Origin of the sequence: Streptomyces sp. ISL-12, from assembly GCF_018614415.1 — a bacterium.
Lineage (GTDB): Bacteria > Actinomycetota > Actinomycetes > Streptomycetales > Streptomycetaceae > Streptomyces.
In genome coordinates this window covers 1-57,671 of record NZ_JAGGOO010000006.1, presented here as the reverse complement: position 1 = coordinate 57,671, position 57,671 = coordinate 1, and the positions used below count along the sequence as shown (strand labels likewise).

At 72.5% G+C, this 57,671-nt stretch carries 46 protein-coding genes (1 of these 46 running past the window's edge); 33 read left to right on the top strand and 13 right to left on the bottom strand.

Going from position 1 to position 57,671, the window contains the following annotated elements:
* Positions 1 to 808, bottom strand: the 5' portion of a protein-coding gene (locus tag J7I94_RS01055) for an aspartate aminotransferase family protein (RefSeq protein ID WP_215164512.1). It extends 566 nt beyond the left edge of the window; the window shows 808 of its 1,374 coding nt (coding positions 1–808); it begins with the start codon at positions 806 to 808; its stop codon lies beyond the left edge, outside the window.
* 2 nt (positions 809 to 810) lie between these two features.
* The gene (locus tag J7I94_RS01050) at positions 811 to 1,326 is read right to left on the bottom strand and encodes an Lrp/AsnC family transcriptional regulator (protein ID WP_215164511.1); all 516 of its coding nucleotides are present in this window, start codon (positions 1,324 to 1,326) and stop codon (positions 811 to 813) included.
* 166 nt (positions 1,327 to 1,492) lie between these two features.
* Between J7I94_RS01050 and J7I94_RS01045 the strand changes: the two genes are divergently transcribed.
* Positions 1,493 to 2,932 carry a gamma-aminobutyraldehyde dehydrogenase gene (locus tag J7I94_RS01045; protein WP_215164510.1) on the top strand — a complete coding sequence of 480 codons (1,440 nt, stop codon included), beginning with the start codon at positions 1,493 to 1,495 and terminating at the stop codon, positions 2,930 to 2,932.
* Positions 2,933 to 3,040: 108 nt separating this feature from the next.
* Here J7I94_RS01045 and J7I94_RS01040 read toward each other — a convergent pair whose 3' ends face one another.
* From J7I94_RS01040 to J7I94_RS01030, 3 genes are all read right to left on the bottom strand, one after another.
* On the bottom strand, positions 3,041 to 3,406 hold the full coding sequence (locus J7I94_RS01040; RefSeq protein ID WP_215164509.1) for a hypothetical protein: 366 nt from the start codon (positions 3,404 to 3,406) through the stop codon (positions 3,041 to 3,043).
* A 153-nt stretch (positions 3,407 to 3,559) separates the two neighbouring features.
* Complete coding sequence (locus J7I94_RS01035; protein ID WP_215164508.1) at positions 3,560 to 4,276, bottom strand: glycerophosphodiester phosphodiesterase; 717 nt, start codon at positions 4,274 to 4,276, stop codon at positions 3,560 to 3,562.
* A 31-nt stretch (positions 4,277 to 4,307) separates the two neighbouring features.
* Positions 4,308 to 5,333 (bottom strand): adenosine deaminase, encoded by a 1,026-nt coding sequence (locus J7I94_RS01030; RefSeq protein WP_251074480.1) that lies wholly within the window; start codon positions 5,331 to 5,333, stop codon positions 4,308 to 4,310.
* Between the two features lie 269 nt (positions 5,334 to 5,602).
* Between J7I94_RS01030 and J7I94_RS38070 the strand changes: the two genes are divergently transcribed.
* Positions 5,603 to 6,490, top strand: coding sequence for a DUF4190 domain-containing protein (locus tag J7I94_RS38070; RefSeq protein ID WP_251074469.1), 888 nt, complete (start codon positions 5,603 to 5,605; stop codon positions 6,488 to 6,490).
* Positions 6,491 to 7,114: 624 nt separating this feature from the next.
* Here the strand turns inward: J7I94_RS38070 and J7I94_RS01020 are convergent.
* The gene (locus J7I94_RS01020; protein WP_215164506.1) at positions 7,115 to 7,699 is read right to left on the bottom strand and encodes an NADAR family protein; all 585 of its coding nucleotides are present in this window, start codon (positions 7,697 to 7,699) and stop codon (positions 7,115 to 7,117) included.
* Positions 7,700 to 7,900: 201 nt separating this feature from the next.
* Here J7I94_RS01020 and J7I94_RS01015 point away from each other — a divergent pair, with 201 nt between their 5' ends.
* The 6 genes from J7I94_RS01015 to J7I94_RS00990 are packed head-to-tail and all read left to right on the top strand — an operon-like array spanning position 7,901 to position 15,070.
* Entirely contained in the window at positions 7,901 to 9,454 is a 1,554-nt protein-coding gene (locus J7I94_RS01015; protein ID WP_215164505.1) for a gamma-aminobutyraldehyde dehydrogenase, read from the top strand.
* Between the two features lie 43 nt (positions 9,455 to 9,497).
* Complete coding sequence (locus tag J7I94_RS01010; RefSeq protein ID WP_215164504.1) at positions 9,498 to 10,745, top strand: spermidine/putrescine ABC transporter substrate-binding protein; 1,248 nt, start codon at positions 9,498 to 9,500, stop codon at positions 10,743 to 10,745.
* Between the two features lie 5 nt (positions 10,746 to 10,750).
* Positions 10,751 to 11,905: an ABC transporter ATP-binding protein gene (locus tag J7I94_RS01005; RefSeq protein ID WP_215164503.1), complete on the top strand. Its 1,155-nt coding sequence runs from the start codon at positions 10,751 to 10,753 to the stop codon at positions 11,903 to 11,905.
* Positions 11,905 to 12,828 (top strand): ABC transporter permease, encoded by a 924-nt coding sequence (locus J7I94_RS01000; protein WP_215164502.1) that lies wholly within the window; start codon positions 11,905 to 11,907, stop codon positions 12,826 to 12,828. Before J7I94_RS01005 ends, J7I94_RS01000 begins: the two co-directional genes overlap by 1 nt.
* Positions 12,828 to 13,631, top strand: a complete 804-nt coding sequence (locus J7I94_RS00995) for an ABC transporter permease (protein ID WP_215164501.1) — start codon at positions 12,828 to 12,830, stop codon at positions 13,629 to 13,631. The genes J7I94_RS01000 and J7I94_RS00995 overlap by 1 nt, the downstream gene beginning before the upstream one ends.
* A gap of 20 nt (positions 13,632 to 13,651) precedes the next feature.
* A complete protein-coding gene (locus J7I94_RS00990) occupies positions 13,652 to 15,070 on the top strand; it encodes an FAD-binding oxidoreductase (protein ID WP_215164500.1) in 1,419 nt (472 codons plus the stop codon).
* An 8-nt stretch (positions 15,071 to 15,078) separates the two neighbouring features.
* On the opposite strand, the gene J7I94_RS39475 is transcribed toward J7I94_RS00990, so the two are convergent.
* A complete protein-coding gene (locus tag J7I94_RS39475) occupies positions 15,079 to 15,600 on the bottom strand; it encodes a phosphatase PAP2 family protein (RefSeq protein ID WP_374198341.1) in 522 nt (173 codons plus the stop codon).
* 481 nt (positions 15,601 to 16,081) lie between these two features.
* Positions 16,082 to 17,416, bottom strand: coding sequence for a 4-aminobutyrate--2-oxoglutarate transaminase (gabT, locus tag J7I94_RS00980; RefSeq protein ID WP_215164498.1), 1,335 nt, complete (start codon positions 17,414 to 17,416; stop codon positions 16,082 to 16,084).
* Positions 17,417 to 17,653: 237 nt separating this feature from the next.
* Between gabT and J7I94_RS00975 the strand changes: the two genes are divergently transcribed.
* From J7I94_RS00975 to J7I94_RS00965, 3 genes are all read left to right on the top strand, one after another.
* Positions 17,654 to 20,179, top strand: coding sequence for an ATP/GTP-binding protein (locus tag J7I94_RS00975; RefSeq protein WP_215164497.1), 2,526 nt, complete (start codon positions 17,654 to 17,656; stop codon positions 20,177 to 20,179).
* Between the two features lie 111 nt (positions 20,180 to 20,290).
* Complete coding sequence (locus J7I94_RS00970; protein ID WP_215164496.1) at positions 20,291 to 21,877, top strand: PucR family transcriptional regulator; 1,587 nt, start codon at positions 20,291 to 20,293, stop codon at positions 21,875 to 21,877.
* 184 nt (positions 21,878 to 22,061) lie between these two features.
* Positions 22,062 to 23,507, top strand: a complete 1,446-nt coding sequence (locus J7I94_RS00965; protein ID WP_215164495.1) for an aldehyde dehydrogenase family protein — start codon at positions 22,062 to 22,064, stop codon at positions 23,505 to 23,507.
* An 87-nt stretch (positions 23,508 to 23,594) separates the two neighbouring features.
* Here the strand turns inward: J7I94_RS00965 and J7I94_RS00960 are convergent, their stop codons facing one another.
* Entirely contained in the window at positions 23,595 to 26,420 is a 2,826-nt protein-coding gene (locus J7I94_RS00960) for a glycoside hydrolase family 3 C-terminal domain-containing protein (RefSeq protein WP_215164494.1), read from the bottom strand.
* 366 nt (positions 26,421 to 26,786) lie between these two features.
* Between J7I94_RS00960 and J7I94_RS00955 the strand changes: the two genes are divergently transcribed.
* The 6 genes from J7I94_RS00955 to J7I94_RS00930 are packed head-to-tail and all read left to right on the top strand — an operon-like array spanning position 26,787 to position 35,391.
* On the top strand, positions 26,787 to 28,481 hold the full coding sequence (locus J7I94_RS00955; RefSeq protein WP_215164493.1) for an extracellular solute-binding protein: 1,695 nt from the start codon (positions 26,787 to 26,789) through the stop codon (positions 28,479 to 28,481).
* Between the two features lie 29 nt (positions 28,482 to 28,510).
* Complete coding sequence (locus J7I94_RS00950) at positions 28,511 to 29,536, top strand: sugar ABC transporter permease (protein ID WP_215164492.1); 1,026 nt, start codon at positions 28,511 to 28,513, stop codon at positions 29,534 to 29,536.
* On the top strand, positions 29,533 to 30,486 hold the full coding sequence (locus tag J7I94_RS00945; protein ID WP_215164491.1) for a carbohydrate ABC transporter permease: 954 nt from the start codon (positions 29,533 to 29,535) through the stop codon (positions 30,484 to 30,486). Before J7I94_RS00950 ends, J7I94_RS00945 begins: the two co-directional genes overlap by 4 nt.
* The gene (locus J7I94_RS00940; protein ID WP_215164490.1) at positions 30,483 to 32,456 is read left to right on the top strand and encodes a beta-galactosidase; all 1,974 of its coding nucleotides are present in this window, start codon (positions 30,483 to 30,485) and stop codon (positions 32,454 to 32,456) included. Before J7I94_RS00945 ends, J7I94_RS00940 begins: the two co-directional genes overlap by 4 nt.
* On the top strand, positions 32,453 to 34,642 hold the full coding sequence (locus J7I94_RS00935) for a glycoside hydrolase N-terminal domain-containing protein (RefSeq protein WP_215164489.1): 2,190 nt from the start codon (positions 32,453 to 32,455) through the stop codon (positions 34,640 to 34,642). The genes J7I94_RS00940 and J7I94_RS00935 overlap by 4 nt, the downstream gene beginning before the upstream one ends.
* Before the next feature lie 35 nt (positions 34,643 to 34,677).
* Positions 34,678 to 35,391, top strand: a complete 714-nt coding sequence (locus tag J7I94_RS00930) for a hypothetical protein (RefSeq protein WP_215164488.1) — start codon at positions 34,678 to 34,680, stop codon at positions 35,389 to 35,391.
* A gap of 16 nt (positions 35,392 to 35,407) precedes the next feature.
* On the opposite strand, the gene J7I94_RS00925 is transcribed toward J7I94_RS00930, so the two are convergent.
* Positions 35,408 to 36,427 (bottom strand): LacI family DNA-binding transcriptional regulator, encoded by a 1,020-nt coding sequence (locus J7I94_RS00925; RefSeq protein ID WP_215164487.1) that lies wholly within the window; start codon positions 36,425 to 36,427, stop codon positions 35,408 to 35,410.
* A gap of 311 nt (positions 36,428 to 36,738) precedes the next feature.
* On the opposite strand from J7I94_RS00925, the gene J7I94_RS00920 reads away from it, so the two are divergent.
* The 8 genes from J7I94_RS00920 to J7I94_RS00885 all read left to right on the top strand — a co-directional run bounded on the left by J7I94_RS00920 (position 36,739) and on the right by J7I94_RS00885 (position 46,376).
* On the top strand, positions 36,739 to 38,679 hold the full coding sequence (locus tag J7I94_RS00920) for an acyl-CoA dehydrogenase family protein (RefSeq protein ID WP_215164486.1): 1,941 nt from the start codon (positions 36,739 to 36,741) through the stop codon (positions 38,677 to 38,679).
* A gap of 81 nt (positions 38,680 to 38,760) precedes the next feature.
* Positions 38,761 to 39,087: a helix-turn-helix domain-containing protein gene (locus tag J7I94_RS00915; RefSeq protein WP_215164485.1), complete on the top strand. Its 327-nt coding sequence runs from the start codon at positions 38,761 to 38,763 to the stop codon at positions 39,085 to 39,087.
* Positions 39,084 to 40,340: a 1-deoxy-D-xylulose-5-phosphate reductoisomerase gene (dxr, locus tag J7I94_RS00910; protein WP_215164484.1), complete on the top strand. Its 1,257-nt coding sequence runs from the start codon at positions 39,084 to 39,086 to the stop codon at positions 40,338 to 40,340. Before J7I94_RS00915 ends, dxr begins: the two co-directional genes overlap by 4 nt.
* An 8-nt stretch (positions 40,341 to 40,348) precedes the next feature.
* Positions 40,349 to 41,641, top strand: a complete 1,293-nt coding sequence (locus J7I94_RS00905) for an RIP metalloprotease (protein ID WP_215164565.1) — start codon at positions 40,349 to 40,351, stop codon at positions 41,639 to 41,641.
* 170 nt (positions 41,642 to 41,811) lie between these two features.
* Positions 41,812 to 42,969 carry a flavodoxin-dependent (E)-4-hydroxy-3-methylbut-2-enyl-diphosphate synthase gene (gene ispG / locus J7I94_RS00900; protein WP_215164483.1) on the top strand — a complete coding sequence of 386 codons (1,158 nt, stop codon included), beginning with the start codon at positions 41,812 to 41,814 and terminating at the stop codon, positions 42,967 to 42,969.
* A gap of 211 nt (positions 42,970 to 43,180) precedes the next feature.
* Positions 43,181 to 44,029: a GNAT family N-acetyltransferase gene (locus tag J7I94_RS00895; protein ID WP_215164482.1), complete on the top strand. Its 849-nt coding sequence runs from the start codon at positions 43,181 to 43,183 to the stop codon at positions 44,027 to 44,029.
* A gap of 34 nt (positions 44,030 to 44,063) precedes the next feature.
* Entirely contained in the window at positions 44,064 to 44,597 is a 534-nt protein-coding gene (locus tag J7I94_RS00890) for a GNAT family N-acetyltransferase (RefSeq protein WP_215164481.1), read from the top strand.
* A 75-nt stretch (positions 44,598 to 44,672) separates the two neighbouring features.
* Positions 44,673 to 46,376, top strand: a complete 1,704-nt coding sequence (locus J7I94_RS00885; RefSeq protein ID WP_215164480.1) for a proline--tRNA ligase — start codon at positions 44,673 to 44,675, stop codon at positions 46,374 to 46,376.
* Positions 46,377 to 46,857: 481 nt separating this feature from the next.
* On the opposite strand, the gene J7I94_RS00880 is transcribed toward J7I94_RS00885, so the two are convergent.
* Genes J7I94_RS00880 through J7I94_RS00870 form a run of 3 tightly spaced genes read right to left on the bottom strand, consistent with a single transcriptional unit; the run spans position 46,858 to position 48,827 of the window.
* A complete protein-coding gene (locus tag J7I94_RS00880; protein WP_215164479.1) occupies positions 46,858 to 47,757 on the bottom strand; it encodes an aminoglycoside phosphotransferase family protein in 900 nt (299 codons plus the stop codon).
* 42 nt (positions 47,758 to 47,799) lie between these two features.
* Entirely contained in the window at positions 47,800 to 48,288 is a 489-nt protein-coding gene (locus J7I94_RS00875) for a ferritin-like domain-containing protein (protein ID WP_215164478.1), read from the bottom strand.
* Positions 48,285 to 48,827, bottom strand: a complete 543-nt coding sequence (locus J7I94_RS00870) for a hypothetical protein (protein WP_308114470.1) — start codon at positions 48,825 to 48,827, stop codon at positions 48,285 to 48,287. The genes J7I94_RS00875 and J7I94_RS00870 overlap by 4 nt, the downstream gene beginning before the upstream one ends.
* Positions 48,828 to 49,075: 248 nt before the next feature.
* Here J7I94_RS00870 and rimP point away from each other — a divergent pair, with 248 nt between their 5' ends.
* From rimP to J7I94_RS00830, 8 genes are all read left to right on the top strand, one after another.
* Positions 49,076 to 49,606 carry a ribosome maturation factor RimP gene (rimP, locus tag J7I94_RS00865; protein WP_215164477.1) on the top strand — a complete coding sequence of 177 codons (531 nt, stop codon included), beginning with the start codon at positions 49,076 to 49,078 and terminating at the stop codon, positions 49,604 to 49,606.
* A gap of 2 nt (positions 49,607 to 49,608) precedes the next feature.
* Positions 49,609 to 50,598, top strand: coding sequence for a transcription termination factor NusA (gene nusA, locus J7I94_RS00860; protein ID WP_215164476.1), 990 nt, complete (start codon positions 49,609 to 49,611; stop codon positions 50,596 to 50,598).
* 112 nt (positions 50,599 to 50,710) lie between these two features.
* Positions 50,711 to 50,992 carry a YlxR family protein gene (locus J7I94_RS00855; protein WP_215164475.1) on the top strand — a complete coding sequence of 94 codons (282 nt, stop codon included), beginning with the start codon at positions 50,711 to 50,713 and terminating at the stop codon, positions 50,990 to 50,992.
* A gap of 179 nt (positions 50,993 to 51,171) precedes the next feature.
* Complete coding sequence (gene infB, locus J7I94_RS39170; protein WP_215164474.1) at positions 51,172 to 54,303, top strand: translation initiation factor IF-2; 3,132 nt, start codon at positions 51,172 to 51,174, stop codon at positions 54,301 to 54,303.
* A gap of 153 nt (positions 54,304 to 54,456) precedes the next feature.
* Entirely contained in the window at positions 54,457 to 54,750 is a 294-nt protein-coding gene (locus J7I94_RS00845) for a DUF503 domain-containing protein (protein WP_215164473.1), read from the top strand.
* A 43-nt stretch (positions 54,751 to 54,793) separates the two neighbouring features.
* Positions 54,794 to 55,267, top strand: a complete 474-nt coding sequence (rbfA, locus tag J7I94_RS00840; protein WP_215164472.1) for a 30S ribosome-binding factor RbfA — start codon at positions 54,794 to 54,796, stop codon at positions 55,265 to 55,267.
* Positions 55,264 to 56,169, top strand: a complete 906-nt coding sequence (truB, locus tag J7I94_RS00835; protein ID WP_215164471.1) for a tRNA pseudouridine(55) synthase TruB — start codon at positions 55,264 to 55,266, stop codon at positions 56,167 to 56,169. The genes rbfA and truB overlap by 4 nt, the downstream gene beginning before the upstream one ends.
* Before the next feature lie 378 nt (positions 56,170 to 56,547).
* Positions 56,548 to 57,671, top strand: a 1,124-nt coding sequence (locus J7I94_RS00830) for a trypsin-like peptidase domain-containing protein (protein ID WP_215164470.1), incomplete at its 3' end; no start/stop codon positions are given.

Genomic DNA, 57,671 nt, shown 5'->3' with positions numbered 1-57,671 from the left:
TCGTGCCCAGGCGGCCGAAGGCGCAGATGACCTCGTCGGAGACGAGCAGCACGTCGTACTGGTCGCAGATCTCGCGCACCCGCTGGAAGTAGCCGGGCGGGGGCGGGAAGCAGCCGCCCGCGTTCTGCACCGGCTCCAGGAAGACGGCGGCGACCGTGTCCGGGCCCTCGAAGAGGATCTGCTGCTCGATCTGGTCGGCGGCCCAGCGGCCGAACGCCTCCGGGTCGTCGCCGTGGAGCGGGGCGCGGTAGATGTTGGTGTTCGGCACCTTGTGCGCGCCCGGCACGAGCGGCTCGAAGGGGGCCTTCAGGGCGGGCAGGCCGGTGATGGACAGGGCGCCCTGCGGGGTGCCGTGGTAGGCCACGGCCCGCGATATCACCTTGTACTTGGTCGGCTTGCCGGTCAGCTTGAAGTACTGCTTGGCGAGCTTCCAGGCGGTCTCGACCGCCTCGCCGCCGCCGGTGGTGAAGAAGACCTTGTTCAGGTCGCCGGGGGCCTCGTGCGCCAGGCGCTCGGCCAGTTCGACGGCCTTGGGGTGGGCGTAGGACCACACCGGGAAGAAGGCCAGCTCCCGCGCCTGCTTCATGGCGGTCTCCGCCAGCTCCTGACGGCCGTGCCCGGCCTGGACCACGAACAGGCCGGCGAGGCCGTCGAGGTAGCGCTTGCCCTTGTCGTCGTAGATGTGGGTGCCCTCACCACGGACGATGGTGGGGACGGGCGCGTTCTCGTACGACGACATGCGGGTGAAGTGCATCCACAGGTGGTCGTACGCGGCCTTGCTGAGGTCCTTGGGGCTGTCGGTGCTCACGATTATCGGGTTCCCCACATGTAGGTCTGCTTCTTGAGCTTGAGGTAGACGAAGCTCTCGGTGGAGCGCACGCCGGGGACGGCGCGGATGCGTTGGTTGATGACCTCCAGGAGGTGGTCGTCGTCCTCGCAGACGATCTCCACCATCAGGTCGAAGGAGCCCGCGGTCATCACGACGTACTCGCACTCGGACATCGCGGCCAGCGCGTCGGCGACCGACTCCACGTCGCCCTCCACGTTGACGCCGACCATCGCCTGGCGGCGGAAGCCCACGGTGAGCGGGTCCGTGACGGCGACGATCTGCATCACGCCCTGGTCGAGCAGCTTCTGCACGCGCTGGCGCACGGCCGCCTCGGACAGGCCGACGGCCTTGCCGATGGCGGCGTACGGCCGGCGGCCGTCCTCCTGGAGCTGCTCGATGATCGCGAGGGAGACGGCGTCCAGCTGGGGACTGCCGTGCCGGGACTCGCGGGAGCCCCTCTGGTCTGCGCTTCGACTGGCCACGGCTTCACTGTGCACGACGTCTCGTCGGTTCCGCAAGGCCGGACCAATGAAATCCGTTGTTCACATGCTTCCGCAGTGCGGATTTCGCAACGCGCGGGGGAGTGGGGGTGTTGAAAACGTCGGCGCTCCGATTAGTGTGGGTGTCTCAGCCATTGGACATCCACGACTTGGAGGGCCGGCAGTGAGCACCGAGCTGCGTCGTCTGCGCAATTTCATCGACGGTGAGTTCCGGGACGCCGCCGACGGACGGACCACCGAGGTGGTCAACCCCGCCACGGGCGAGGCGTACGCGACCGCGCCGCTGTCCGGGCAGGCGGACGTGGACGCGGCCATGGCCGCCGCCGCGGCGGCCTTCCCGGCGTGGCGGGACACCACCCCGGCCGAGCGGCAGAAGGCCCTCCTCAAGATCGCGGACGCGTTCGAGGAGCGGGCCGAGGAACTGATCGCGGCGGAGGTGGAGAACACGGGCAAGCCCATCGGGCTGACCCGCACCGAGGAGATCCCGCCGATGGTCGACCAGATCCGCTTCTTCGCGGGCGCGGCGCGGATGCTGGAGGGGCGCGGCGCCGGCGAGTACATGGAGGGACTGACCTCCTTCGTGCGCCGGGAGCCGATCGGGGTCTGCGCGCAGGTCGCGCCGTGGAACTACCCGATGATGATGGCCGTCTGGAAGTTCGCCCCGGCGCTGGCCGCGGGCAACACGGTCGTCCTGAAGCCCTCCGACACCACGCCGGCCTCCACCGTGCTGATCGCCGAGATCATCGGCTCGGTGCTGCCCAAGGGCGTCTTCAACGTCATCTGCGGCGACCGCGACACCGGCCGGCTGATGGTCGAGCACCCCACCCCGGCGATGGCCTCCATCACCGGGTCCGTACGGGCCGGCATGTCGGTCGCCGAGTCGGCGTCCCGGGACCTGAAGCGGGTCCACCTGGAACTGGGCGGCAAGGCACCGGTCGTCGTCTTCGAGGACACCGACATCCCCAAGGCCGTCGAGGACATCTCCACGGCGGGCTTCTTCAACGCCGGGCAGGACTGTACGGCGGCGACGCGGGTGCTGGTGCACGAGTCGATCCACGACGAGTTCGTGAGCGCGCTGGCGAAGGCCGCGGCCGAGACCAGGACCGGGCAGCCGGACGACGAGGACGTGCTGTACGGGCCGCTCAACAACCCCAACCAGCTCAAGCAGGTCGCCGGGTTCATCGAGCGGCTGCCCGCGCACGCCCGGGTCGAGGCCGGCGGACACCGGGTCGGTGAGAAGGGGTACTTCTACGCGCCGACCGTCGTCTCCGGGCTGAAGCAGGACGACGAGATCGTGCAGCACGAGGTCTTCGGGCCGGTCATCACCGTGCAGGCGTTCCGCGACGAGGAACAGGCCGTGGAGTGGGCCAACGGCGTGGAGTACGCGCTCGCGTCCTCGGTGTGGACCAAGGACCACGGGCGGGCGATGCGGATGTCCCGGCGGCTGGACTTCGGGTGCGTGTGGATCAACACGCACATCCCGCTGGTGGCGGAGATGCCGCACGGCGGGTTCAAGAAGTCCGGGTACGGCAAGGACCTGTCGGCCTACGGTTTCGACGACTACACGCGGATCAAGCACGTGATGACGTCGCTGGAGGTGTGACGGGCGCCTCCTGACGGCTCGGGCGAACCCGGAGCCGTCACGGGGCGGACGTGCCGGTCGTCACCGGATCCGCACCGCCCTCCGGCCCGCGCGGCCGGAGGGCGGTGCTCAGTTGAAGACCAGGACGTCGGTGCGCATCGCCAGCGGGCTGTCCCAGCCGATGCTGATCTTGAACGTCACCACTCCGTTGCCGGGAGCGATGCTCGACACCTGGAAGGGCGCCGCGCCGACGAACCGGTTCCCGTTGCCGTCGATCTCGGAGGCGGTGACGACGACCGTCGAGTCGGTCCCGATGACGTTCCAGGGGAGCTGGAGATTGTGTGTCCCGTTCCCCGGACTCCAGGTCCACCATGCTCGCCAGATGGCGCCGACGTTGCCGCCGATCGCCGTGGTGACGCCCTGGTCCTGGTCGGCGGCCTGCGAGCTGCTCGCGATCTGCGGCGCCTGGGAGGTGGAAGATTCTGCTGCGGCCATGACGGCTCCTCTCGCGTCGGAGAAGCCCCATGACCTCCCCGAATACGTCGAGTGTCCAGCCGTATTCACACAGTAACAATCACTCGCGCGAGTGAACCTCCGGCGTGTCACCCACACAAGCCGGGCCCCTGTCGGGCGACATGGGATATGCCCTCACGCACCGCGCGTCGCGCTGGGTACCTGCTCGCGCAGGGCACACAGCACGTCGACCCGATTGGTGGTGATCGAGTCGACGCCCAGCCCGATCAGCCGGCGCATGGCACGGCGGGTGTCGGGCGTCCAGACGGAGAGCAGACAGCCGTCACGGTGGACGCGCTCGGCCAGCGCCCGGTCCACCAGCGTCCAGCGGTAGTTGAGCCAGCGCGGCCGGACGGCGTCCAGCAGGGCGGGCCGGGGCGGCGCCAGGCTCGTCCAGGTCAGCGCGATCTCGGCGGCCGGGTCGGCCGCGCGCACGGCGAGCATGGCGGCGGCCCCCGCGCAGTAGTACACGCGGTCGCCCGCGCCGCACTCGCGCACCACGTCCACGATCCGGCGGACCGCCCGTTCCCCGGGCGTGCCGGGCAGATCCACCATCACCCGGTGCCCGTCGGCCGCCGCGAGGGCCTCGGCCAGCGTCGGCACCCGCCCGTCCGTCAGCTCCCGTACCTCACCGGCCGAGAGCGCGGACAGCGGTCGGTCCCGCTGCCACAACCGCGTCAGCGTCTCGTCGTGCAGCAGCACGGGCACACCGTCCCGGGTCAGCCGTACGTCGATCTCCACCGCGTCCGCGCCGCGGCGCAGCGCGGAGCGCAGCGATCCGACCGTGTTCTCGCGCGAGCGGTAGGGATCGCCGCGGTGCGCCACGGCAGTCGGGGTGGACACGTCGGTCATGGCAGCGGATCTCCGGTAGGGCGTGACGGGGTCAGGACGTGCGGAGCCAGGCCGCCGTGTAGGAGTCGATCTCCTCCCCGAGCCGGGCCTTGCCCGCCGCGTCGAGGAAGGAGACGTCCACCGCGTTCTTCGCCAGTTCGGCGAGCCCGCGCTCGTCCAGGTCGAGCAGGCGGGCGGCGACGGCGTACTCGTTGTTCAGGTCGGTGCCGAACATCGGCGGGTCGTCGGAGTTGACCGTCACCAGCACCCCGGCGCGCGTGAACTCCTTGATCGGGTGTTCGTCCAGGGTGCGCACCGCGCGGGTGGCGATGTTCGACGTGGGGCACACCTCCAGCGGGATGCGGTGCTCGGCGAGGTGCGCGAGCAGCTTCGGGTCCTGCGCCGAACTGGTGCCGTGTCCGATCCGCTCGGCGCGCAGGTGGGTCAGCGCGTCCCAGACCGTCTCCGGGCCTGTGGTCTCGCCCGCGTGCGGCACCGAGTGCAGTCCGGCGGCGATGGCCCGGTCGAAGTACGGCTTGAACTGCGGCCGGGGCACACCGATCTCGGGCCCGCCGAGCCCGAAGGAGACCAGGCCCTCCGGCCGGAGCCGGTCGTCGGTGGCCAGCCGGGTGGTCTCCTCGGCGGACTCCAGACCGGCCTCGCCCGGAATGTCGAAGCACCAGCGCAGTACGGTCCCGAACTCGGCCTCGGCCGCCTTGCGGGCGTCCTCGATCGCGTCCATGAAGCCGCGCGCGTCGATACCGCGCCGGACGGAGGAGAAGGGGGTGAGGGTCAGCTCGGCGTACCGGACCTGCTGCCGGGCCAGTTCGCGGGCCACCTCGTACGTCAGCAGCCGGACGTCCTCAGGGGTGCGGATGAGGTCGACCACCGACAGGTAGACCTTGATGAAGTGGGCGAAGTCGGTGAACGTGAAGTACTCGGCCAACGCCTCGGGGTCGGCGGGGACCTGCGAGTCACGGTGCCGGGCGGCGAGTTCGGCGACGATCCGGGGAGAGGCGGAGCCGACGTGGTGGACGTGCAGCTCGGCCTTGGGCAGGCCGGCGATGAAGGCACGCAGATCGCGCGGGACATCGGGGGTGACGAGGTGCTCGGGGCGCGGGCCGTCCCCGGGAGCCCGCGTCTGCTCGGTCCGCTCGGTGTGCCCGGTGCGCTCGGTGTGCTCGGTCAAGGGGTTCCTCCCCGGAACGGGGCGTCCGGCGGCGGGTGGGTGCCCGGCGGGACGCGGGTGATCGGCTGATCGTGACTCGGGATCATCGTAGGCCGGGGGCCCGGCGGGAGGGTACGCGCCGTAGCATGACGGCACGTTCGAACAGAGGGGACCCGCGCATGTCCGACGACGCGCAGACGCCGGAAGCCGACGCGCACGGACCGACGGCGCCGCCCGGTGCGGGGCGAAGAGACACGGCCGACGCGGTGGCCGGGACCGGGCAGGCGCCGGCGGACCGGTCTGACGGTGGCAAGGTCTGGCCGCCGCCGGTCAACGACTCCCCGGACGCGTCCGGCGGCTCCGGCCTGTCCGCCCCCGCGCCGGGCGGCTCGACGCCGTGGCCGGCGCCGTCCGCCCCCGAGTCGGACCACCAGACGGTCACGTCCATACCCACCCTGGGCGACCAGCCCGCCGAGGCGGCCCCGACACCGCCGCCCCAGCCGTGGGCGACCCCGTCCGGCCCGGGCGCGGCGCCCCACGACGCCGCGTTCGCCCCACCGACCCCCGCGGCACCCGCGCCCGCGTCTTCTTCTCCGTCGCAGGGAGCGGCCAACCCCTTCGCGGCGCCGACGTCCACCCCGCCGCACGGCCAGGCCCGTACTCCCGTCGTCCCCCCGCCCCCGATCGCCCCCGACGGACCGGGCCAGGCCCCCTACGGCTACCCCGGCGCCTACGGATATCCGGGCCACGGCCCCGGCCCCGGTTACGGCGGCGGTCCGCAGCCGCAGGGCTACTACGGCTGGCAGGGCATGGGGCCGATGCCGCCGAGGAACGGGATGGGCACGGCCGGTCTCGTCCTCGGGATCATCGCGGCCGTGGGTTTCTGCATGTGGCCGATCGCCATCCTGCTGGGCGTCCTGGGCGTGATCTTCGGCGTGGTCGGGCGGGCGAAGGCGCGCAAGGGCGAGGCGACCAACTCCGGCCAGGCGCTGGCCGGCATCATCTGCGGGGCGTTCGGTATCGCGCTGGGGGCCGGGTTCGCGGTCCTCATCTTCACCAGCGCGTAGGCCTGCCGGCGGGGGCCGGGGGTGAACTGGGCCGGGCTGTTCGGTGTACGGCGTTGTGGTTGACGCGGGGGTGGGTGGCGCGGCCCGGCGCCGGCGGGGTGCCGCCGCGCCCACCCGTGCCGCCCCTGGCGGCACGATTGCCCGCGGTGACGCGGCCTGGGGTGCCTGCGGTTACGCGGGTACGCGAGTCCCCCGGGGCCTATCCGGTATCCGGCGTTGTGGTGGATGCGGGGGTGGGTGCGGCCCGGCGTTGTGGTTGACGCGGGGGTGGGTGGCGCGGCCCGGCGCCGGCGGGGTGCCGCCGCGCCCACCCGTGCCGCCCCTGGCGGCACGATTGCCCGCGGTGACGCGGTGTGCGCTGCTCGCGCCGCCCGCGGTCGGGCGGGGTACGGACCCGCACCCGCGTACGGCGGGAAGGGGACGGGGTGGGGGGTGTCCGCCCGCAGTGGTTGGCGCGTCGACACGCTGCACCCCCGTCAGTGACCGATTCCGCGCCGTTCCGAGGACGGACACCCCCCACCCCGGCCCCGACCACGCACCGCACCGTGGGCGCTACGCGCACCCCCACCGAACCCGCACAGGCGCCGCAGGCATCCCACCCACGACCCGTACCCGCCCTACGTCCTACGCCCTACCGCCCCCGCCCCTCCGCAGCCTCCCCCGCGCCTCCATCAACGCGAACCCCAGCAGATTCGCGCCCCGCCACCGCTCCGGATCCCCCGCCCCCTCCTCCGTAGCGGCGAGGCCGATGCCCCAGACCCGGTCCACGGGACTCGCCTCCACCAGCACCCGGTCCCCCGTGCCCAGCAGAAACTCCCGCAGCGCCGTGTCCGTCGCGAACTTGTGCACGCTGCCCTCGACGACGATCCCGAACCGCTCCCGTTCCCATATCGCCTCGTCGAAGCCCCGCACCAGCCGCCCCGCCTTCTTCGCCTCGGCGGGATGCCCCGCCGCCAGCACCCGGCGTTCCGCCTCCGCGTCCCGGAACAGCCGGGCCTTGCCGGCCATCATCCAGTGCTCGGCGGTCGCGTACTCCACCCCGTCCACCGTGAACGGCGACGGCCACCACTGACTCAGACAGCCCGCCCCGACCCGCCCGCCCGGACCCGGCCGATGCCCCCAGAAGTACAGGTACTTGACGCGAGCCCCCGCCCGCACCGCCCCGACCAGCGCTTCCCGACCACCCGACGCCCCCGTCACCTCTCCCATGCACGCCACTGTCGCACGCACCACTGACACCCCGTCCCCCTTTTCCACGGCCACTCGACACCCAGTCGACAGATTCCGTCGCGTAACCAAATGGCAACAACGGAATCACTTGTTGGAGGCCCACCCCTCTGTCAGGATCGGCACTCACATCGAGTCCGAGCCACACCGGACCCCGCCACGGGGACACCGAGGAGAGCCGACATGCACCACCCGGGCGACGCCACCCAGGACCGCTTCCCCGCCCAGGACCGCTTCGCGGACGGCGCCCAGTACATCGCGGGCCGCCTCACCCACGGCACCTCCGCCCGCACGCACACCGTCGTCGACCCGGCCACCGGCACCCCGGTCCTCACCTACCGCCTGGCCGGCTCGGCCGACGTCGACGCGGCCGTCGCCGCCGCCCGCGCCGCGTTCCCCGCCTGGGCGTCCGCGACCCCGGCCGAACGTTCCGACACCCTGCAGCGGTTCGCCGCCGTCCTCGCCGACCGGGCCGAGGACCTCGCCCGCGCCGAGTCCCTCCAGTGTGGCAAACCGCTCAAGCTCACCCGCGAGTTCGACGTGCCCGGCACCATCGACAACGCCGCCTTCTTCGCCGGTGCCGCCCGCCACCTCCAGGGCCAGTCGGCCGGCGAGTACTCCGGCGACCACACCTCCTACGTACGCCGCGAACCCATCGGCGTCGTCGGCTCCATCGCCCCCTGGAACTACCCGCTCCAGATGGCCGCCTGGAAGATCCTCCCGGCGATCGCCGCAGGCAACACCATGGTCCTCAAACCCGCCGAAACGACCCCCCTCACCTCCCTGATGTTCGCCCAGGCGGCCACCGAAGCGGGCCTCCCCGACGGCGTGCTCAACATCGTCACCGGCACAGGCCCCGAGGCCGGCGAACACCTCGTGGCCCACCCCGACGTCGCCATGACCTCCTTCACCGGCTCCACCGCCGTAGGCCGGCGCGTGGCCCAACTCGCCACCGCCGCGACCGCGACCCCCACCCTCAAACGCCTCCATCTCGAACTCGGCGGCAAGGCGCCCTTCCTCGTCTTCGACGACGCCGACCTGGAGGCGGCGGCGCACGGCGCGGTGGCCGCCGCCCTCATCAACACCGGCCAGGACTGCACCGCCGCCACGCGCGCGTACGTCCAACGCCCCCTCCACGACGCGTTCGTCGAACGCACCGCCGCCCTCATGGAAACCGTCCGCCTGGGAGACCCCTTCGCCCCCGGCACCGACCTCGGCCCCCTGGTCAGCCACGCGCAGCGCGACCGCGTCGCGGGCTTCGTCGACCGGGCGCGCGGCTACGCGCGCGTGGTGACCGGTGGAGAGGCCCCCCAGGACGACGACCTGAAGGACGGCGCCTACTACCGGCCCACCCTCATCGTCGACGCCGCCCAGGACAGCGAGGCCGTCCAGTCCGAGATCTTCGGCCCGGTCCTCGTCGTCCTGCCGTTCGACACCGACGACGAGGCCATCCGGCTCGCCAACGACACCCCGTACGGCCTCGCCGCCTCCGCCTGGACCCGGGACGTGTACCGCGCGGGCCGCGCCACCCGCGAGATCCAGGCCGGGTGCGTCTGGATCAACGACCACATCCCGATCATCAGCGAGATGCCGCACGGCGGGTACAAGGCGTCCGGCTTCGGCAAGGACATGTCCGCGTACTCCTTCGAGGAGTACACCCAGCTCAAACACGTCATGTACGACAACACCGCGGTCGCCGCGAAGGACTGGCACCGCACCGTCTTCGGGGCCCGCTGAGCCCCCCCAAGCCGCCGACCGCAGCCGAAAGGGCACCACGCGCATGGAGCAGTACGAGCCAGACCGTCTCTCCCCGGCCCAACTGGCCGCCATGCGGCGCAGCCTGCGCAACGGCCGGGCCGCCCTGACCCGCCGCTCGCTGCTGCGCGCCTCCGCAGGCGGCGCACTCGTGGCCGGCGGACTCGGGACGCTGACCGCCTGCGGCATCCCCGCCGCCGGCCGGACCGAGGGCGGCACCTCCGCGGCGGACCACTCGGCGAAGGAGAAGGAGGTCGCCTTCTCCAACTGGACCGAGTACATGGACGTCGACGACAGCGGCAAGAAGCACCCCACCCTCGACGCCTTCACCGAGCGCACCGGTATCGCCGTCAAGTACACCGAGGACATCAACGACAACAACGAGTTCTTCGGCAAGATCAAGCCGCAGCTCGCCGCCGGTCAGGACACCGGCCGGGACCTGATCGTCCTCACCGACTGGCTGGCCGCCCGGCTCATCCGCCTCGGCTGGGTGCAGAAGCTCGACCCGGCCAACCTGCCGCACGCCTTCGCCAACCTCTCGCCCCAGTTCCGCACCCCCGACTGGGACCCGGGCCGCGCCTACTCCTACCCCTGGCAGGGCATCTCCACCGTCATCGCCTACAACAAGAAGGCGCTCGACGGCATCGAGGTGAAGACCCTCTCCGACCTCCTCGACAACCCGAAGCTCAAGGGCCGCGTCGGCCTGCTCACCGAGATGCGCGACACCATGGGCATGGCCCTGCTCGACCTGGAGAAGGACCCGGGCCGCTTCACCGACGACGACTACGACGCGGCCGTCGCCCGCCTCCAGAAGGCCGTCGACTCCGGCCAGATCCGCCGCTTCACCGGCAACGACTACACCTCCGACCTCAGCAAGGGCGACTTCGCCGCCTGTCTCGCCTGGGCCGGCGACGTCGTCCAGCTCAAGGCGGACAACCCGGACGTCGACTTCGTCATCCCCGACAGCGGCTACCTCACCTCCAGCGACAACCTGCTGGTCCCCGGCAGGGCCCGGCACAAGACCAACGCCGAGCGGCTCATCGACTACTACTACGAGCCGCAGGCCGCCGCCGAACTCGCCGCCTACATCAACTACGTCTGCCCCGTCGACGGAGTGAAGGACGAACTGGCGAAGATCGACCCGGACGCGGCGGAGAATCCGCTGATCCTTCCTGACCAGGCCATGCAGGCCAAGTCCCGTGCCTTCCGTTCGCTCAGTTCGAAGGAAGAGACGGAGTACGAGGCCAAGTTCGCGAAGCTCACGGGGGCGTGACCCACATGATGAACGAAAAGGGCGGCGACGTCCGCCTCACCGGCATAGGCAAGACCTACGGCTCCTTCACCGCCGTACACCCGCTGGACCTGACCGTCCCCGAGGGCTCGTTCTTCGCCCTGCTCGGCGCCTCCGGCTGCGGCAAGACCACCACCCTGCGCATGATCGCCGGCCTGGAGGAACCTTCCTGCGGCACCGTCCACCTCGGCGACCAGGACGTCACGCACCTGCCGCCGTACAAGCGCCCGGTGAACACCGTCTTCCAGTCCTACGCCCTCTTCCCGCACCTCGACGTCTTCGAGAACGTCGCCTTCGGCCTGCGCCGGCGCGGCATCAAGTCCGTCAAGAAGCAGGTCGGCGAGATGCTCGACCTGGTCCAGCTCGGCGAGCAGGCCCGCAAGAAGCCGCACCAGCTCTCCGGTGGCCAGCAGCAGCGCGTCGCCGTGGCCCGCGCCCTGATCAACCACCCCCGCGTCCTCCTCCTCGACGAGCCCCTCGGCGCCCTCGACCTGAAACTCCGCCGCCAGATGCAGCTGGAGCTGAAACGCATCCAGACCGAGGTCGGCATCACCTTCGTGCACGTCACCCACGACCAGGAGGAGGCCATGACCATGGCCGACCAGGTCGCGGTGATGAACGCCGGCCGCGTCGAGCAACTCGGCACCCCCACCGGCCTGTACGAGAACCCGCGCACCACCTTCGTCGCCAACTTCCTCGGCACCTCCAACTTCATCGAGGCCGAGGTGGACGGCCGCAGCGGCGCGGACCTCGCGGTGAAGGCGGGCGGCGGCACGCTGGCCCTCCCCGCCGACCGGTGCGGCGCGGCCACGGCGGCCGGCGGTAAGGTGCTGGTCGGCGTCCGCCCGGAGAAGGCCGCCCTCGTCCCCGCCGCCGACGCCGGCACGGTCCCCGAGGGCCGCAACCGCATCACCGGCACCATCGCCGACGCGAGCTTCCTCGGCGTCTCCACCCAGTACGTCGTCGACAGCCCCGTCTGCCGCGACTTCGCGGTCTACGTCCAGAACATCGACCGCGACCCGCGCCTCGTCCCCGGCGCCGAGGTCGTCGTGCACTGGAACCCGGCCCACACCTTCGGCCTGGACGCCGCCCAGTCCGCCCAGGACGGTACAGAGGCCGCGGGCGTGGAAGAGGCCGCCTGATGACCGCCACCCTCACCGAGGCGCCCCCGACCGCGCCGCCGGACGGCGACCCCCCACGCCGCCGTGGCCGCCTCACCCCGTACTGGCTCCTGCTCCCCGGCATCCTCTGGCTGCTCGTCTTCTTCGCGCTGCCGATGATCTACCAGGCGTCCACCTCCGTGCAGACCGGCTCCCTGGAGGAGGGCTACGAGGTCACCTGGCACGTCGCCACCTACTGGGACGCGCTGTCCGCGTACTGGCCGCAGTTCCTGCGCTCGGTCGCCTACGCCGCCGCCGCGACCGTGCTGTGCCTGCTGCTCGGCTACCCGCTGGCCTACCTGATCGCGTTCCGCGCGGGCCGCTGGCGGAACCTGATCATGGTCTTGGTGATCGCCCCGTTCTTCACCAGCTTCCTCATCCGCACCCTCGCCTGGAAGACGATCCTCGCGGACGGCGGCCCGGTCGTCGGCGCGCTGAACACCCTGCACGTCCTGGACGTCACGAGCTGGCTCGGCTGGACGGCCGGCGACCGGGTGCTCGCCACCCCGCTCGCGGTGGTCTGCGGACTGACGTACAACTTCCTCCCCTTCATGATCCTGCCGCTCTACACCTCGCTGGAACGCATCGACGGCAGGCTGCACGAGGCGGCGGGCGACCTGTACGCCCGCCCCTTCACCACCTTCCGCAAGGTCACCTTCCCGCTCTCCCTGCCGGGCGTCGTCTCCGGCACGCTGCTCACCTTCATCCCCGCCACCGGCGACTACGTCAACGCCGACCTGCTCGGCTCCACCGACACCCGCATGGTCGGCAACGTCATCCAGACCCAGTTCCTGCGCGTCCTGGACTATCCGACGGCCGCCGCCCTCTCCTTCATCCTCATGGCCGCGATCCTCATCATGGTCACGCTCTACATCCGTAAATCCGGGACGGAGGACCTGGTGTGATGACGCCCTTCGTCAACTGGCTCAAACGCAATCTGGTCGTGCTCGCCGGACTGCTGACGCTCGCCTATCTCCTGCTGCCGAACGTCGTCGTCACGGTCTTCTCCTTCAACGAACCCGTCGGCCGTTTCAATTACGAATGGCAGGAATTCTCGACGGACGCGTGGCGGGACCCGTGCGGCGTCGCCGATCTGTGCGGCTCCCTCACCCTCAGCCTCCAGATCGCGTTCTGGGCCACGCTCGGCGCGACCGCGCTCGGCACCGCGATCGCCTTCGCGCTCGTCCGCTACCGCTTCCGCGCCCGCTCCGCCGTGAACGCGCTCATCTTCCTGCCGATGGCGATGCCCGAGGTGGTGATGGCCGCCTCGCTCCTCACGCTCTTCCTGAACATGGGCGCGCAACTCGGCTTCTGGACGATTCTCATCGCCCACATCATGTTCTGCCTGAGTTTCGTCGTGACCGCCGTGAAAGCCCGCGTCATGTCGATGGACCCGAAACTGGAACAGGCCGCCCAGGACCTCTACGCCGGCCCTTTCCAGACCTTCCTCCGGGTCACGCTCCCCATCGCCGCCCCCGGAATAGCGGCCGGCGCGCTGCTCGCCTTCGCGCTCTCCTTCGACGATTTCATCATCACCAATTTCAACGCGGGCTCGACCGTCACCTTCCCCATGTTCGTCTGGGGCTCGGCGCAGCGCGGAACGCCCGTGCAGATCAATGTCATCGGGACGGCCATGTTCGCCGTCGCCGTCCTGCTCGTCCTCGTCTCGATGGCCGCCGGCCGTCGCCGGACCCGACCGAAAGCATGATTCCGTAGGGAGTTGACATCATGGCCCCGAGCGCCATGACCCGTTGGACCAGGTCTCTTTCCGACGCCCAGCCGGTGCCGTACTGGCTGGACGACCCCGGCCGCCCCCGCCCCGAGTCCGCCCTCACCAGCACCGAGACCTGCGACCTGCTCGTCGTCGGCGGCGGCTACAGCGGGCTGTGGACCGCGCTGCTCGCCAAGGAACGCGACCCCGGCCGGGACGTCGTCCTGCTGGAGGGCCGCGAGGTGGGCTGGGCGGCCTCCGGCCGCAACGGCGGTTTCTGCGCCGCCTCCCTCACCCACGGCCTGGCCAACGGCCTCGCCCGCTGGCCCGACGAGATCCACCGGCTGGAGGAACTCGGCGCCCGCAACCTCGACGCCATCGAGGAGGCCGTCACCCGGCACTCCCTGGACTGCGACTTCGAGCGCACCGGCGAGATCGACCTCGCCACCGAGCCCTACCAGGCCCGGGAACTGCGGGACTGGTACGAACAGATCCGGCGCGCGGGCCTCGCCGAGCACATCGAGTACCTCGACGCCGATGCCGTACGGGCACAGGTCGACTCGCCCACCTTCCGGGCCGGCCTCCACGACCGCCGGGGCGTCGCCCTGCTCAACCCCGCCAAGCTCGCCTGGGGCCTGAAGCGGGCCTGCCTCGCCCTCGGCGTCCGCGTCCACGAGCACACCCCCGCGCTCACCCTCAAGCCGTACGGCGCCGGAATGGCCGTACGCACCCCCTACGGCCTGGTCCGCGCCCGCGCCGTCGCCCTGGGCACCAACGTCTTCCCCAGCCTGCTGCGCCGGGTCCGCTCCTACACCGTCCCGGTCTACGACTACGCCCTGATGACCGAGCCGCTCACCTCCCAGCAGCTCGCCTCGATCGGCTGGCGGGGCCGTCAGGGGCTGGCGGACAGCGGCAACCAGTTCCACTACTTCCGGCTCTCCGCCGACAACCGCGTCCTGTGGGGCGGCTACGACGCGGTCCACCACTACGGCGGCCGGGTCCGCGCCGAGTACGACGACCGGCCCGAGACCCACGCCAAGCTGGCCGGGCACTTCTTCACCTGCTTCCCGCAGCTGGAGGGCGTCCGCTTCACGCACGCCTGGGGCGGGGCCATCGACACCTGCTCCCGCTTCTCGGCGTTCTTCGGCACGGCCCACCAGGGGCGGGTCGCCTACGCCGCCGGGTACACCGGGCTCGGGGTCGGCGCCACGCGGTTCGGCGCCGAGGTGATGCTGGACCTGCTGGCGGGGGAGCGGACCGAGCGGACCGCGCTGGAGATGGTCCGCAGGAAGCCGCTGCCGTTCCCGCCGGAGCCCTTCGCCTGGACCGGCATCGCGCTGACCAAGTGGTCGCTGGCCCGCGCGGACGCGCACGCCGGCCGCCGCAACCTGTGGCTGCGCACGCTGGACCGGCTCGGCCTGGGTTTCGACAGCTGAATCCGCCGTCACCCGGTCCGGCGGCGGCCCACCAGGAGGCGCAGGCAGAACAGCAGCGTGCCGAACAGGCACCAGCTGGCCACCACGTCCAGTGGCCAGTGGTAGCCCCGCCGGACCAGCCCGTAGGAGGCGGCGAGGACGAGGACCGCGCCGGCCAGGCACAGCCACCGGCGGACGGCCGCCGAGCGCAGCAGGGGCAGCAGTACCAGCACCGCCGCGCCGTAGGCGACGACCGCGGTGGCGGTGTGGCCGGAGGGGTAGTAGCCGGTGGCCGGTTCCACGGCAGGGGTGCCGGGGCGGTCGGTCCAGACCTTGAGGGGGACGACCAGCGCCGGCACCAGTGCCATCAGCAGCGCCCCGGCGAGGGGCGGCAGCCACCATTGGTCTGTACCGGTGGACCGCCCGCGCCAGGCCGCGTACGTCAGCGCGGCCACGAGCACGGGCAGTGCGACCTGGGTGTTGCCGAGGTCGGCGAGGAGTTCGGAGAACCGGTCCGGACGGACAAGGGCCCTGCTCAGCCGCTCGTCCACCCGGATCAGCGGACCGTCCGCGACGACCTGCCAGGTGATCAGCGCGAAGAGCAGGGCGGGCAGCCCGATGCCCCCGAGAAGGAGGAGGGGGGAGCGGGAGGGGGAGGTCGGCCGCCCCGGAACAGGGGGGGTGGTTCCGAGGCGGCCGAACGGACCGGAACGTCGCGCGCCCCGGGGGGTTTGGGGCGAGCGACCGTCCGATCGGTGAGGAGATCCGAAGCCAAAGGCTCCGTTTGTGTGCGCGAGGGCACGACCAGGCCGCAGCTGGGGAGGCCCCGGCCTGGGGTCACCCACAGTTCCCTGTGGGCGGGGTGTATCTCTCATCTGCGTAGAACCTACGACAGGGGACGGGCCCGAAGACAGGGGCATCCGCGACCTGCCATCCACCTCGCACACCTTCTTCACACGCTCTGCCGTTCACGGAACCGGCCGAGCGGACGGCTGCTCGGATGCGCGTGAGAGGGGAGGGGGAGGCGGGGGCTCAGATGCGGCCGAGGGCCTGCTCGATGATGTCCAGCCCCTCGTTCAGCAGCTCCTCGCCGATCACGAGCGGGGGCAGGAAGCGCAGGACGTTGCCGTAGGTGCCACAGGTCAGGACCAGCAGCCCCTCGGCGTGGCAGGCCTTGGCGAGCGCGGCGGTCGCCTCCGGGGCCGGCTCCTTGGTGGCGCGGTCCTTGACCAGCTCGATGGCGATCATGGCGCCGCGGCCCCGGACGTCGCCGATGACGTCGAACTTCCCGGCCATGGCGGTGAGGCGGGACTTCATGATCGCCTCGATGGTCTTGGCCTTGGCGTTGAGGTCCAGCTCCTTCATCGTCTCGATGGCGCCGAGCGCGCCCGCGCAGGCCACCGGGTTGCCGCCGTAGGTGCCGCCGAGGCCGCCGGAGTGCGCGGCGTCCATGATCTCGGCGCGGCCGGTGACGGCGGCCAGCGGCAGCCCGCCCGCGATGCCCTTGGCGGTGGTGATCAGGTCGGGGACGATCCCCTCGTCCTCGCAGGCGAACCACTGCCCGGTGCGGCAGAAGCCGGACTGGATCTCGTCGGCGACGAAGACGATGCCGTGGTCGGCGGCGAACTGGCGGATCGCCGGCAGGAACCCCTTGGCGGGCTCGATGAAGCCGCCCTCGCCGAGCACCGGCTCGATGATGACCGCGGCCACGTTCTCCGCGCCGACCTGCTTGGTGATCTGGTCGATGGCCTGCGCGGCGGCCTCCGGCCCGGCGTTCTCGGCACCCGTCGGCCAGCGGTAGCCGTACGCCACCGGGACCCGGTACACCTCGGGCGCGAACGGCCCGAAGCCGTGCTTGTACGGCATGTTCTTCGCGGTCAGCGCCATGGTGAGGTTGGTACGGCCGTGGTACCCGTGGTCGAAGACGACCACCGCCTGCCGCTTGGTGTACGCGCGGGCGATCTTGACGGCGTTCTCGACGGCCTCGGCGCCGCTGTTGAACAGCGCGGACTTCTTGGCGTGGTCGCCCGGGGTCAGCTCGGCCAGCGCCTCGGCGACGGCGACGTACCCCTCGTACGGCGTGACCATGAAACAGGTGTGGGTGAAGTCGGCGAGCTGCGCGGCGGCCCGGCGGACGACGGCCTCGGCGGAGGCGCCGACCGAGGTCACGGCGATGCCGGAGCCGAAGTCGATCAGCCGGTTGCCGTCGACGTCCTCGACGATGCCGCCGCCCGCCCGCGCGGTGAACACCGGCAGCACGGAACCCACGCCCTGCGCGACCGCGGCCGTGCGGCGGGCCTGCAGTTCCTGCGACTTCGGACCCGGGATGGCGGTGACGAGGCGGCGCTCCTGCGGAAGTGCGGTCATGCGGGGCTCCTGGTGGTTCTACGGACACTTACGTTCTTTTCCCGCAGGCTAGGCGCGGCGGACAGGGGTGGGCATGCTCCATGTGGGCGGTGTCGGCCGGCCGGATTGTCCGCGGTGGACAGGGACGTCCCCGGGCCCGGCGACTCCCACCCGGCCGCGTAAGCGGTGAACGCCCGTGCAAGGGCGTTAGATTGACTGGCGATGGTGGACGGAACGGCTGCTCAGGGGGCAGGGGCGATGGACAGCGACGGGAAGCGGGACGTGCGGGGGGCGCGGGTGAATCCCGTGCCGCCTCCGATGCCGCCGACGCGGCCCGCGGTGCCGCCCCGGCCGGCCCGGGCGCCGGGTATGCCACCGGCACCGGGTATGCCACCGGGCACGGGCCAGGCACCACCGGGCACGGGCCAGGCACCACCGGGCACGGCCCAGGCGCCGGGCAGGCCCCCGGCACCGGGCACACCACCCGTGCCCCAGCAACTGCCCCGGTCCGCCTCCACCGTCGCCGCCTGGCTCGACGCGGACCGGCCGGAGGCCCGGCCCGGGATCTGGCGGCAGGGCTACCGCCCGCTCAAGGAGGCCACGGAGAAGCTCGCCCCGGTGACGGTCGTCGGCATGCTCGTTCCGCTGGTGCTGGCGATCGGGGTGTGGTCGTTCTGGCGGCGCGGTGTCGTGCCGTACCAGTTCGTCCTGCTGCGGATGTTCACGCCGAACGACTGGTGGTGGGGCGGCACCAAGGCCACGCCCAAGCCGGTCGAGGGCGAGGCGGTGACGCTGCCGGGGGCGCACGCCGCGCTCGTCTACGACGGCCTCTTCTTCGTCGTCCTCGTCCTCGCGGTGGCCGCGCTGGGCAGCTGGCCCGCCATCGCCCGCCACTACACGGGCCACCGGCCCCAGCCGGTCCGCGCCCTGATCGCCGCCGGCCTCGCCCTGATCGCCCTCAGCCTCGTCTTCCCCGAGGCGTTCCCGGGCGCCGGATGGGACCCGGTGCCGGTCGTGGGACCGCTGCTGTCCCTGACCGTGCTGGTCACCGGCAGCTACGAGCTGATGGCCTCCGTCCTCTACACGGACACGCTGTACGCGGTCGTCACCGCGCTCGTGGTGTGGCCGTTCGCCCGCCTCGGCGGCTGGTGGCCGTACGCCCGGAACCTGCTCGCCGCCCGCCGGGCCACCGGCGCCCCCAGCGCCGCTCCCACGGCCGAGCGGCCCCGGTCCCAGTGGCCCGCCCTGCGCGACATCGGCCAGCACGAGGCCGCCGAGCTGCTCACCGCCGAGGTCGCCGGGGGCCGGATGAACGACGTCGACTGCACCCGTGTCGAGCACGCCTTCCACCTCGCCCGGCGCGGCGCCGGCCTCGACGCCTTCCGCGACACCGTGCTGCGCCAGGGCGGCGCCGCCTGGACCCACCCGTCCGGCGCCCGCGACCTGCCCCGCCGGGCCGCCCGCCACGACCTGCTCGCCGGTCAGGTCCGCATCGGCCGCTGGGCGCCGGCCGAACGCACCCCGCGCCCCTACCACGAGGCAGGCGCCGCCCTCGGCCCCGAGGTGCTCGGCACCTCCCTGCTGGCCATCGGCCCCTCCGGCTCCGGCAAGACCCGCACCCTGGTCGAACCGGTGACCGAGGCCCTCGCCCTCCAGGCGCTCACCGGACGCTGCGCCGTCGTCGCGGTCTCCGCCGCGGGCAGCCCGCTCGGCGCGGACGACGCCTTCGACGTGATCGTGCGGATCGGTGACCCGTCCTCCGTCCACGACCTCGACCCCTACGCCGAGTCCGACGACCCGGACGAGGCGGCCTCCCTCCTCGCCGAGGCCCTGGCCGGCGACCTCGAACCGGCGGGCTCCCAGGGCGCAGCCACCGTACTGGCCCAGCTCCTCGGCCCCTTCCGGGCGGTGCACGGCCGCTTCCCCGCCCTGCCGGAACTGCGGGAACTGCTGGAAGGCGGCGACGGCGCGCTGACCCCGCTGCGCGAGGCGCTCGTCGCCGCCGGGAACGACGTCATGGTCCGCGAACTCGACGCGCGGCTGCGGCAGACCGGCACGCCGGGTGACGCCGGCCGGGTCCTGGCCGACCGGCTGGGGCTGCTGAACCGGCCGGTGTTCGCGGACTTCTTCGGCGGGGGCGGCCCGGGCCGGCCCTTCTCCCTGCGCGCCGTCGCCCACCACCCGCTGCGGGTACGGATCGACCTGCCCGAACGCGGCCACGAGGAGGCCGGCCGGCTGATCACCCGGCTGGTCCTCGCCCAGTTCCTCGCCGTCGTCCGGGAGAGCGGGCGCGCCCACTTCGCCGGCCTGGTACTGGACGACGCGACGGGCACCGTCACCGCCGAGTCGGTGCGCCGCATCCAGCGGCTGCGCGGACAGAACGCGGGCGTGCTGCTCGCGCTGCGCACCATCGCCGACGTCCCCGAGGCCCTGCACGGCCCGCTCTACGGCGCGGTCGGCTGCCGGATGGCCTTCTGCGGCGTCACCACCTGGGACGGCAGCCGGTTCGCGCAGGCCTGGGGCACCGAGTGGGTGGAGACCACCGAGGTCGCCCAGCACACCGTCTTCGCCGACCAGCCGATGACCCGGGCCTTCCACGCCCTGCGCAAGCTGGTGACGGGCAAGGCGGTCACGACGGACGCGGTCACCGTGAAGCAGGTCGAACGCGAACGCTGGTCCGCCTCCGAGCTGGCGCACGCCGTGCCGCCCGGGCATGCCGTGCTGTCGTTGACGACCGTCAAGGGGGAGCACGCGCCGCCCCTGCTGGTGGATCTGCGGGGCTGACCGTCCCGGCCGCCGCGCCGGGATCGTACAGTGAGGCAGAATCGACACAGGCCGTTCATACGCCGCGGCCAAGACTTCACTGGTCGCACACCACCGACGCGGAGCGGACCCATGCCCCCGACCCTCGCCTCGCTGGTCCACCACTCCGCGCTGAAGCTGACCGTGCGGGCGGGCCGGGACCGCCTGGACGTGCCCGTGCGCTGGGCCCACGCCAGCGAGCTGGCCGACCCCGTGCCCTACATGGAGGGCGGGGAACTGCTGCTGATCACCGCGCTGAAGCTGGACGCCGAGGACCCGGAGGCGATGCGGCGTTATGTGAAGCGGCTGGCCGGCGCGGGGGTGGTCGGGCTCGGGTTCGCCGTCGGGGTGCATTACGAGGATGTTCCGGCCGCCCTCGTCGACGCCGCCGAGCAGGAGGGGCTGCCCCTGCTGGAGGTGCCGCGCCGCACCCCGTTCCTCGCCATCAGCAAGGCCGTCTCCGCCGCGATCGCCGCCGACCAGTACCGGGCGGTGACCGACGGCTTCGCCGCCCAGCGGGAGCTGACCAGGCGGGCCCTCGCCGACGGCCCGGAAGGGCTGCTGGCCGCGCTGGCCGCCCAGGTCGACGGCTGGGCGGCGCTGTACGACGCCTCCGGCGAGGTGGTGGCCGCGGCACCCGAGTGGGCCGGCCGCCGCGCCGCCCGGCTCACCGCGGACGTACGGCGGCTGCGGGAGCGGCCCGCCCCCGCCTCCGCGGTCGTCGGCGGCACGGAACCGGGCGGCGACACCGACCGGGTCGAGCTGCACTCCATCGGCACCTCCCGCCGCCCCCGCGCCGCCCTCGCCGTCGGCACCGCCGCCCCCCTCGGCACCGCCGAGCGCTACGCCCTGCACTCGGCCGTCGCGCTGCTGACCCTGACCACGGAACGCTCCCGCTCCCTGCACGCCGCCGAGCAGCGCATCGGCACGGCCGTCCTCGGCATGCTGCTGGCCGGCGAACCCGACCATGCCCGGACCGTCGCAGGCGACCTCTACGGCGCACTGCTCGACGCGCCCTTCCGGCTGGTCGTCGCCGAACCGGTGCCGGCCGGCGGCGAGCCGCCCGGCGCCCTCGCCGAGGTCGTCGAGGCCGCCGCGGCCCGGGCCGGCGAAGCGGTGCTGGTGGTGCCGCAGGGCGAGCGGCTGGTGGTGCTGGCCGCCGACGGGGGAGCGGCGGTCGCCGCCTGCACGGAGTACGCGGCGGCGCTGGAGGCGGGGCGGACGGTGCCGGACGCCCCGGCCGGCGGCGACGAGGAGGCGTGGGTCGCCGGACTGTCGGCGCCGTCCGGGCCGATCGGCGCCTCGGCCGCGTACAAGCAGGCCGAACAGGCGCTGTCGGTGGCGCGGCGGCGCGGCCGGATCTGCGTCGAGCACGAGCGGCTCGCGGCCGGCTCGGTGCTGCCGCTGCTCGCGGACGACGCCGTGCGCGCCTTCGCCGACGGGCTGCTGCGCGCCCTGCGCGACCACGACGCCACCGGCCGCGGCGACCTGGTCGCCTCGCTGCGGGCCTGGCTGTCGCGGCACGGCCAGTGGGACGCGGCCGCCGCCGACCTCGGCGTCCACCGGCACACCCTGCGCTACCGGATGCGCCGCGTCGAGGAGATCCTCGGCCGCTCCCTCGACGACCCGGACGTACGGATGGAACTGTGGCTGGCGCTGAAGGCGACGGCGGCCCACTGACGCCGGGGCGCGGCGTTCCGGTACGCCGGAGCGTGGCCGCTCCGGGACGCCGGGTGTGGCCATTCCGGCGCATCGACCCACCCCACTCACTACAGACAGGACAAACGCCCCCCTGCCGCCCCGCCCCTACCGTGGACCCAGCACCCCACGTACACACCCCCGACGGGAAGGGCCGGAACCCGACATGACCTCCACCCACGCCTTCTGGCTCGCCGGCCGCCAGGCCACCGGCGAGGACAGCTTCGACGTCACCTCCCCGTGGGACGGCCGCCTCGTCGGCGCCGTGAGCGTCCCGAGCCGGGCGCAGGTCGAGGAGGCGGTGGCCGCCGCCCACGCCGTACGGGACGAGTTCGCCGCCACCCCGGCCCACGTCCGGGCCGCCGCCCTCGACCACGTCGCCCGGCGTCTCGCGGAGCGCACCGAGGAGATCGCCCAGCTCATCTCCGCCGAGAACGGCAAGCCCGTCAAGTGGGCCCGCGGCGAGGTCGGGCGGGCGGTCTCCGTCTTCCGGTTCGCCACCGAGGAGGCCCGCCGGTTCAACGGCGGCGAGGCCCAGCGCCTGGACACCGACGCGGGCGGCCAGGGCCGGCTCGCCCTCACCCGCCGCTTCCCCAAGGGCGCCGTGCTCGGCATCGCGCCGTTCAACTTCCCGCTGAACCTGTGCGCCCACAAGGTCGCCCCCGCGATCGCCGCCGGCGCCCCCATCATCCTCAAGCCGGCCCCGGCCACCCCCCTCTCCGCCCTGCTCCTGGGCGAACTGCTCGCCGAGACCGAGCTGCCGGCCGGCTCCTGGAGCGTCCTGCCGGTCCCCAACGACCGGATGCCCGCCCTGGTCCAGGACGAGCGGCTGCCGGTGATCTCCTTCACCGGCTCCGAGCAGGTCGGATACGCGATCATGGACTCGGTGCCGCGCAAGCACTGCACCCTGGAGCTGGGCGGCAACGGCGCGGCCGTCGTGCTGGCCGACTGGGCCGGCGACGAGGACCTGGACAAGGCCGCGCAGCGCATCGCCGCCTTCTCCAACTACCAGGGCGGCCAGTCCTGCATCTCCGTGCAGCGCGTCATCGCCGACGCCGCCGTGTACGACCGGCTGCTGCCGCGCATCGTCGCCGCCGTGGAGGCCCAGGTCACCGGCGACCCGTCCGACGACAAGACCGACGTCGGCCCGCTGGTCAGCGAGGCCGCGGCGCAGCGGGTCGAGGCGTGGGTGCGGGAGGCCGTGGCGGACGGCGCCACGCTCGCCACCGGCGGGCAGCGCGACGGCGCCTCCTACGCGCCGACCGTCCTCACCGACCTGCCGGCCGGCACCACCCTCGCCCGCGAGGAGGTCTTCGGCCCGGTCCTCAGCGTGCAGAAGGTGAACGGCGAGGCGGAGGCGTTCGCCGCCGTCAACGACTCCAAGTACGGCCTCCAGGCGGGCGTCTTCACCCACGACCTCCAGGCCGCCTTCCGCGCCCACCGCGCCCTGGAGGTCGGCGGCGTCGTCATCGGCGACGTCCCCTCGTACCGCGCCGACCAGATGCCGTACGGCGGCGTCAAGCAGTCCGGGGTGGGCCGCGAGGGCGTGCGGTTCGCGATGGAGGACTACACCTATGAGCGGGTCATGGTGCTCACCGGGCTCGCGCTCTGACGGCACCGGCGACGGCGGGACGTGCGGACCGGCACGCCCCGCCGTCGCCGTCGGTCATCGCCGTCGGTCATCGGGCGAAGACCCTGATCAGGCCGAGAACCCGACCCCCGCCAGCCGCACCGGCCCCCGCAGCCCCACCCGCAGGTCGTGCACGCCCTCGGCGGCCAGGCCGGTGGTCAGGGAGACGTAGTCGTACGGTCCCGGGGTCGGCGTGTCCGTCGACAGCACGGCCCGCACCGGACCGCCGTCCAGGGACAGTTCCACCACGCCCTCGCCCGCCACCTCGACCGTCACCGAGGCCACACCGGGGCCGAAGTCGCAGGCGCGGTAGAGGAGTTCGCCTGACTTGTCGGCCGTCGGCGTCACCGCGTCGCCCGACTCCCTGGTCCGGTCCACGATCTCCGTGCCGCTCTGCTCGTCGAAGTCGGCGGCCGGCAGGCCCCGTTCGCGCACCGGGCGCGGCGCGGCCGGCTCCCCGTCCAGGGTGAGCGTCGTCCGCAGCCGGACGTCCTCGCTGGAGGCGCCCACCAGCAGCGCGTACGGGCCGGGCTCCAGCCGCCACCGGCCGTGCGCCACGTCCCAGTACGCGAAGGCGGACAGCGGGACGGTGAAGGAGACCTCGGCACAGGCCCCCGGCGCGAGGGTGACGCGGCGGTGGGCGAGCAGCTCGCGGCGCGGACGCGGCACCGACGGCTGCTCGGCCCGGGTGTACAGCTGGGCCACCTCGTCGGCGGTGACGTCGCCGGTGTTGGTCACCGTGAACGAGACCCGCACCGAGCCGTCACCGGCCTCCGCGCGCAGGTCGCCGTAGCCGAACGACGCGTACGACAGCCCGTGCCCGAACGGGAACAGCGGCGTCCCCTCGAAGTACAGGTACGTCTGCCGGGAGCCGACGACGTCGTAGTCGAGCAGGTCGGGCAGGTCCCGGTCGTCGGCGTACCAGGTCTGCGGCAGGCGTCCGGCGGGGGAGACGTCACCGGCCAGTACGCGGGCCAGGGCGGTGCCGGCCGCCTGGCCGCCGTGCGCGGTCCACAGCACCGCCGGGAGCGGCTCGGCGTCGACCGCGTACGGGTAGGCGGAGACCAGCGCCAGCACCGTGCGCGGGTTGGCGTCCCGGGCGGCGCGCAGCAGCCGTTCCTGGTGGGCGGGGAGCCGCAGCGTGGTGCGGTCCTCGGTCTCGCGGCCGTTGATGTGCGGGTCGTTGCCCGCCACCACCAGCACCACGTCGGCCCGGGCGGCGGCCCGCGCCACCGCCTCCTCGCCGCGCTCGACGGTCTCCAGCGCGAAAACCTCCCCGCCGGACGCGGCAACCTTCACGCCGTCGGCGGTCACCGCTACATGGTGCCCCGTTCCCGTGTGCCTGAGGAGGTGGCCGTCGCCGTGCGGTTCCAGCCGGAACGTCTCCTGCACCACCCAGCCGCCCGGCTGGTCGGCCGAGGCGCGCAGGTACCCGTCCTCGGCCACCGACAGGTACCGCCCGTCCGGCGCGCGCAGGGTCAGCACGCCCTCGCCCCAGTCGACCAGGGCGAGTTCGGTGCCGGTGGCGTCGGTGGTGAGCGGCGGCAGATCGGTGCGGCCGGCCAGCAGCGCGGGGTCGAGGGCGCCCTCGTCCGCCGGCGCGGGGGCGTCGTCGCCGGCCGGCGGGACGTACAGGAACGTACCGGCCGAGGTGCGCAGCCGGACCCGGTCCACGCCCTCCGCGAACTCGGTCTGTCCGGCGCCGAACCGCTCGTACAGGCCCTCCAGCGGGGTGGAGCGGTGGAGCAGGGTGCCGCTGTACCAGTCGAGCTTGCACTCGTCGGCGAGGAGTCCGACGACCGCGAGGCGGCTGCCGGGGGCCAGCGGCAGCAGGCCGCCCTCGTTCTTCAGCAGGACGATCGCCTGCTCGGCCGCCTCCTGGGCCAGCGCCCGGTGTTCCGGGGTGTCGAAGGCGCCCGCCTCCTCGTGGCCGTCGAACTCGCCGAGGCGGAAGCGGACCGAGAGCTGCCGGCGCACCGCCGTGTCGATGTCGGCCTCGGTCAGCAGGCCCCGCTCCAGCGCGCCGCGCACCCGTGCGGTGATCAGTGTCGAGTCGGTGCCGTGGTCGGTGAAGCTGTCGACCCCGGCCTTCAGCGCGGCGGCCGTCGCCTCCTCGTGGGTGTCGAAGTAGTGCTCGGAGTCGACCAGGTTGGAGGGGGCGCCCGCGTCCGAGCAGACCAGCAGCTCCTCGTCGGTCCAGGCGCGCAGGTGCTGGGCCAGGTAGGGGGAGACGTGGTTGGGGCGGCCGTTGACCAGGTTGTAGGCCGGCATCACCCCGGCCACCGCGCCCGCCTCGACCGTCTCCCGGAAGGCGCGCAGGTCGTACTCGTGCAGGACGCGGGGGCGGACCGAGGAGGACGCGGTGTCGCGGTCGGTCTCGTTGTTGTGGGCGAGCCAGTGCTTCAGCACGGGGGCGGTGCGCCAGTAGGTCGGATGACTGCCGCGCAGACCGCGGGTGTAGGCGGTGGCGATCGCCGAGGTCAGCCTCGGGTCCTCGGAGTAGCCCTCCTCGTTGCGGCCCCACAGGGGGTGGCGCAGCAGGTTGACGACCGGGGCCCAGACGTTGAGGCCGACCCGCTCGTCGCGGGCGCGCATCGCGCGGACCTCGGCGGAGACGGCCTCGCCGACCCGGCGGACCAGCTCCTCGTTCCAGGTGGCGCCGAGACCGACGGCCTGCGGGAACACCGTCGCCGGGCCCATCCAGGCCACGCCGTGCAGTGCCTCCTGGCCGGTGCGGAAGGCGGCGACGCCCAGGCGGTCCACGCCCGGCGTGAACTGGTGCAGAAATCCGATCTTCTCGTCGAGCGTGAGCCGCGACAGCAGGTCGTCGACGCGCTCCGCGACCGGCGTGCGCGGATCGCGGAAAGGCGGTGTGGGCGGCGTGGGTGCGGTCACGTGGGATTCCCCTTGCGATGTGCGGCGATGCGCTTCCGAAGCGGCTTTCGAAGCGCTTCGATGCTCAGTCGGCGAAGGCCGGGTGTCAAGACGCGGCGGGCCGTTCCGTCCACCTTCACAGCCAGCACAGGGGGCGCTGCGCTGGCCCGAGCGGCCCCGCACACCTCCGAGGAATCTTGGAAACGACTCTTGTGCCCACCCTCGTGTTCACTTAACCTCGCTGCAACATCGAAGCGCTTCGACGGTGAGGGCCTGTGGGCACCTCCCGCCCCGCCCGCTCCACTCCCAGCTCAGCGAGTTCCACTCAAGACACCGCAGCCGACGGCCACCGCCGGGTGTCCTGGTGCGCCATGAAGGGTTGACGCAATGACGCCGAACGCCGCCTCCGCCACCTCCGCGCCGAGCCGGAGAAGTTTCCTCGCCTCCTCGGCGGTCGCCGCCGCCGCGGTGGCGGGCGGGATGCCCCTGCTGAGCGCCTGTGGCGGCACGGACAGCGGCTCGCGCGAGGGCACGACCGCGGGCAAGGACGCCAAGAAGCTGCTGCCGGCCTATGTGGCCAGCAACGTGGTGAGCCCCGACATCCCGTCCAAGAACGGCTCGGCGGTCGGCTTCACCAGCAAGCTCGCCGTCGCCGACCTGAAGACCTCGGTGCCGAAGAAGCTCGGCAAGGGCGGCCAGGTCACCATCATGTCCCCGTTCTGGGGCTCCCCGCCGAAGTCGGACAACGCCTACTACAAGGCGATGAACGACATGATCGGCGTCGACATCAAGTGGCAGAACCAGGACGGCAACACCTACGAGCAGAAGCTCGGCGCGGTCCTCGCCTCCAGCGACGTACCGGACGTGGTGGTCGTCCCCAGCTGGAACCTCAACGGCAAGATCCCCAGCGCCATCATCTCCAAGTTCGCCGACCTCGGCCCCTACCTGTCCGGCGACGCCGTCAAGGACTACCCGAACCTCGCCGCCATCCCCACCGACGCCTGGCAGCGCTCGATCTTCGGCGGCAAGCTGCGCGGCCTGCCCCAGCCCCAGCCGTACGTCACCGGGCTCGTCCCCCTCTACCGGCAGGACATCTTCGAGAAAGAGGGATACGAAGTCCCCACCTCCTGCGCCGAGTTCATGGCCTGGGCCAAGGACGCCACCAACGCCAAGGCCAAGCGCTGGGCCTGTCTGGACATGAAGTGGACCGCCTTCCAGGCGTTCGGCGTGCTCTCCGCCAACGAGAAGCCGCTCGGCTGGAACCTGGTCGACGGCAAGATGATCTGCCGCTTCGAGACGGACGAGTACCTCGAAGCGCTGGAGTGGACCCGCAAGCTCTTCGCCGCCGGCGTCGTCCACCCCGACGCCGAACTCGGCAAGAGCCAGGCCACCGACCCCGGGCCGAAGTTCGCCAAGGGCGAGTTCCTCGTCTACGTCCAGAACATGAGCCAGTGGTGGAGCCGCACCGCCGAACAGGCCACCCAGAACCCGGAGTTCAAGATCTGGGGCATGGACATCTGGGGCCACGACGGCGGCGACCCGGTGCTCTGGGCCGAACAGCCCGCCGGCATCTGGGCCTTCGTGAACAAGAAGGCGTCGGAGTCGGTGATCAAGGACGTGCTGGCCGCGGCCAACGTCACGGCGGCGCCGTACGGCACCAAGGAGTACATGGCCACCAACTACGGCGTCGAGGGCACCCACTACACCGTCAAGGACGGCGTCCCCACCAAGACCGACCAGGGCAACATCGACGTGATGAACGCCTACGTCATGCTGGCCAGCCCCGCCCCGACCGTCGCCCACCCCGACTTCCCCGAGGTCGCCAAGGGCCAGGTCGAGTGGCAGCAGCGGATGGGCGCCTTCACCAAGAAGTCCTCCTTCTACGGCATGCAGGTCACCGAGCCCTCCCGGTACACCAACCTCTCCAGCGACTTCGAGCAGATGGAGGACGACTTCGTCCGGGGCCGCAAGAAGATGAGCGAGGTCCAGCAGGCCGTCTCGGAGTGGCGCAGCAAGGGCGGCGACAAGCTCCGCGACTGGTACAAGAAGCTGCTGGACGAGAACGGCTCGGCGGCGAGCTGACCGGCGCGGGCGAGGCGAGGAGAACGGCCGTGTCGAACAGCACGGTGCCTCGGAGCGGGACCGAGGCCCAGAAGAAGTCCCCGGCGGCGCCCGACGGCACCACCGGCCCCGAGAAGACCCCCTCCGGGAAAGTGAGCCTGCGCCTGCGCTTCAGACGCGACCGCGTCCTGCTGCTGATGGTGCTGCCGGCCGTCCTGCTGCTCCTGGTCTTCAACTACCTGCCGATCCTCGGCAACGTCGTCGCCTTCCAGGAGTACGACCCCTACATCAGCGACAACGGGATCGTCTCCATCCTGCACAGCCCCTGGGTGGGCCTGGAGAACTTCGAGCGGATCTTCGCGGACTCCGACTTCTGGAACGCCGTACAGAACACGCTGATCCTCTTCTTCTTCCAGCTCGTCCTCTTCTTCCCGATCCCGATCCTGCTCGCGCTGCTCATCAACAGCGTGGTCCGGCCCCGGGTCCGGGCGGTCTCCCAGGCCGTCCTCTACCTGCCGCACTTCTTCTCCTGGGTGCTGGTCGTCGCCGTCTTCCAGCAGCTCTTCGGCGGCGCCGGCATCTTCTCCCAGCTGCTGCGCGAGCACGGCTACGACGGCCTGGACTTCATGACCGACCCGGACACCTTCGCGGTGCTGATCACCGCGCAGAGCGTCTGGAAGGACGCCGGCTGGGGGATCATCGTCTTCCTCGCCGCGCTCGCCTCGGTCAGCCCCGACCTGTACGAGGCCGCCGCGATGGACGGCGCGGGCCGCTGGCGCCGCATGTGGCACGTCACCCTGCCCGCGCTGCGCCCGGTGATCGCGCTGCTGCTGGTGCTCCGCGTCGGCGACGCGCTCACCGTCGGCTTCGAACAGATCCTGCTCCAACGCGACATGGTCGGGCCGGGCGCGGCCGAGGTGCTGGACACCTTCGTGTGGTGGAACGGCGTACGCAACCAGGACTTCGGTTACGCGGCGGCCGCCGGACTCGTCAAGGGCGTGGTCAGCCTCGGCCTGGTCCTCGCCGCGAACAAGGTGGCCCATCTCATGGGCGAGCAGGGGGTGTACAAGAAGTGACCGCCGTCATCGACCAGCCCGTCTCCGACCAGCCCGTGTCCGACAAGCCGTCCCGCTGGGGCGCCCCGCCCCGGCCGGCCTGGGAGGAGAAGCCCAGTCCGGCCGGGGTGGCGGGCAAGGGCCTCGCCCTGACGCTGGCCTGCCTGGCCATCCTCTTCCCGCTGTGGATCGTGATCGTCACCAGCCTGTCGTCGAGGAAGACCATCGACGAGGCCGGCGGTCTGGTCATGGTCCCCAAGGAGATCACCTTCGTCGCCTACCAGGAGCTGCTCAGCGGCGGCCAGGTCACCCGCGCCGCCGTCATCAGCATCCTGATCACCCTGGTCGGCACGGTGTTCTCCATGACGGTCTCCGTGCTGTGCGCCTACGGCCTGTCCCGCACCGGCTCGCTCGGCCACCGCTGGATCCTGATGGTCCTGCTGGCCACGATGTTCTTCAGCGCCGGCCTCATCCCGACGTACCTGCTGGTGCAGTCCCTCGGCCTGACCGACACCTACCTCGCGCTGATCCTGCCGAGCGCGATCAGCGTCTTCAACATCCTGGTGCTGCGCGGCTTCTTCATGGGCATCTCCCAGGAGCTGATCGACAGCGCCCGCATCGACGGCGCCGGTGACTTCCGCATCCTGTGGAAGATCGTCATGCCGCTCTCCCGCGCGGTCCTCGCCGTGATCACCCTGTTCTACGCCGTCGGCTACTGGAGCGCCTGGTTCAACGCCTCGCTGTACCTGAACGACCAGGACATGATGCCGCTGCAGAACGTCATGATCCAGCTCGTGCAGAAGCAGGAGGCGCCGGTCGGCCTCGGCCAGGCGATCAAGACGGGCGAGCTGTCGGGCCTGGCCGTGCAGATGGCCGTGATGGTCATGGCGCTGCTGCCGGTCGCGGTCCTCTCCCCGTTCGTCCAGCGGCACTTCAAGAAGGGCATGCTGACCGGGGCGGTGAAGGGGTGAGCCCGGACCTCGCCGCGGTGACCCGCGGGCGCCTCCTGTTCGGCGGCGACTACAACCCCGAGCAGTGGCCCGAGGAGACCTGGCAGGAGGACGTACGCCTCATGCGGGAGGCCGGCGTCAACTCCGTCACCGTCGGCGTCTTCTCCTGGGCCCGCCTCGAACCCCGCCCCGGCGCCTACGCGTTCGGGTGGCTGGACCGCGTCATGGACCTGCTGCACGCGCACGGCATCGGCGTCGTCCTCGCCACCCCCACCGCCTCACCCCCGCCGTGGCTGGGGCATCTGCACCCGGACACCCTGCCCGTCGACGAGGACGGCCGCACCGAGCACTGGGGCGGACGCCAGCACTTCTCGCACTCCAGCGCCGTCTACCGCCGCCACGCCGCCGCCGTCACCGAGGCCCTGGCCGCCCGCTACGCCGGCCACCCCGCCCTCACCATGTGGCACATCAACAACGAGTACTGCACCTACGACCACGGCGACGAGGCCGCCGCCCGCTTCCGCACCTGGCTCCGGCGCCGGTACGGCACCCTCGACGCCCTCAACACCGCCTGGGGCACGGCGTTCTGGAGCCAGGGCTACGGCGACTGGCAGGAGGTCCTGCCCCCGCGCCGCACCCACTACCTCAAGAACCCCACCCAGGTGCTGGACTTCCGGCGCTTCACCTCCGACATGCTGCTGGAGTGCTACAGCGCCGAGCGCGACATCGTCCGCCGGCACACCCCGCACCTCCCGGTCACCACCAACTTCATGCCGCTCTTCTTCGGCCAGGACGGCTGGCGCTGGGCCGAGGAGGAGGACGTCGTCTCCGTCGACCTCTACCCCGACCCGCGCGACCCGCTCGGCGCGCAGGAGGGCGCCCTGATCCAGGACCTCACCCGGTCCCAGGCCCGGGGCGGCCCCTGGATGGTCATGGAACAGGCGACGGGCGCGGTCGGCTGGCGCGACGTCGACCAGCCCAAGCCGCGCGGCCTGAACCGCCTGTGGTCGCTCCAGGCGGTCGCCCGGGGCGCGGACGCCGTCTGCTACTTCCAGTGGCGGCAGTCCCGGCAGGGCGCCGAGAAGTTCCACTCCGCGATGGTCGGCCACGCGGGCCCGCGGGGCCGGGCCTTCCAGGAGGTCCGCCGGCTCGGCGCCGACCTGGCCCGGCTCGCCCCCCACGTCACCGGCACCCGCGTCACCGCCGACGCCGCCGTCCTGCACGACTGGCACTCCTGGTGGGCCGGCACCCAGCAGGCCCGCCCCTTCGAGCGGGCCGACCTGCCCGTCGTCCTGCGCGCCTGGCACCGCGCCCTGTGGGAGGCCCACCTCACCACCGACCTCGCCCACCCCGAGCACGACCTGAGCCGCTACCGCCTGGTCGTCGTCCCGCAGCTCTACCTCCTCACCGACACCGCGATCGACAACCTCCTCGCGTACGTCCACGGCGGCGGCACCCTGGTCTGCGGCTTCCTCACCGGCGTCGCCGACCAGGACGACCGGGTACGCCCCGGCGCGATGGACGCCCGCCTGCGCGACCTCTTCGGCATCCGCACCCTGCACGAGTGGTGGCCCCTGGCCGAGGGCGAGAGCATCGGCTGCGACGGCTTCCGCGGCAGCCTGTGGTCGGAGGAACTGGAGCCCGACGGCACCGCCGACGAGACCGTCCCCTACCAGGGCGGCGAACTCGACGGACTGCCCGCCGTCCTGAACAAGGGCCGCGCCTGGTACGTCTCCACCCTCCCGGAACCCGAGGCGCTGCGCGGCCTGCTCGCGGGCATCGCCGCCGACGCCGGGGTCCGCCCGGCCCTGGACCGCGTCCCGGCCGGTGTGGAGGCGGTCCGCCGCGGCGACCTGCTGTTCCTGCTCCACCACGGCCGCGACCCGGTGACCGTCGACGTTCCCGGCACCCACCGCGACCTGCTGACGGGGGAGACGGTCACCGACCGTACCGAGCTGGGCCGGTACGGCGTCCGGGTGCTGGCCCCATGACCGCCGCCCCCGTCCACGGCACCTGGGAGCCCGCCCCCGCCGCCCGCTGGGAGGACGCCTTCCTCACCGGCAACGGCCACCACGGCGCCCTGGTCCTCGGCGATCCGCACGACGACCGGGTGATCGTCACCCACCACACCCTCGTCCGTCCCAACGGCGGGGAGCACGCCCGCCCCCCGGAGCTGGCCGCCGCCCTGCCCGCGCTGCGGGAGCGGCTGCTGGCCGGTGACGTCACCGCCGCCGAGGAGTTCACCGACGGCCGCCCCCTGCAATGGGTGCAGCCCTTCCACCCGGCCTTCCAGCTCCGGCTGCGCCGCCCGCCCGGCGCCGACCACGCCTACCGCCGCACCGTCGACTTCGCCACCGGCGAGACGACGGCCACCGCCGGCGGCTGGACCAGCCGCGTCTTCGTCTCCCGCGCCGACGACGTCATCGTCCAGCAGGTCACCGCCCCGCACCTCACCCTCGACCTCGCCCTGGACCACCGCCTGCCCGGGGCGCCCGCCGCACTCGGCGTCGGCCACGGCGCCGTCCGCACCCCCGAGGGCGCCGTGCTGAGCCTGCGCGCCCGCTACCCGGACAGCGACCGGGCGTACACCGGCGTCACCGTGGCCGCCGTCACCGGCGGCACCGCCGCGCTGGTCCCGCCGGGCCTGCTCGTCGAGCGGGCCGAGTCGCTGCTGCTCCTGACCCGGGTCCGCCGGCACACCGGGGAACTCGACGTGCACGCCGAGTCCCGCGCCCTCGGCGACCTGATGACCGGCCGCACCTACGAGGACCTCCTCGACCGCCACCTGCTGCACCACCGCACCGCCTACGACCGAGTCACCCTGGACCTCGCCGCCGCCCCCGCCGACCGCGCGCTGCCCGGCTCCGCACTTCTCGGCCGCCCCGGCAGCCCGGCCCTCCTGGAGCGCCTCTTCGCCGCCGGCCGCTACCACCAGCTCTCCGCCTCCGGCCTGCTCCCGCCCCGCCTCACCGGCCTGTGGACCGGCGACTGGGACACCGCTTGGTCCGGCGCGTTCACCACCAACGCCAACCTCAACCTCCAGACCGCCTCCGCCGCCGCTGCCGCCCTCCCCGAGGTCACCGAGGCGCACGCCGCCCTGGTCCACCGGCAACGGGACCACTGGCGGGAGAACGCCCGCGCCGTCTTCGGCGCCCGGGGCATCGTCGCCCCCTCCCACACCGACGGCGAGAACGGGCACTCGTACCACTTCAGCCGCGAGTACCCCCTGCACCTGTGGACGGCCGGCGCCGACTGGCTGCTCAAACCCCTCGTGGACCACGACGAGACCCACGGCATTCGCGACCCCCGCACCGCCGAGGCCCTCGCCGAAGTCGCCCTGTTCTACGAGGACTTCCTCACGGAGACCGAGGACGGCCGCCTGACGGTCGTCCCGTCCTACTCGCCGGAGAACCGCCCCGCCAACGCCAGTTGGGGGACCGTCGACGCGGCGATGGACCTCTCGGCGGCCCGGCACGCCCTGCTGACCGCCGCCGACTACCACCCCGAGCACGCCGCCCGCTGGCGCGCGCTGGCCGACCGGCTGCCGCCGCACCGGATCAACGCCGACGGCGCCCTCGCCGAATGGGCCCGGGAGGGCCTCGACGACACCTACGACCACCGCCACCTCAGCCACCTCTACGGCGTCTGGCCGCTGGAGGAGATCACCCCGTACGACACCCCGGAACTGGCGACGGCGGCCCACCGCGCCCTGGACCTGCGCGGTGCCGAGAACGACTCGGCCCACGGACACCTCCACCACGCCCTGGTCGCGGCCCGCCTGCGCGACGGCGAGCGGGTCGCGCACGCCCTGGGCGCGGTGCTGGCGGGCGACTACTTCCACACCTCCCTGATGAGCGCGCACTACCCGCGCCGGGACGTCTACAACGCCGACGCGGCGCACACCCTGCCCGCCGTGCTCATCGAGATGCTGGTGCAGTCCACCCCCACCCGCCTGGTCCTGCTGCCCGCCCTGCCCGCCGCCCTCCCGGCGGGCGAACTGCGCGGGGTGCGCACCCGGTTCGGCGCCACGCTCGACCTCACCTGGACCCCCGGAACCACCACCGCCGTCATCCGGCCCGGCCGCACCGTACGCGTCGAACTGAGGACTTCCTCCGGCACCGAGCCGCTCGACCTCACCGCCGGAGAAGACCGCGTCCTCCACCTGAAGGCGCGGTGACCGCACCGTCCCCCCACCCATGGAAGGGAACGACCATGGCACGACGTACACCGCTCGCACTCCCCAAGGCGCTGCTGGCCCCGGCCCTCGCCCTCGGCGCCACCGTCGGCCTCGCCGCCGCCCCCGCCGAGGCCGCCGTCTGGAACTCCTGCGACCAGTGGGGCAACACCACGCTGAACGGCTACACCCTCTACAACAACATCTGGGGCTCCGGCGCCGGCAGCCAGTGCGTGTGGGCCAACTCCGGCACCAACTGGGGTGTCTGGGCCGACCACCCCAACACGGGCGGCATCAAGTCGTACCCGAACAGCAAGAAGGTGATCAACAAGCCGATCACCTCCCTGACCTCCCTCACCAGCAGCTACAACGTCACGGTCCCGTCCTCCGGCGCGTACAACACCTCGTACGACATCTGGGACACCGACTACGACCACGAGATCATGCTCTGGGTCAACCACAACGGCGCCGTCGGCCCGCTCGGCACCTCCCAGGGCACGGTGACCCTCGGCGGCCACACCTGGAACGTCTACAAGGGCGACAACGGCGCCAACGCGGTGTACTCGTTCCTGCGCACCTCCGACTCCACCGCCGGGACGGTCAACATCCTCCCGGTGCTGAAGTGGATCAAGGACACCAAGGGCTGGATAGGCGACGAGACCATCGGGGACGTGCAGTTCGGCTACGAGATCACCTCGTCGGCCGGCGGCCTGGACTTCGTCACCAACAACCTGACGGTCAGCGGCGGTTGACCCGTCCGACCCCGGGTCAGGGGCCGGTCCACCCGGGGGCCGGCCCCGAACTCGCCCGCACCGTCAGCTCCGGCGGCAGCAGCACCACCTCGTCGCTGCCGCGCCCGCCGAGCTTGGCCACCAGCTGCTCCACGGCGTGCCGGCCCATCTCCTGCGCGGGCACGGCGACCGACGTCAGCCGCACCGACGCCTGCGCGGCGACCTGCTCGGGGCAGACCGCCACCACCGACACGTCCTCCGGCACCGCCCGCCCCTGCTGCCGCAGCAGCGCGAGCAGCGGCTCCACCGCCGCCTCGTTCTGCACGACGAACCCCGTGGTGCCGGGCCGCTCGTCGAAGATCCGGGAGAGGGTCAGGGCCATCGCGTCGTACCCGCCCTCGAACGGCCGGTGCAGCAGCCGCAGCCCCAGCTCCCGGGCCCGCGCGCGCAGCCCCTCCAGGGTCCGTTCGGCGAACCCGGTGTGCCGCTCGTAGACCCCCGGCGCCTCACCGATGACGGCGACGTCCCGGTGGCCCAGCGACGCCAGGTGCTCGACGCACAGCGCGCCGGTCGCCCGGAAGTCCAGGTCGACGCAGGTCAGCCCGGAGGCGTCGGCGGGCAGCCCGATCAGCACCGACGGCTGGTGAGTGGCGCGCAGCAACGGCAGCCGCTCGTCGTCGAGTTCGACGTCCATGACGATCATCGCCTCGGCCAGCCCGCTGCCGGTGACGCGGCGCACCGCGTCGGGGCCCTCCTCGCCGGTGAGCAGCAGCACGTCGTACCCGTGGGCGCGCGCGGCGGTCGCCACCGCGATGGCGATCTCCATCATCACCGGTACGTACATGTCGGTGCGCAGCGGGATCATCAGCGCGATGATGTTCGACCGGCTGCTGGCCAGGGCGCGGGCGCCGGCGTTCGGGTGGTAGCCCAGCTCCCGGATGCTCTCCTCGACCCGCTGCCGGGTGGTGCTGGAGATGGACCGCTTGCCGCTGAGGACATAACTCACCGTGCTCGCCGAAACTCCGGCGTGCTGGGCGACCTCGGCGAGGGTGACCATCCGGCTCTCCAAGCGATGTGAAGCGCTTCGACAAGCGCGCTTAACGGATCAGGGCGGGGCGAGGGTGATCCGACATTAGTCCCAGTAACGGTGGGGTGTCCACACGTCGTCGCACGCGTCGAAGCGCTTCGACAAGCCCTCGTCGGTGGCGGGTCGGCTCAGGCGCGTCGCGGGGCGCGCTCCCGTCCGTTGATCGGCCGAACGGCCGCACGCGGGTGGCCGGGACGTCCGTAATCGGGTACATACGAACGGGTAGCACCGATCAGTAACGTACATCCCCCCCTACGTGCCGAGACGCGGCGAGGTGCCTCATGTCCGCACCGACCACCCCTTCCTCCCGACCCACCGTCACCGAACGCGAGGCCCGCCAGGTCGCGGAGGCGGCCCGCGACCAGGACTGGCGCAAGCCCAGCTTCGCCAAGGAACTCTTCCTCGGCCGCCTCCGCCTCGACCTCGTCCACCCCCACCCGCTCCCGGACGGGGAGGCCGTCCGCCGCGGCGAGAAGTTCCTCGCCGAGCTGCGCGACTTCTGCGAGACGCGGATCGACGGCGCCGTCATCGAGCGGGACGCCCGCATCCCCGACGAGGTCATCGCCGGGCTGAAGGAACTGGGCGCCTTCGGCATGAAGATCGACACCAAGTACGGCGGCCTGGGCCTGACCCAGGTGTACTACAACAAGGCCCTCGCCCTGGTGGGTACCGCCAACGCCGCGGTCGGCGCCCTGCTCTCCGCCCACCAGTCGATCGGCGTACCGCAGCCGCTGAAGCAGTTCGGCACCGAGGAGCAGCAGGCGAAGTTCCTGCCGCGCTGCGCCCGCACCGACATCTCCGCCTTCCTGCTGACCGAGCCGGACGTCGGCTCCGACCCGGCCCGCCTCGCCACCACGGCCGTACCGGAGGGTGACGACTACGTCCTCGACGGCGTGAAGCTGTGGACCACCAACGGGGTCATCGCCGATCTCCTCGTCGTCATGGCCCGCGTCCCGAAGTCCGAGGGCCACCGGGGCGGCATCACCGCCTTCGTCGTGGAGACCGCCTCCGAGGGCGTCACAGTCGAGCACCGCAACGCCTTCATGGGCCTGCGCGGCCTGGAGAACGGCGTCACCCGCTTCCACCGGGTCCGCGTCCCCGCCGCCCACCGCATCGGCCCCGAGGGCGCCGGCCTCAAGATCGCCCTGACCACCCTCAACACCGGCCGCCTCTCCCTGCCCGCGATGTGCGTCGGCGCCGGCAAGTGGTGCCTGAAGATCGCCCGCGAGTGGTCCGGGGTCCGCGAGCAGTGGGGCAAGCCGGTGGCGCTGCACGAGGCGGTCGGCGCGAAGATCTCCTTCATCGCGGCCACCACCTTCGCCCTGGAGGCCGTCGTCGACCTCTCCTCCCAGATGGCCGACGAGAACCGCAACGACATCCGTATCGAAGCCGCCCTCGCCAAGCTCTACGGCTCCGAGATGGCCTGCCTGATGGCCGACGAACTGGTCCAGATCCGCGGCGGACGCGGCTTCGAGACCGCCGCCTCCCTCGCCGCCCGCGGCGAACGCGCGGTCCCCGCCGAACAGATGCTGCGCGACCTGCGCATCAACCGCATCTTCGAGGGCTCCACCGAGATCATGCACCTGCTGATCGCGCGCGAGGCGGTCGACGCCCACCTCTCCGTCGCGGGCGACCTGATCGACCCGGACAAGTCGCTGTCCGACAAGGCGCGGGCGGGCGCGCGGGCGGGCGCCTTCTACGCCGGGTGGCTCCCGAAACTGATGACCGGGCCGGGCCAACTCCCCACCTCGTACAGCGACTTCAAGCACGAGGTCGACCTCTCGGGACACCTGCGCTACGTCGAGCGCACCGCCCGCAAACTCGCCCGCTCCACCTTCTACGCGATGTCCCGCTGGCAGGGCCGGATGGAGACCAAGCAGGGCTTCCTCGGCCGGATCGTGGACATCGGCGCCGAACTCTTCGCCATGTCCGCCGCGTGCGTCCGCGCCGAACTGCTCCGTTCCCGTGACGACCACGGCCGCGAGGCGTACCAGCTCGCCGACGTCTTCTGCCGCCAGGCCCGCATCCGTGTCGAGGAACTCTTCGGCCGGCTGTGGACCAACACCGACGACCTCGACCGCAAGGTCGTCAAGGGTGTCCTGTCCGGCACCTATGAATGGCTGGAACACGGCGTCGTCGACCCCTCGGGCGACGGCCCGTGGATCGCCGACGCGACACCCGGGGCCAGTACGAAACCGAACGTCCACCGTCCCATCAGGTGAGATGCGCCTCAGCGTGTCCCTCGGGCGGCCCGGCCCGGCCGGGGGACCGCGGAATCCGCGGCCACCAGGCATGATCGCGCCATGCGATCAGACCCGCCTCCCCCTGACTGGGTGATCATCCGCCTGCGCGCGATCGGGGAACGGATCCGGGCCCACCGAGAGGCCCGCGACCTCGGGCAGGCCGAACTCGGCGAGATGTCCGGGATCGGCCGCACGAGGGTCGAGCGGGCCGAGAACGGCGCGTCCGACACGGACGTCGACGACCTGCTCCTGATCGCGAACGCCCTCGATGTCCCGGTGGAAGAACTGGTCGCGGACGGTCGAGCGCGGCGGCGGGCCGCCCCCGCCACCCGCCCGAGGGACGCGCTGTCCTGCCGGAGGGCGGTTGAGGCAACAATGGGGGAATGACCGACAGCCCTGCCCCCCTCGCCGACCCGCACCTCGTCTACGACCCCGTGGCGGGAGACGGCGCGAAGGACGTGGTGATCCTCGGCTCCACCGGGTCGATCGGGACCCAGGCCATCGATCTCGTCCTGCGCAACCCGGACCGCTTCCGGGTCACCGGCCTGTCCGCCAACGGCGGCCGGGTCGCCCTCCTCGCCGAGCAGGCCCACCGGCTGCGGGTTGGCACCGTCGCCGTCGCCCGCGAGGACGTCGTACCGGAGCTGCGCGAGGCCCTGCGGGCGCGGTACGGCACGGGGGAGCCGCTCCCCGAGATCCTCGCCGGCCCGGACGCCGCCACCCAGCTCGCCGCCTCCGCCTGCCACACCGTCCTCAACGGCATCACCGGTTCCATCGGCCTCGCCCCCACCCTCGCCGCCCTGGAGGCGGGCCGCACCCTCGCGCTCGCCAACAAGGAGTCGCTCATCGTGGGCGGCCCGCTGGTCAAGGCCCTCGCCAAGCCCGGACAGATCATCCCCGTCGACTCCGAGCACGCCGCCCTCTTCCAGGCCGTCGCCGCCGGCACCCGCGCCGACGTCCGCAAGCTCGTCGTCACCGCCTCCGGCGGCCCCTTCCGGGGACGTACCAGGGAGCAACTCGCCGCCGTCACCGTCGAGGACGCCCTCGCCCACCCCACCTGGGCCATGGGCCCGGTCATCACCATCAACTCCGCGACCCTCGTCAACAAGGGCCTGGAGGTCATCGAGGCCCACCTCCTCTACGACATCCCCTTCGACCGCATCGAGGTCGTCGTCCACCCCCAGTCCTACGTGCACTCGATGGTCGAGTTCACCGACGGCTCCACGCTCGCCCAGGCCACGCCCCCCGACATGCGCGGCCCCATCGCCATCGGCCTCGGCTGGCCCGAGCGCGTGCCCGACGCCGCCCCCGCGTTCGACTGGAGCAAGGCGTCCACCTGGGAGTTCTTCCCCCTCGACAACGAGGCCTTCCCCTCGGTGAACCTGGCCCGCCGCGTCGGAGAGCTCGCGGGAACCGCCCCGGCGGTGTTCAATGCGGCCAACGAGGAGTGCGTCGAGGCGTTCCGCTCCGGGGCGCTGTCGTACCTCGGCATCATCGAGACCGTCACACGGGTGGTCGACGAACACGGCACACCGTCCACGGGAACTTCGCTGACCGTCGCGGACGTCCTCGAAGCGGAGACCTGGGCGCGCACCCGGGCCCGGGAACTGGCGGCACAAGCGGCGGAGGCCCGTGCATGACGACCCTGATGTTCATCCTCGGCATAGTCGTCTTCGCGGTCGGCCTGCTGTTCTCCATCGCCTGGCACGAGCTGGGCCACCTGTCCTGGGCGAAGCTCTTCGGCATCCGCGTGCCCCAGTACATGGTCGGCTTCGGCCCCACGCTCTTCTCCCGCAAGAAGGGCGAGACCGAGTACGGCATCAAGGCCATCCCGTTCGGCGGCTACATCCGCATGATCGGCATGTTCCCGCCGGGCCCCGACGGCAAGCTGGAGGCCCGCTCCACCTCACCGTGGCGCGGCATGATCGAGGACGCCCGCTCGGCCGCCTTCGAGGAACTCCAGCCCGGCGACGAGAACCGCCTCTTCTACACGCGCAAGCCGTGGAAGCGGGTCATCGTCATGTTCGGCGGCCCGTTCATGAACCTGATCCTCGCGGTGGCGCTGTTCCTCATCGTCCTGATGGGCTTCGGCATCTCCCAGCAGACCACCACGGTCAGCTCGGTCTCCCAGTGCGTGATCTCCCAGTCCGAGAACCGGGACAAGTGCACCGACGCCGACGCGCCCTCCCCGGCCGCCGCGGCCGGGCTCAAGGCCGGCGACAAGATCCTCTCCTTCGACGGCGTACGCACCGACAAGTGGGACGAGCTGTCCGACCTGATCCGCGCCCACCCCGGCGAGAGCGTCCCGATCGTCGTCGAGCGCGACGGCAAGGACGTCACCCTGCGCGCCGAGATCGCCACCAACAAGGTCGCCAAGAAGGACGGCAGCGGCGGCTACGTCCAGGGCGAGTACGTCACCGCCGGCTTCCTCGGCTTCAGCGCCGCCACCGGCATCGTCAAGCAGGACTTCGGCGACTCCGTGGTCTGGATGGGCGACCGGATCGGCGACGCCGTCGACTCCCTCGCCGCCCTGCCCAGCAAGATCCCGGCGCTGTGGGACGCCGCGTTCGGCGACGGCCCGCGCGAGCCCGACTCCCCGATGGGCGTCGTCGGCGCCGCCCGGGTCGGCGGCGAGATCTTCACCCTGGACATCCCGCCCACCCAGCAACTGGCGATGGCCGTGATGCTGGTGGCCGGCTTCAACCTCTCCCTCTTCCTGTTCAACATGCTCCCGCTGCTGCCGCTGGACGGCGGCCACATCGCGGGCGCCCTGTGGGAGTCCCTGCGCCGCAACCTCGCCAAGGTGCTGCGCCGCCCCGACCCCGGCCCGTTCGACGTGGCGAAGCTCATGCCGGTCGCCTATGTGGTGGCAGGTGTCTTCGTCTGCTTCACGCTCCTCGTACTCATCGCGGACGTCGTCAACCCCGTGAGAATCTCCTAGGCACTCCCGCTTCGGAGGCGGCCCGGCACGCGTGTGCCGGGCCGCCTTCCTTCGAGTGCGTTTACGACGGCAGGATGTGCCCGGCCCCAGTCCGGTGCCGTAATCTCGGGGATCGGAGCCCGCCGCTGACGGGACCGGACCTTGATCCACGACTTGGGGTTGCACAGCAGATGACTGCGATTTCTCTCGGCATGCCGTCCGTTCCGACCAGGCTCGCCGAGCGCCGGAAGAGCCGGCAGATCCAGGTCGGCTCGGTGGCCGTGGGCGGCGACGCTCCCGTGTCGGTGCAGTCGATGACCACGACGCGCACCTCGGACATCGGCGCCACCCTCCAGCAGATCGCCGAGCTGACCGCCTCCGGCTGCCAGATCGTCCGCGTGGCCTGCCCCACCCAGGACGACGCCGACGCGCTGCCCGTCATCGCGCGCAAGTCGCAGATCCCGGTCATCGCCGACATCCACTTCCAGCCCAAGTACGTCTTCGCCGCCATCGAGGCCGGCTGCGCCGCGGTCCGCGTCAACCCCGGCAACATCAAGCAGTTCGACGACAAGGTCAAGGAGATCGCCCAGGCCGCCAAGGACCACGGCACCCCGATCCGCATCGGCGTGAACGCGGGTTCCCTCGACCGCCGCCTGCTCCAGAAGTACGGCAAGGCGACCCCCGAGGCGCTCGCCGAGTCCGCCCTGTGGGAGGCGTCCCTCTTCGAGGAGCACGGCTTCCGGGACATCAAGATCTCCGTCAAGCACAACGACCCGGTCATCATGGTCGAGGCCTACCGCCAGCTCGCCGCCCAGTGCGACTACCCCCTGCACCTCGGCGTCACCGAGGCCGGCCCCGCCTTCCAGGGCACCATCAAGTCGGCCGTCGCCTTCGGCGCCCTGCTCTCCCAGGGCATCGGCGACACCATCCGGGTCTCCCTGTCCGCCCCGCCGGTCGAGGAGATCAAGGTCGGCATCCAGATCCTGGAGTCGCTCAACCTCCGCCAGCGCGGCCTGGAGATCGTCTCCTGCCCGTCCTGCGGACGCGCCCAGGTCGACGTCTACAAGCTGGCCGAAGAGGTCACCGCCGGCCTGGAGGGCATGGAGGTCCCGCTGCGTGTCGCCGTCATGGGCTGTGTCGTCAACGGCCCCGGCGAGGCCCGCGAGGCCGACCTCGGCGTCGCCTCCGGCAACGGCAAGGGGCAGATCTTCGTCAAGGGCGAGGTCATCAAGACCGTCCCCGAGTCGAAGATCGTCGAGACCCTCATCGAAGAGGCCATGAAGATCGCCGAACAGATGGAGGCGGACGGTGTCGCCTCGGGCGAGCCCTCGGTGGCGGTGGCCGGCTGAGCCGGCGGTGTCCGTCGGCGCCGGCCGGGCTCCCCGCCCGTCCGGCGCCTGAGGCCGGGGCCGCAGCGGGGGACCGGGGCGGCAGCCCCCGGACGGCACGGCAGCCGACAGCCACCGGCAGGGCAACGGCGACGAGAACACGGGGCGACGCCGCAAAGCTTCCGCGGGTACAGTGCGGAGATCAGCAGACCCCAGGGTGAGGGCCCCGCACGTGTTGACGCAGACCACCTCCCGGGTCCTCGAACCGAGCGACCTGAACGCCGCGCTCGCCGTCCTCGACCGCGAGCCGGTCGCGAACGCCTTCGTGACGTCCCGGGTACGGGTCGCCGGCCTCGACCCGTGGCGGCTCGGCGGTGAGATGTGGGGCTGGTACGAGGACGGCATGCTGACGTCCCTGTGCTACGCGGGCGCCAACCTCGTCCCCATCTGCGCCACCCCGCGCGCCGTCCGCGCCTTCGCCGACCGCGCCCGCCGGGCCGGCCGCCGCTGCTCCTCCATCGTCGGCCCCGCCGACCCCACCACCCAGCTGTGGCGGCTGCTCGAACCCACCTGGGGTCCGGCCCGCGAGGTCCGGCGCCGCCAGCCCCTCATGGTCACCGACCGGATGCCCGCCCGCATCACCCCCGACCCGCACGTCCGCCGCGTCCGCAAGGACGAGATGGACGCCCTCATGCCGGCCTGCGTGGCGATGTTCACCGAGGAGGTCGGCATCTCCCCGCTGGCCGGCGACGGCGGCCTGCTCTACCAGGCCAGAGTCGCCGAACTCGTCGGCGCCGGCCGCTCCTTCGCCCGCTTCGACACCGACGGCAAGGTCGTCTTCAAGGCCGAGATCGGCGCCGCCACCGACCGCGCCTGCCAGATCCAGGGCGTCTGGGTGGCCCCCGAACACCGCGGCCGGGGCCTCGCCGCCCCCGGCATGGCGGCGGTCCTGCGCTACGCCCTGGCGGACATCGCCCCGGTCGCCAGCCTCTACGTCAACGACTTCAACACGGCGGCCAGGAGGACGTACCGCCGCGTCGGCTTCGAAGAGGTCGGCGCCTTCATGAGCGTCCTGTTCTGAAACGCGTCCCGCGGCCCCCTGTAGGCTCCGGCCCATGGACGCAGTGATCGGCCCCCTGGACCTCGCCGCCCACGTCGACGAAGCCCTCGCGGTCCAAGCCGCCGCCTTCGGCCTGGGCCCCGACGAGGTGGCCGTCCGCCGCCAGATCGTCCTGCGCCACATGACCCACCCCGGCGCGCGCGCCTTCGGCGCGACCACTCCCGGGGGGCACCTCGCGGGCTTCGTCTACGGCATGCCCAACGACCGCGCCCACTGGTGGTCCACGATCGTCGAGCCCTACCTGCGCGCCCAGGGCAACGACGCCTGGCTCGACGACTCCTTCGTCATCACCGAGCTGCACGTCCACCCCGCCCACCAGAACCTCGGCGTGGGCCGCGCCCTGATCACCACCATCACCGACGGCGCCGCCGAACCCCGCTCGATCCTCTCCGCGATCGACACCGACAGCCCCGCCCGCGGTCTGTACCGCTCCCTCGGCTACCGGGACCTCGCCCGCCAGGTCCTCTTCCCCAGCGCCCCCAAGCCGTACGCCGTGATGGGCGCTCCCCTCCCGCTGCTGCGTCGATAACCGATTTCCACCACCCCGGACCGCCCGGCTAACCTCGTTCGTCATCACCCTTACTTCGCAGGAGACACGAGAACCATGGCGAACGCACCGGTCCAGCGCATGTCGAAGGTATTGGCGAAGACGCTGCGCGACGACCCGGCGGACGCCGAGGTCCTCAGCCACAAGCTGCTGGTCCGCGCCGGCTACGTCCGCCGCACCGCCGCCGGCCTGTGGAGCTGGCTGCCGCTCGGCAAGAAGGTCCTGGCCAACGTGGAGCGCATCGTCCGCGAGGAGATGGACGCCATCGGCGCCCAGGAGGTGACCCTCCCCTCCCTGCTGCCCCGCGAGCCCTACGAGGCCACCGGCCGCTGGGAGGAGTACGGCCCCGAACTCTTCCGCCTCCAGGACCGCAAGGGCGGCGACTACCTGCTCGGCCCCACCCACGAGGAGATCTTCACCCTGCTGGTGAAGGACCAGGCGTCCTCCTACAAGGACCTCCCCGTCATCCTCTACCAGATCGCCAACAAGTACCGCGACGAGGCCCGGCCCCGGGCCGGCATCCTGCGGGGCCGCGAATTCCTGATGAAGGACTCCTACTCCTTCGACACCGCCGACGAGGGCCTCGCCGAGTCCTACGCCCTGCACCGCGCCGCCTACCAGCGCATCTTCGAGCGCCTCGGCCTGGACTACCGCATCTGCGCCGCGACCGCCGGCGCGATGGGCGGCTCCAAGTCGGAGGAGTTCCTCGCCCCCGCCGAGGCCGGCGAGGACACCTTCGCCGACTGCCCGAACTGCGACTACGCCGCCAACACCGAGGCGATCACCTTCGAGCTGAAGCCGGTCGACGCCGCGGACGTGCCCGCTCTGGAGGAGATCCCCACCCCCGACACCCCCACCATCGAGACCCTCGCCGCCTCCCTCGGCGTCCCCGCCTCCGCCACCCTGAAGAACCTGCTGGTCAAGGTGGACGGCGAGATCGTCGCCGTGGGCGTGCCCGGTGACCGCGAGGTCGACCTGGACAAGGTCGAGGCGCACTTCGCGCCCGCCGCCGTCGAGCTGGTCACCGCCGAGGACTTCGTGGGCCGCCCCGACCTGGTCCGCGGCTACGTCGGTCCGCAGGGCCTGGGCGAGAAGGTGACGTACATCGCCGACCCCCGCGTGGCGCCGGGCACCGCGTGGATCACGGGCGCCAACAAGGAGCACACCCACGCCAAGAACGTCGTCGCCGGCCGCGACTTCGAGGTCGACGCGTACGTCGACGTCGTCGTCGTGCAGGATGGTGACCCCTGCCCGAAGTGCGGCACCGGCCTCAAGCTGGACCGCGCCATCGAGATCGGCCACATCTTCCAGCTGGGCCGCAAGTACGCCGACGCCCTCAAGCTCGACGTCCTCGGCCAGAACGGCAAGCCGGTCCGCGTCACCATGGGCTCCTACGGCATCGGCGTCTCCCGCGCGGTGGCCGCCCTCGCCGAGCAGCACGCCGACGACAAGGGCCTGATCTGGTCCAAGGAGGTCGCACCGGCCGACGTGCACGTGGTCGCCGCCGGCAAGGCCCTCCAGACCGAGCTGGCCCTGGACATCTCGGAGAAGCTCGCCGCCGCCGGCGTCCGCGTCCTGGTCGACGACCGGGCCGGGGTCTCCCCGGGCGTGAAGTTCACCGACGCGGAGCTGATCGGCGTACCGCAGATCCTGGTCGCCGGCCGTCGCTCCGCCGAGGGCGTCGTCGAACTCAAGGACCGCCGCACCGGCGAGCGCGAGGAAGTGACGGTGGACGAGGCCATCACCCGCATCACGGCCTGACCGCCACGGCCGCCGGGGGCTCCACAGCCCCCGGCGCGGGGGTGGGTGCGCGGCCCAGCGCGACGGGGTGCCTCCGCCACTCCCGGCTTCGCGAACGGGGACCCCCATCGCCCACCCGCGCCGCCCCAGGGGCACGAATGCCCGTAGCCACGGCTGGATGGCGGCTGCCCCGCGGGACTCGGACAGCCGCGAACGGCGAGAAGGGGCCGGGCCGGGGGGTGTCCGCCCGCAGCGGTCGGCGCGTCCGCGCCGTCCACCCCCGTGGCCGACCGATTCCGCGCCGTTCCGAGGACGGACACCCCCCGGCCCGGCCCCGCCCCACAAGACCACCGGACGCGCTCCGCGCACCCCCACCGGCCGGCCACGGGCCGCCGCAGGCACCCGCCAGAGCCGCCCCGCGACGGGACGCCCTCCGCGCACCCTCATCCCCCGGCCACGGGCCCCCGCAGGCGGCCACCCTCGGCACCGCCGGAGGCGACCCTCACAGCCAGCCCGCGAACTCCAGCAGCAGTTCCGCGTCCTGGGGGCGGCCGACCCGCGACGCCCGTACGCCCGACTCCACGGCCCGGAACAGGGTCCAGCCGCGCAGCCGCTCCCGGTCGACCTCCAGGGACTCCGCGAGCCGCTTGATCCGGCGCCGGACCGTGGAGGCGCCGGACGGCTGGGCGATCAGGTCCTCCACCCGGTCCCGCACCAGCCGGGCCAGGTCGAAGGCCGGCTCGCCCACCACCGGGTCGGGCCCCACGGCCAGCCACGGCATCCGGTCCCCGGCGAGCACCTTGCTCTGCCGGAACGTACCGTGCAGCAACCGCTCCTGAGCAGGCCCGGCCAGCAGCTCCGCGCGCACCGCCAGGGCCGCGTCCACCAGCGGCGCCACCGCCGGGTCGGCCTCGGCCCCCGCGCGCATCGCCGCCGCCTGCCGCCCGGTCCGCTCGGCCACCGTCTCGAAGGGATGCTCCGCGGGCGGCGCCACCCACAGCCGCCGCAGCGACCCCGCCGCCTCCAGCAGCGCCCGCGCCTCCGGCAGCGACCGCACCGACACCTCCGGATGCAGCCGCTCCAGCAGCAGGACGCCCTCGGTCACGAAAGGCTCCAGCAACCGCACGGCACCCCGGCCGTCCCAGTGCGCCAGCGCCGCCCGCTCGCTCTCCGGCCGCGCCCGGGGCGGGGCCAGCTTCAGCACCGCGGGCGTCCCGTCGGCGGTGTGCACCAGCACCACCAGGCTGCCGCGCCCGCCGGGCACCACCGTCCGCTCGACGGTCAACCCGCGTAGACCGACGGCTTGGCGAGCCGCCTCGGGCAGACTCGCCAACCAGTCGTCACCGTCCGGTGCCGTCTCACCGAGCGCCCTGACCAGACGCCGCGGCGGTTCGAAAGCCATGCGCGAGCCGTTCCCTTCCCGTAGGGGCGCTCCCCGTACGTGTCACGCGGTCGGTGCCGCCGAGGCCGGCGCCGTACCGGCCCGCTCGGCGAGCCCTGGGAAGGCTACGCTCCCGCCGCGCCAGCGCACCGCGCGGACCGCCGCCTCCCGCAGCGCCTCGGCCGCCGCCTTCCGGCGCTCGCCGCCGGCCGCCCGCACCAGGTCCGAGTAGACCCCGGCCACCCGTTCCTCCAGCTCCGCCGCCAGCCGCGCCGCCGAGGCCGCGTCGGGCACCGGGAAGGGCAGCGCGTACCCGGCCCGGGCGGCGACCGGCGTCGCCCCGAGGTCGCGCACCTCGCGCCCCAGCGCGTCCCTCCGGGCCCGGTGCGCGTCGTACGCCATCCGCGCTTCCGTGCGCCGGTCCTCACCCACCCGGGCGCCGACGACCCCGTAGCCGTAGACCGCCGCGTGCTCGGCCGCCAGGACCGCCTGCAGCGCCTTCAGCTCCCGCTTCTTCTCGTCCTTCTCGCTCTTCCCGGACTCGTCGCTCACCGGTCGCCCTCCGTCAGCAGATACACGTGTCCCGCCCCGGCCGCCGCCACCGAGGCCAGCAGCCGGGCCAGCTCGCCCGGCACGTCCGCCAGTGCCGCCGTCCGCCGGTCGGCCAGCTTCCGCTCGGCGGCGGCCAGCAGGGCGAGCGCGTCCTTCTCGGCGGCCGGTACGGCGTCGGCGGTGGAACCGTCGTCCGGCCCCGCGGCCCGTGCCGAACCGGAGGGGGAGACCGACGGGGAGACGGCGCGCGCCCCGCCGAACGCCGCCGCGTGCCGGAGTACTTCCGCGCGCAGCGGATCCAGCCGCTCCGCCAGCGCGGGGTGCGCGGCGATCACCGCGGCGTACCGCCCGGCCAGTTCCGCGCTGTCCCGCGCGGCACGCGCGCGTGCCCGGTCGGCGGCCCGGGAGGCGGCGTCCGGCTCGCCGGAACCGGAGGAACCGGTACAGCCGGCCAGCAGCACGGCCCCGGCGGCCGCGGCGAACAGACTCCTTCTGCGCGGTCGTGAGGGCGGGCGCGGCGATGAGGGCAACGACGACACGGCAGACGTCCTCGGCAGGCTCGTACGGAAGGGGCGGGAAGGGGGAAGCGGGAGGGAGACGGGAGGGAACGGGGAGGCGGGCGCCGGAGGCGGCGCGCGCCTTGATCACCGTACCCGGGAGGCCGCCCGGCGCCACTCAGCGGCACCGTCGAGCCCGGGTGGACGGCAACACCCCCCGCGACCGGATACCCTTTGACCTGACACGCGCACCGTCCCACAACAGCACACGCGGCCGAGGAGTCACCCGGATGAGCACCACCCAGAGCGAGAGGCTGCGAGAACTGCTGGAACCGCTGGTCGCCTCCCAGGGTCTGGATCTGGAAGAGATCGCGGTGGACTCGGTCGGACGCAAGCGGGTGCTGCGCGTCGTCGTCGACTCCGACACCGGTGCGGACCTGGACGCGATCGCCGATGTGAGCCGCGCGCTCTCGGCGAAGCTCGACGAGACGGACGCGATGGGCGCGGGGGAGTACACCCTGGAGGTCGGCACCCCGGGCGCGGAGCGCGAACTGACGGAACACCGGCACTACGTACGGGCCGTCGACCGCCTGGTGAGGTTCCAGCTCACCGAGGGCGGCGAGCTGGTCGCCCGGATCCTCGGCGTGGACGACGACGGACTCGACCTCGAAGTACCCGGCGTGAAGGGTCGCAAGGCCACCGCCCGCAGCCTCGCTTTCGACGAGATCGCCAAGGCGAGGGTCCAGGTCGAGTTCAACCGCAAGGACAAGCAACACCAGCATGACGAGAACGACATGAAGGAAGAAGAGGAGGAGGCGTAGCCGTGGACATCGACATGAGTGCCCTGCGGGGCTTGGTGCGGGAGAAGGAGATCTCCTTCGACCTGCTGGTCGAGGCGATCGAGTCGGCCCTCCTCATCGCCTACCACCGCACCGAGGGAAGCCGCCGCCACGCGCGCGTCAAGCTCGACCGGGAGACCGGCCATGTGACCGTGTGGGCGAAGGAGGACCCGGACGACCTGGAGGAGGGGCAGGAGGCGCGCGAGTTCGACGACACTCCGTCGGACTTCGGCCGGATCGCCGCCACCACCGCCAAGCAGGTCATCCTGCAGCGGCTGCGGGACGCCGAGGACGACGCCACGCTCGGCGAGTACGCCGGCCGCGAGGGCGACATCGTCACCGGCGTGGTCCAGCAGGGCCGCGACCCGAAGAACGTGCTGGTCGACATCGGCAAGCTGGAGGCCATCCTGCCGGTGCAGGAGCAGGTGCCCGGCGAGACCTACCCGCACGGCACCCGCCTGCGGTCGTACGTCGTCCGGGTCGCCAAGGGCGTCCGCGGCCCGTCCGTGACCCTCTCCCGTACCCACCCGAACCTGGTGAAGAAGCTGTTCGCCCTGGAGGTCCCGGAGATCGCCGACGGCAGCGTCGAGATCGCCGCGATCGCCCGCGAGGCCGGCCACCGCAGCAAGATCGCCGTCCGCTCCACCCGCTCCGGGCTCAACGCCAAGGGCGCCTGCATCGGCCCCATGGGCGGCCGGGTCCGCAATGTGATGGGCGAGCTGAACGGCGAGAAGATCGACATCGTCGACTGGTCGGACGACCCGGCCGACATGGTGGCCAACGCGCTCTCGCCGGCCCGTGTCACCAAGGTGGAGGTCGTCGACCTGGCGGCCCGCTCCGCCCGGGTGACCGTGCCCGACTACCAGCTGTCGCTGGCCATCGGCAAGGAGGGGCAGAACGCCCGCCTCGCGGCCCGGCTCACCGGCTGGCGCATCGACATCCGCCCGGACACCGAGCAGCAGCCGTCCGAGTGAGGGAATAGATCTAAGCCGCCGGAACGCTGAGATCATCGACAGCTTCCGAGGCGGTATGTGTTCGATTCTTGCCCCGAAGGGGTGAGGTCGCCGCGGGGAGGTAGACTTAGGAGTGTCTGGCCGGACGCGTGCTCGTGCATGCCCTGAACGCACCTGTGTGGGGTGCCGGGAGCGAGCGGCCAAGACCGGACTGCTGCGCATCGTGGCGGTCGAGGGCGAATGCGCCCCCGATCCTCGCGGTACGCTGCCCGGCCGGGGTGCGTACGTTCACCCCACCCAGGTCTGTCTCGACCAGGCGGTACGCCGCCGGGCGTTCCCGAGGGCACTGCGCGTCCCGGGACCGCTCGACGTAAAGGCGTTGCGCCAGTACGTCGAGCAGACAGAGGGTTGCTGACCAGGATTGCTGGTCGGGCAACCACGGCAAGTAAGACGTGCCGTACGGAACCCCGTACGGCTTGGTACCTCGCGAGTCGAAAGCAGGTCGAGATTGCGATGAGCACTCGATGAGTACGCGATGAGTACGCCCATGAACTAGCGACGGTCCGGACGCAACCCGGACCTCAAAGGAGCGAAGTGGCTAAGGTCCGGGTCTACGAACTCGCCAAGGAGTTCGGTGTCGAGAGCAAGGTCGTCATGGCCAAGCTCCAGGAACTCGGTGAATTCGTCCGTTCGGCGTCTTCGACGATCGAAGCGCCCGTCGTACGCAAACTGACAGACGCCTTCCAGCAGGGCAGCGGGAACGGCCGGTCCGCCGGCAAGCCCGGCGCGCCCCGCAAGGCCGCCCCCAGGCCCGCCGCGCCCTCGCCGGCGCAGGCTGCCCCTGGTGGCACCCCCCGCGCCGCCAAGCCGGCCGGAGACCGTCCGGCCGCCCCGCGGCCGGCCGCACCCAAGCCCGCGGCCGCCCAGCAGCCGTCGGCCCCCGCGGCCTCCTCGGCGCCCTCGGCCCCCGCGCCGTCGGCCCCGGGCCCGCGTCCGACGCCGGGTCCCAAGCCCGCGCCGCGTCCGGCTCCGGCCGCGCCCGAGTTCACCGCGCCGCCCGCGGCGGCGGCTCCCTCCGCACCCGCCCCGTCCGGGCCCAAGCCCGGCGGCGCGCGTCCCGGCGCTCCCCGTCCCGGCGGCCGGCCCTCCGGTCCCGGTCAGGGCCAGGGCCAGGGCCAGCAGGGTGGCGGTCAGGGCCGTTCCGGCGGTCCGCGTCCCGGTGCCCCGGCGGCGCGTCCCGGCGCCCGTCCGTCCGGTCCGCGTCCGGGCAACAACCCCTTCACCTCCGGCGGCAACGCCGGTATGGCCCGTCCGCAGTCCCCGCGCCCGCAGGGCGGCGGCCCGCGTCCCGGCCCCGGCGGTCCCGCCGGCGGCGGTCCGCGTCCGCAGGCCCCCGGCGGCCAGGGCGGCGGTCCGCGTCCCCAGGCTCCGGGCGGCAACCGTCCGACCCCGGGCTCGATGCCCCGTCCGCAGGGCGGCGCCGCGGGTCCGCGTCCCGGCGGCGGCCCGCGTCCGAACCCCGGCATGATGCCGCAGCGTCCCGCTGCCGGCCCGCGTCCGGGCCCCGGCGGCGGCGGTCGCGGTCCCGGCGGTCCCGGCGGTGCCGGTCGTCCCGGCGGCGGCGGTCGTCCGGGCGGCGGCGGTTTCGCCGGCCGTCCCGGTGGCGGCGGCGGTGCCGGTCGTCCCGGTGGTGGCGGCGGCGGTTTCGCCGGTCGTCCCGGTGGTGGCGGCGGCTTCGGCGGCGGCGGTGGCCGTCCCGGCTTCGGCGGCCGTCCCGGCGGTCCCGGTGGCCGTGGTGGCACGCAGGGCGCCTTCGGCCGTCCCGGCGGTCCCGCGCGTCGCGGTCGTAAGTCGAAGCGGCAGAGGCGCCAGGAGTACGAGGCCATGCAGGCCCCGTCGGTCGGCGGCGTGATGCTGCCTCGCGGCAACGGCGAGACCATTCGCCTGTCGCGCGGTGCCTCGCTCACCGACTTCGCGGAGAAGATCAACGCCAACCCGGCGTCGCTCGTCGCGGTCATGATGAACCTCGGCGAGATGGTCACGGCCACGCAGTCCGTCTCCGACGAGACGCTCCAGCTCCTCGCCGACGAGATGAACTACACGGTTCAGATCGTCAGCCCGGAGGAGGAGGACCGCGAGCTTCTCGAGTCCTTCGACCTGGAGTTCGGCGAGGACGAGGGCTCCGAGGAGGACCTGGTCGTCCGTCCGCCGGTCGTGACCGTCATGGGTCACGTCGACCACGGAAAGACCCGACTGCTCGACGCCATCCGCAAGACGAACGTCATCGCGGGCGAGGCCGGCGGCATCACCCAGCACATCGGTGCCTACCAGGTCGCGACCGAGGTCAACGACGAAGAGCGCAAGATCACCTTCATCGACACCCCGGGTCACGAGGCGTTCACCGCCATGCGTGCCCGTGGTGCCCGGTCGACGGACATCGCGATCCTGGTCGTCGCGGCCAACGACGGCGTCATGCCGCAGACGGTCGAGGCGCTCAACCACGCCAAGGCGGCCGACGTCCCGATCGTCGTCGCGGTCAACAAGATCGACGTCGAGGGTGCCGACCCGACCAAGGTGCGCGGTCAGCTGACCGAGTACGGCCTGGTGGCCGAGGAGTACGGCGGCGACACCATGTTCGTCGACATCTCCGCCAAGCAGGGTCTGCACATCGACTCGCTGCTCGAGGCCGTGATCCTCACGGCCGACGCCTCGCTCGACCTGCGGGCCAACCCGAACCAGGACGCGCAGGGCATCTCGATCGAGTCCCGGCTCGACCGCGGCCGCGGTGCCGTGGCGACGGTCCTCGTGCAGCGAGGCACGCTGCGGGTCGGCGACACGATGGTGGTGGGCGACGCCTACGGCCGCGTCCGCGCCATGCTCGACGACAACGGCAACAACGTGCCCGAGGCGGGCCCGTCGACGCCGGTCCAGGTCCTCGGCCTGACCAACGTCCCGGGCGCCGGCGACAACTTCATCGTGGTCGAGGAGGACCGTACGGCCCGCCAGATCGCGGAGAAGCGCGCCGCACGTGAGCGCAACGCCGCGTTCGCCAAGCGCACGCGCCGCGTCTCCCTGGAGGACCTGGACAAGGTGCTCAAGGCCGGCGAGGTCCAGCAGCTCAACCTGATCATCAAGGGTGACGCTTCTGGCTCCGTCGAGGCCCTGGAGTCCTCCCTGCTCCAGCTGGACGTCGGCGAAGAGGTCGACATCCGCGTCCTGCACCGCGGCGTCGGTGCGGTCACGGAGTCCGACATCGACCTGGCGATGGGCTCCGACGCCATCGTGATCGGCTTCAACGTGCGCGCCGCCGGGCGTGCCGCGCAGATGGCCGAGCGCGAGGGCGTGGACGTCCGGTACTACTCGGTCATCTACCAGGCGATCGAGGAGATCGAGGCGGCCCTCAAGGGCATGCTCAAGCCGGAGTACGAAGAGGTCGAGCTGGGCACGGCGGAGATCCGCGAGGTCTTCCGCTCGTCCAAGCTGGGCAACATCGCGGGTGTCCTCATCCGCTCCGGCGAGGTCAAGCGCAACACCAAGGCGCGCCTCATCCGCGACGGCAAGGTCATCGCGGAGAACCTCAACATCGAGGGTCTGCGTCGCTTCAAGGACGACGTCACCGAGATCCGCGAAGGCTTCGAGGGCGGTATCAACCTCGGAAACTTCAACGACATCAAGGTCGACGACGTCATCGCGACGTACGAGATGCGCGAGAAGCCGCGGGTGTAACAGCCCCGTCTTCTCCAGACGGCGCGGTCCGGGGCCGGTCGGCGGAAGCAATATCCGTCGATCGGCCCCGGCCGTTCGTTGTACGGTTCTGATGTCCCCGCCACACGGATGGCGGGGCCATCGATCCCGGACCGGCGGGTGAACCGGTTGCACATGTATGTGGGGACGCTGTCCTTCGACCTCCTCCTCGGCGACGTACATTCGCTGAAGGAGAAGCGGTCCGTCGTCCGCCCGATCGTCGCCGAACTCCAGCGGAAGTACGCGGTGAGCGCGGCCGAGGTGGACCACATGGACCTGCACCGGCGGGCGGTCGTCGGCCTGGCCATGGTGTCCGGCGACGCCGGGCACCTCAGTGACGTGCTCGACCGGTGCGAACGGCTGGTCGCCGGCCGCCCCGAGGTGGAGCTGCTGTCCGTCCGACGGCGCTTCCACGGCGACGACGACTGACCCCAAGAACGAGATCGACCAGGAAAGAACGGGAGACGGACCAGTGGCCGACAACGCGCGGGCCAAGAGGCTGGCGGACCTCATCCGGGAAGTGGTGGCCCAGAAGCTGCAGCGCGGGATCAAGGACCCGCGGCTCGGCACCCACGTCACCATCACGGACACCCGGGTCACGGGTGACCTCCGGGAGGCGACCGTCTTCTACACGGTCTACGGCGACGACGAGGAGCGGCAGGCCGCCGCGGCGGGCCTGGAGAGCGCCAAGGGCATCCTGCGCTCCGAGGTCGGCAAGGCGGCCGGGGTGAAGTTCACCCCGACCCTCGCCTTCGTCATGGACGCCCTCCCGGACACCGCCAAGAACATCGAGGACCTCCTCGACAAGGCGCGGCAGTCCGACGCCAAGGTGCGCGAGGCGTCCGCGGGCGCCCGCTACGCCGGTGAGGCGGACCCGTACCGCAAGCCGGGCGAGGACGACGACGCGGCCGACGAGGCCGACGGGACGGACGACACCGCTAAATGACCGAGAAGCACACCACGCCCGACGGCCTTGTCATCGTCGACAAGCCGTCGGGCTTCACTTCGCACGACGTCGTCGCCAAGATGCGCGGCATCGCCCGCACGCGGCGCGTCGGGCACGCCGGCACGCTCGACCCGATGGCGACGGGCGTCCTGGTCCTCGGCGTGGAGCGGGCCACCAAGCTCCTGGGGCACCTCGCCCTCACCGAGAAGGAGTACGTGGGGACCGTCCGGCTCGGCCAGACCACCCTGACCGACGACGCCGAGGGCGAGATCACGGGGTGCGCCGACGCCTCGAAGGTCACCCGCGACGCCATCGACGCGGGGATCGCCGAGCTGACCGGCGCCATCATGCAGGTGCCGTCGAAGGTCAGCGCCATCAAGATCAACGGCGTGCGCTCCTACAAGCGGGCGCGCGAGGGCGAGGAGTTCGACATCCCGGCCCGTCCGGTCACCGTCTCCTCCTTCCAGGTGTACGACGTCCGGGACGCGGTCGCCGAGGACGGCACCCCGGTCCTTGACCTGGTGGTGTCGGTGGTCTGCTCCTCCGGTACGTACATCCGCGCGCTCGCCCGCGACCTGGGCGCCGGTCTCGGCGTCGGCGGCCACCTGACCGCGCTGCGCCGCACCCGGGTCGGGCCGTACAAGCTGGACGCCGCACGGACGCTGGACCAGCTCCAGCAGGAGCTGGAGGTCATGCCGGTCGCCGAGGCGGCCGGGGCCGCGTTCCCGCGCTGGGACGTCGACGAGCGGCGCGCCCGCCTGCTCGCCAACGGGGTGCGGCTGGAGATGCCCGAGGTCTACGCCGGCGCCGGCGCGGTGGCCGTCTTCGGCCCCGGAGGCGGGCTGCTCGCGCTGGTCGAGGAGCAGCGGGGCAAGGCGAAGAGCCTGGCCGTCTTCGGCTGAGGAGGGGGGCTGAGGGCGGCTGCCCGTGGAGCGGCGGACACGGGGTCGTCCTTGCCGCCGCTCCACGGTCCCCCCTCGGTTCCCCCACCCCCTAGGGTGTATCCAAGAGGGCCCCTCTGTTCACCCGTCCGGGCAGGCGCTCGGAGTGAACCGGGGGAGCACAAGGGGGCGCGTTCCCCGCACGATCTGTCCCGCTGATCATCACCCGCCTACCGTCGGACGCAGAGCACGGCGTACGGCGGGGGAGGTTCGACGATGACGTCGCGGCACCGGAAGACGAGGTCGGCGCGGGACCTGACGACGGTGACGTCGCGGGACCGGGACCGGAACGGGGATTCGGACCGGAACGGGGACCCGGACCCGGACAGGGACCGGTACGTGGGTGGCGCGGCGTCGCCCGGCGAGGTCGCGGTGCGGCAGACACCGCCGGGTGCCGGCGGCCCGCCCCCGGCCCCGGCCGGGCCCGCCCTGGTCCGGATCCACGACCTGGCCGGCCGCCCCCGCGGCACGGGTTTCGTCGCCGACCACCACGGCACGGTCGTCACCAGCCACGAGGCCGTCGACGGCCTGCCCCGGCTGGTCCTCCACGGCGCCCGCGACCGGCGCTGCACCGTGACCGCCGACGCGGTCATCCCGCTCCCCGGCCTGGACCTCGCCCTCGTCCGCACCGAGGGCCTCGGTCTCGCCCCGCTGCCCCTCACCGCGGGGGACGGCCCCACCGCCGGGAGCTATGTGCGGATCGCCGCCGACGGCTGGCGCGAGGCACGCGTGCTCGGCACCGCCGACGTGACGTACACGTCCACCGAAGGCTTCCACTTCATCGGCGACGCGCTGGAACTGGCCGTCGGCACCCTGGGCAGGGACGCGCTGCGGCTGGGCGGCGGGGCGGCCGGCGGGCCGGTGCTCGACGCCACGACCGGGGCCGTGGTCGGTGTCCTCGGCACCGCGCTGCGCTCCGGCCACAGCGACCTCGGCTTCGCCGTGCCGCTGCGTCCCGGCCACGTCCCCGGCCCGCTCGCCGAACTGCTCGCCGAGAACGCGGCGACGGTCCCGGCGTACGGCACCGACCTCAATCTGGCCGGCGTGCTGGAGCTGACGGCGACCTCGGTCGGCCAGGACCGCCCGGCCGGTGTCCCGGCGGGCCGGACCGGCACCGTCCTCGCGCCGCCGCCGGTCGAACGGGCGGTGGCTGTACGGGAGTTCGCCGACTTCCTCGACAGCCCGGCGTACGTCCTCGCCCTCGTCGGCGCCCCCGGCAGCGGCCGTACGACGGAGCTGGCGGCCCTCGCCGACCGCCGCGGCCGGGGCCCGCGGCCCGCCCCGACCCTGTGGCTGCGGGGAGCGGACCTCCGGGACGACGACGCCTCCGTGGCGGACGCGGCGGGGCGGGCCCTGGGACGGGCGGCGCGGGTCGTGGCCGCTTCCGGCGGACCGGGTGGGTTGAACGGGTTCGGTGGGGTGCGGGTCGGTTCTCCAGGGGTGGGTGCGGGTGCGGGTGCGGG

What these genes read in the sequence shown, in the direction of transcription:
- J7I94_RS00990 (WP_215164500.1), top strand. Translation starts at nt 13,652, where the DNA reads ATGGCCCCGAGCGCCATGACCCGTTGGACCAGGTCTCTTTCCGACGCC.
- J7I94_RS00955 (WP_215164493.1), top strand. Translation starts at nt 26,787, where the DNA reads ATGACGCCGAACGCCGCCTCCGCCACCTCCGCGCCGAGCCGGAGAAGT.
- J7I94_RS00970 (WP_215164496.1), top strand. Translation starts at nt 20,291, where the DNA reads ATGCCCCCGACCCTCGCCTCGCTGGTCCACCACTCCGCGCTGAAGCTG.
- J7I94_RS00885 (WP_215164480.1), top strand. Translation starts at nt 44,673, where the DNA reads ATGGCGAACGCACCGGTCCAGCGCATGTCGAAGGTATTGGCGAAGACG.
- J7I94_RS00845 (WP_215164473.1), top strand. Translation starts at nt 54,457, where the DNA reads ATGTATGTGGGGACGCTGTCCTTCGACCTCCTCCTCGGCGACGTACAT.
- J7I94_RS00925 (WP_215164487.1), bottom strand. Translation starts at nt 36,427, where the DNA reads ATGGTCACCCTCGCCGAGGTCGCCCAGCACGCCGGAGTTTCGGCGAGC.
- J7I94_RS00930 (WP_215164488.1), top strand. Translation starts at nt 34,678, where the DNA reads ATGGCACGACGTACACCGCTCGCACTCCCCAAGGCGCTGCTGGCCCCG.
- J7I94_RS00975 (WP_215164497.1), top strand. Translation starts at nt 17,654, where the DNA reads ATGGACAGCGACGGGAAGCGGGACGTGCGGGGGGCGCGGGTGAATCCC.
- gabT (WP_215164498.1), bottom strand. Translation starts at nt 17,416, where the DNA reads ATGACCGCACTTCCGCAGGAGCGCCGCCTCGTCACCGCCATCCCGGGT.
- J7I94_RS01020 (WP_215164506.1), bottom strand. Translation starts at nt 7,699, where the DNA reads ATGGGAGAGGTGACGGGGGCGTCGGGTGGTCGGGAAGCGCTGGTCGGG.
- J7I94_RS01010 (WP_215164504.1), top strand. Translation starts at nt 9,498, where the DNA reads ATGGAGCAGTACGAGCCAGACCGTCTCTCCCCGGCCCAACTGGCCGCC.
- J7I94_RS00920 (WP_215164486.1), top strand. Translation starts at nt 36,739, where the DNA reads ATGTCCGCACCGACCACCCCTTCCTCCCGACCCACCGTCACCGAACGC.
- J7I94_RS01015 (WP_215164505.1), top strand. Translation starts at nt 7,901, where the DNA reads ATGCACCACCCGGGCGACGCCACCCAGGACCGCTTCCCCGCCCAGGAC.
- J7I94_RS01040 (WP_215164509.1), bottom strand. Translation starts at nt 3,406, where the DNA reads ATGGCCGCAGCAGAATCTTCCACCTCCCAGGCGCCGCAGATCGCGAGC.
- J7I94_RS00995 (WP_215164501.1), top strand. Translation starts at nt 12,828, where the DNA reads ATGACGCCCTTCGTCAACTGGCTCAAACGCAATCTGGTCGTGCTCGCC.
- J7I94_RS01005 (WP_215164503.1), top strand. Translation starts at nt 10,751, where the DNA reads ATGATGAACGAAAAGGGCGGCGACGTCCGCCTCACCGGCATAGGCAAG.
- J7I94_RS38070 (WP_251074469.1), top strand. Translation starts at nt 5,603, where the DNA reads ATGTCCGACGACGCGCAGACGCCGGAAGCCGACGCGCACGGACCGACG.
- J7I94_RS01035 (WP_215164508.1), bottom strand. Translation starts at nt 4,276, where the DNA reads ATGACCGACGTGTCCACCCCGACTGCCGTGGCGCACCGCGGCGATCCC.
- rimP (WP_215164477.1), top strand. Translation starts at nt 49,076, where the DNA reads ATGAGCACCACCCAGAGCGAGAGGCTGCGAGAACTGCTGGAACCGCTG.
- truB (WP_215164471.1), top strand. Translation starts at nt 55,264, where the DNA reads ATGACCGAGAAGCACACCACGCCCGACGGCCTTGTCATCGTCGACAAG.
- J7I94_RS00890 (WP_215164481.1), top strand. Translation starts at nt 44,064, where the DNA reads ATGGACGCAGTGATCGGCCCCCTGGACCTCGCCGCCCACGTCGACGAA.
- J7I94_RS00880 (WP_215164479.1), bottom strand. Translation starts at nt 47,757, where the DNA reads ATGGCTTTCGAACCGCCGCGGCGTCTGGTCAGGGCGCTCGGTGAGACG.
- J7I94_RS00905 (WP_215164565.1), top strand. Translation starts at nt 40,349, where the DNA reads ATGTTCATCCTCGGCATAGTCGTCTTCGCGGTCGGCCTGCTGTTCTCC.
- J7I94_RS00965 (WP_215164495.1), top strand. Translation starts at nt 22,062, where the DNA reads ATGACCTCCACCCACGCCTTCTGGCTCGCCGGCCGCCAGGCCACCGGC.
- dxr (WP_215164484.1), top strand. Translation starts at nt 39,084, where the DNA reads ATGACCGACAGCCCTGCCCCCCTCGCCGACCCGCACCTCGTCTACGAC.
- ispG (WP_215164483.1), top strand. Translation starts at nt 41,812, where the DNA reads ATGACTGCGATTTCTCTCGGCATGCCGTCCGTTCCGACCAGGCTCGCC.
- J7I94_RS01000 (WP_215164502.1), top strand. Translation starts at nt 11,905, where the DNA reads ATGACCGCCACCCTCACCGAGGCGCCCCCGACCGCGCCGCCGGACGGC.
- J7I94_RS00935 (WP_215164489.1), top strand. Translation starts at nt 32,453, where the DNA reads ATGACCGCCGCCCCCGTCCACGGCACCTGGGAGCCCGCCCCCGCCGCC.
- J7I94_RS00915 (WP_215164485.1), top strand. Translation starts at nt 38,761, where the DNA reads ATGCGATCAGACCCGCCTCCCCCTGACTGGGTGATCATCCGCCTGCGC.